This window comes from Wocania ichthyoenteri Th78 (assembly GCF_000789235.1).
In the GTDB taxonomy this organism is placed as follows: domain Bacteria; phylum Bacteroidota; class Bacteroidia; order Flavobacteriales; family Flavobacteriaceae; genus Wocania_A; species Wocania_A ichthyoenteri.
Window position 1 is genome coordinate 1,176,501 of the sequence record NZ_KN525716.1, and the last position, 57,671, is coordinate 1,234,171.

A 57,671-nucleotide genomic window follows, 5' to 3' on the forward strand; every position below is an offset into this window, starting at 1 on the left:
GTTGCCATTAATACTGAAAAACCGACGAACTAAATGATAAATAAATTTTTAAATGCTAAACATTGGCTATTATTCACTTTAATGTTCGGAATTCCGATTCTTATACAAATAGTCGTTATGACTTCAATGTTTGCGAATATTGACTCAAACGGAAATCCTGACCAAACAGGAATATTGAACATGATGAAGATATTTCCAATAATAATGGTCATTTACGTTGGACTATTTTTTGGCTGGTTTTGGTCTATTGGAATTGGACTACAGAAGTATATTCCGACTGACATTAATATGAAAATAAAAAAGTTTAAAATTTTCTTCTTCATTCCTCTGACTTATATTCTTTTCTTATTAATAATAATCGGAACTACATTTTACGGATTTTCGTCTGGAAATAATGCTGCTGGCGGAATTGTTGGAAAAATGTTATTTATTGTCATTCCAATGCATCTATTTTCAATGTTCTGTATGTTCTATTTATTATATTTTGTATCGAAAACAATCAAAACGACTGAATTAAAACGAACTGTTACTTTTAGTGATTTTATAGGAGAATTTTTTATGATTTGGTTCTTTCCAATCGGAATTTGGTTTATACAACCGAGAATAAATAAAATAGCATCTGAAAAAAGTACTAATGGCAACAATGTATAAAAATAATTGCTCGATTTTGGGCTTAACCAAAGGTCGTTGCAAGTATACTACGTCTGATTTTCCTGCGGAAAATCCTCGCACGTAAACCCGCAACTATTCTTATACGAGACCATTGTGCACAAGCTCAGAAAAACGCCTATGAAAGTCTATTATTTGATTTTACCTGTTTTAGGAATCTACTTTTTTTATGCTGCCTATAAAGGATACCCATCCCTTATCGGACATTATTTTAGATTTAAATCAGACAAGACAAATAAAGGTATTGATAAAGCTCATAATGCTTTTCTTGGAGCAGCGTTTTTAATCATATTCATAGTTTTAATATGTCAGTAAGAACAAAAACCATCGAACAACTTGAAAACGATATTTGGACTGAACCAACCGAATTTCCTACTGGATTGATTGAAAGATGTTTTCGTTATCGAAAAATCAGTATTGGAGAACTGACCAACAGACAATTAAGACTTCTAATATCTCAAAAAATCGGACTTGAATACCTGACCGAAATTGCTCTTGACAAACTTGAGAAGGATATTTTGATTGAGGCGGATTTTTATAAAGGCGATTTGCTAGAAGCAGTTTCCAAAATACCAGTAGAGTTTTGGACTAAAAATCTAGCTGAATCTAAAAAATTGCAGCGTTTAGTGGAATTGAACATGGAGAAAATAAAAATTGAAATGGGAGAAAAGGACTTTAAAAATATTAACGATAGAATAAAAGCCAGTGCACAACAAAGTATATAAAAAATTGCTATTTTGTGCTTAAACAAAGTTAGTTGCTCATTTGCTAGCTTCCGATTTTCCTTCGGAAAATCCTCGCACGCAAACACGCAACATTTCATATACGTAACCGTTGCCAACAATACAACTGTACCGTTAATCATTATCTGATATACTGAAATCTCTTTATTTTTTTCCGACCTTTTTTTAGCTTGTTTGCGGAATTTTTATAAAAATTTAACACAATAGCATTGTAATTTATCTTAATTTTATCAGACTAATATTCCATTATAAATATAAAATTATAGTCAATAGAGTTGTGTATATTTCACTTTTAGTTATATTTGTCAACAACAACTAGACTTCTTAATCATAACATATAAATATGACCAAGCATTCAGATTCTTTTAAAAAATTTGACGACATGCCTTACGTTACCGAACAGCTTAAAGTGAGTAAGCATCAAGTAAGAGCAAGAATCAATGTGTTAACAGGACAAGAAGGAGATATTTGGGTTTGCTATTCTTCGTCATTAAATACTTCTGGATATGGAGACACAAAAAAAGAAGCTGAAGAATCTTTTAGACATAATTTAGAAGTTTTTTGCGAGTATTTACTAAAACTTAAAGCTCCTCAACAACAAAAAGAATTACGTTCTTTAGGTTGGGAATCAAAAAAATACGCAAGAAAGCAATTTTCTAAAGCTTATGTTGATGAAAACGGAGAACTTCAAAATCTTACAAACGCCAGAGTACAATCTCTAGAAACCACAGCAGCTTAATATGGCTAGACGCCCAATAAAAACAAAGGATTGGGTGCGGTTCTTAGTAGCTCATAACTGTAAATACAAAAGAACAAAGGCTTCCCATGTTCATTATCAATGTCCTGGCTGTTTTAGACCAGTAACTCACAGAGATAAAGATAAAGACGTACCAGCAATGCATTTGCAAACCAATTTACGTACTATGGGTTTAACTTTTGATTACCTATATAACTGGCTAGAAAATAATTAATTTTTGCTTCCGACTGTCAGCAATCTGCCTTCCATCGAAAAAAAATAAAGTTTTCAGTATGTCAATGAACGTCTGAACTGATTCAAAAGTACAATTGGCAACAACGCATATACCTTATAGCTAGTTCAGTTCTTACTTACGAAAATCCTTGCGGATTTTCTCTGTCAGTTTTTATTTACTATCTTTCGGCTTGCACACGCTACAAAGGCATATGCAAACCCGTTGTAGCACATATTGACCCGTCCTGAAATAAGGCTACATAATTTTAAACATTATGTATAGAAATGACAAAGTAATTAGACGTTACAGTGAACCTTTCAAATTAAAAATTTTAGCCGAACTTACAACCGGAAAACACACAAAGAGCGAACTTTGTAAACTCTACTCTATTGCGCCTACAACAGTCAATGAGTGGATTAAAAAATATAATCGTAAAGACTTAATGAACACCAGAGTAAAAGTGGAAACAAAAGACGAAATATCTAGAATTAAAGCACTGCAAAAAGAGATTGAACAGCTTAAAAAACTACTGCTTAAAAAGGATTTGGATGCTATGGTATTAGATTCATATCTGGAAGTAGCTGCTGAAGATTTAGGTTATAAATCCATTGCTGAACTAAAAAAAAAGTTAAGTATAAAGCCTTAATCAAAGCTAAAGAAAAATCTAAGGGATTTACCTCTTTAACAACTATAACCAGTTGTTTTGGACTTAAACGTGATGCGTATTACAAATACAAATCTAGAGCTGATATGCGTTTAAAAATAGAACAACAGATTATAAACATAGTCAGTAAAAAACGTAAATCCCTTCCTAGAGAAGGTGTGCGTAAACTCATGAAATCATTAGATAACGAGTTTACTAAAGCTAGCCTTAAAGTTGGTAGAGATACCTTATTTAATGTCCTTAGAAAACACAATATGCTAACACTTAGAAAGAAAACTAGTGCCAGAACTACCAATTCTTATCATCGTTTTTATAAGTATAATAACATTATAAAAGATATGGAAGTTACAAGACCAAATCAAGTTTGGGTAAGCGATATAACTTACATTAGAACCGTAAAAGGGTTTTGTTATCTAGCGCTCATTACTGACATGTATTCTCGAAAAATTGTTGGTTATGACATAAGTGTGATAGCCTAGAACTAAAAGGATGTCTTAGAGCTCTTAATAAGGCTTTAAATAAAGCGAAGAATATTAAACAACTTATTCATCATTCTGACAGAGGCATACAATATTGTAGCAATCAATACACACAAATTCTTAAGAGAAAAAAGATTGGAATCAGCATGACTGAAGAAAATCATTGCTACGAAAATGCAATGGCTGAACGTGTAAACGGTATCTTAAAAGATGAATTCTATTTGGACCAAACCTTTACTGACGTGGCTCACGCCAAAAGAGCTACAAAAAATGCAATTAATTTATACAACGAAATAAGATTACATTTATCTTTAGACTATAAAACACCAAATATGGTATACAAATTATCAGCCTAAATTAAATTTTAACCTGTAGCCGTATTTCAGGACAAGACATTTAAGGAGCGCGATAACTAAACGAAAAGAATCAGTCACTCAATGGAGTTTTTATGGAAATCGGAATTGGAATATTTTTAAGAACAAAACATATAAGGTGAGAATATTTCTATTTCTACTAACCCTGACTTTGACTTTCGGTTGCGCAACTCGAAATATAAAATACGACCGAAATAAAATCTTAAAAAAATATTCAGCTGAATATAAAATGTTTGTGGATAGTGAAAAAATGGATTTAGAAACTGTATTTCTCGATAAAGACAATATTGAAAATATCCAAATTGACAAACGAACTCGAGTATTGAAAATCACTCAACTGAAACCGACCGAATTATTTGAGATTAAAAACTTCAAATTGGACAGCTTATTTCCTGATAGAAAGATAGAAGCTAAAAGAAAAATTGATTTAATAATTATTGACGGAATTCCAATGACTGACAGTTTGAAAGAGAAAACTAAAATTGACTTAAACGCAATAGAATCAATATCAATAGTAACACAGGAAAAAATGAACAATTCGACTTTTGAAAGAAGGTATAATGGAGATTTATTATTAATAATGACGAAATAAAAAACGAACGCACAACAATGTATAACCGCAATTACGGCGGATTCAACTACGTCCGAATCCACTCTGTAATTGCCAAGGTCAGTGCTTAACCGAGACATTTCGTATATTTAACCCGCAACTGCGGTTATACTAAACGTTGTGAGCAATTTGGCTACGTTACCAAGATTTGGTATATTTGAGTAAAATTATAGTCAAAATGGGAAAAAACACATCTATATCACTCGGAAATCATTTTGAGGATTTTATCAGAGAAGAAGTAAATTCAGGTAGATATGGTTCGGTAAGCGAAGTTATTCGTTCTGCATTACGTTTGCTGGAACGCGAAGAAAAAAAAGAAAGAGAATTAATTAAAGCTCTCGAAGTCGGAGAAAATAGTGGTTTTATTGAAAATTTTGACCCGAATCAAAACCTGACTGAATTACATCGCAAACACTTATGAGTAAAAAACAATACCGAATAAGTAAACAAGCGATTGATGATTTAAATGATATTTGGGTTTATACTTTTCAAAAATGGTCTAAAGAACAAGCAGACAGATATTACGACTTGATAATCGGAGAGATTGAATTTATAGCGGACAACTATCTGATTGGAAAATCGGCTGAACAAACCCGAAAAAACTATCGAGTAACGAAAATCAAATCGCATCTGATTTTTTACAGAAAGGTCGAAAATGAAATTGTAGAAATCGTTAGAATTTTACATCAGAGAATGGATATAAAAAAACGACTGAAATAAAAAACTGCACACAACAATGGTAATCGTTGCACAAAGCACTAAAAAACATATACTTTAGCTCAAAAGCTTCTTTTTAAGGCGCTTTTCTTTTTTAGAACATCACAATTTCTGGATTTTTAAACCCCCTTAAAAGCAATCTATTTGCTTCTCTGCATACCGTTTTTATAAAACGGATTAAAGCAAGCATTCCTGCTTCACTCTTTACACGTTTTTGAGTGAATTTTAAATACTTTTTCAGATTATAGGCCATGGCTGACAAATGCATCACCTTATTGGCCTGTGCTATGCCAATGGTATTTATTTTTCTGAGTCCCATAAACTGGGTAAGGGTTCCAAATACTGGTTCTACTGTGCTTTGTCGTTTGCCTTTCATATTCCGACCTCGTTTACTGTTTACTCGCGTATTGTTGCGTTGATATTCCGCTTTATAATAAGTAACAGAAAACTTCTTTTCTTTTGCTGATTTACCTAGGCATTGTAATGCTATTGGACAACCTTTACAAACCTTTGAGGAATTGCGATATTCTTTCTTCTTGGTCTGGGTTCTATAGTCTAAAAACACTTTTTTAAAGGGAATGATATGGCCTTCTGGACAAACATAATGGTCGTGATTTTCATGATAAATGAACCCGTCTGGTCCGCCTTTATAAGTGCCATGGGGCGGGATAAAACTCTCTAGTCCCTCTGATTCTAAAAACGCATAATTCTCGCCACTACTATAGCCCGTGTCTGCTACACAGTTTCGCCATAACATGCATTGGTTATGTAGTCTGTTTTTTAAACGTTTGGTAATATCTTGTAAATATTGATTGTCTTTTTTATCGGCATGGTAAGCCTTTATATCGGTTATCGCATGATGGGCGGTGTCAACACTAAGTTGACTCATATAGTTTAACTTCCTTGCTTTACCTGGTTTTACACTAATACGGGCATCGGGATCGGTGGGGCTATAATGCGTTTTGTTTGAGGTATACTTACTCCCTTTGTTGCCTGCTCCTGGGCGCTGGTCTTGGTCTTTTGTCCATCTCTTGTTTCTTGATCTGATGGACTGTAATTCTTGTGTATTGGCTGTGATGGTTTGAGAGGCTTGACTAGCCTTATTGAGTTTTGATTTTCTTAGTGGACTTTTTTTTTTATCCATAGCACTAATATGGCGGATGTGATGTAAATGTGTTTCTAAATCTGCTTTGGGCACTTTTAATTCTAAACTATCCATTGAGGCATTTGCCTTTACTGGAGCAGAATCAATTGCTTGGGTATGACCGCTAACCATACCTTTTTCTACACACATACTCAATATCTTTGTAAACACTTCTTCAAATACAGATCCTGGATATAACTGGCGGGTACGGCTAATGGTAGAATGCCATGGTAGTTCTTCATCGATATCATAGCCTATAAAATACAGAATATCTAAACGCATACTGCTATGCTGCAGTAATTGCCTATCGCTAATTATTTTTTCTAAATAACCCACCAAGCACAACTTGAAGAAAACTACAGGATCGATGCTTTTCTGTCCACTTGTACCGTAGTACTTCGCGGTTAACGGATATAGAAATTTTAAATCTAAAGCTGATCTTAACCTCCGATAAAAATTGCCTTTAGGTATACGCTCACTCTGTTGAAATTGAGCGAATAATTTTTCTTGGTAATCTTTCTTGCCTTGCATATATAAAAATACGAAATTTCTGTATCTTTAACAAGTTTTGTGCAATAAGCACAATGGCTATAAGTAATTGTGGCAACGAGTTAAAACGAAGTTTAATTTATAAAATTAGGCTGTTTTCTAAGCGGAATAATCCTGCGGATGATTCCACAACGAAATCATAGCCCAGACCGTTGGGTGTAATTTGAAAATCGAGTTAAATTTGGAGTTTTTACCAATTTTTGGTAAATTTGATTAAAAATAAAACAATGAAGAATACATCCATATCACTCGGAAATTATTTTGACCAGTTTGTACAAACTCAAGTTTCTGCTGGTAGATACAAAAACGTTAGCGAAGTTATCAGAGCTGGACTCAGAATGTTGGAAAATGAAGAAAGTAAAGTAATTGCATTGCGAAATGCTATACAAGAAGGATTAAACAGTCCATTAGTTGAGGATTTTGATTTTGATGAAAATCTGAAAAGACTAAAAGCAGAAAAAAGAAAGAATGGCTAAAGTTATACTGAGACAAGAAGCTATTGATGACTTAAATAGGATTTGGGATTACACTTTCGAAAAATGGTCTGAAAAACAAGCTGATAAATATTATGCAACTGTTAAAATGGCTTGTAATGGAATTGGAGATAATCCCAATATTGGAAAAGAATATTACGGAATAAACAAAAACTTACTCGGACTAAAATCTGGAAAACACATAATATTTTATCAGCAAATGTCAAATGATAGAATTGAAATAATCAGAATTCTACACGAGAGAATGGATTTAAAAAATAGAATAAGCGAATAAAAAAACTACACCCAACATGCGGATATAACAAATAAAAAAAGACAAATTCCTATACAAGAATAAGAGCTTCAACCACAATAAACAACACAAAAAAATCCTTTCTATTAATTTTTTGCTGATTTAAAATCATTTAATACAAAATAACATATTTTGAGTGTCTGGTTTATGTGAGCCACAACAGTGAGCGTATAGCGTATTAGGATTGCAGAGGAAAGCCTACAGCGAGGCACGAGCCAGGACTTGTAACGAAAAGCCCGACCGCTCTTGCCCTAAGCGTAGTCGAAGGATTGGGTAACGCCCAAATAATTAGAAAAAAAACAATAAATGTGACTTTTAAACCATTTTAGTGTCTAAAAACCAAAGCGCTAAAAAAAATTAATCTTTTTTGTAACAAAATATAACATTTATACGTATAACTATTGAACGGCCTATTATTCACATAATTAAATACAGGAGCACACTACATGAGACAACTTAAAATTACGAAGCAGGTTACAAATAGAGAAACTGCATCGTTAGATAAATACCTGCAAGAAATTGGAAAGGTTGACTTAATTACCGCAGACGAAGAAGTAGAATTAGCACAACGTATTAAAGCTGGCGATCAAATAGCTTTAGAGAAGTTAACGAAAGCTAATTTACGTTTCGTGGTATCGGTAGCTAAGCAATATCAAAACCAAGGACTTACTTTACCAGATTTAATTAATGAAGGTAATTTAGGCTTAATTAAAGCGGCACAACGTTTTGATGAAACACGTGGTTTTAAATTTATATCATACGCTGTTTGGTGGATTCGTCAATCTATTTTACAAGCTTTAGCTGAACAATCGCGTATTGTACGTTTACCATTAAATAAAATTGGTTCTATTAATAAAATTAATAAAACATTTGCCTTTTTAGAGCAAAGTCATGAGCGCCCACCTTCTGCTGAAGAAATAGCAAAAGAGTTGGATATGACAATTAATGACGTAAAAGAATCTATGAAGAATTCTGGTCGTCACGTAAGTATGGATGCACCATTAGTTGAAGGTGAAGATTCTAATTTATACGATGTATTAAATTCTGGAGAATCTCCAAATCCTGATAGAGAATTATTACACGAATCGTTACGTACAGAAATTGAAAGAGCTCTTGAAACTTTAACTCCTCGTGAAGCAGATGTTATTCGTTTATACTTTGGTTTAGGAAATCAACACCCAATGACTTTAGAAGAAATTGGTGAGACTTTCGACCTAACTCGTGAACGTGTAAGACAAATAAAAGAGAAAGCTATTCGTAGATTAAAACATACATCTAGAAGTAAAATATTAAAAACATATTTAGGATAGTAATTAAATTACGACTAAATTACGACAACAAACAGTTTCACATAACTGTTCGTTTTTTGATTGATGAAAGAACCCGCGGCTGATTACCGCGGGTTTGTTTTTTTATACTATTTTTGCGCAAATAAAATAACTTATCTTAATGAGCACAAAATTAATTGCACCATCAGTTTTAGCAGCAGACTTTGCAAACCTACAACGCGACATAGAAATGATTAACCAAAGTGAAGCAGACTGGTTTCATATTGATATTATGGATGGTGTTTTTGTACCCAATATTTCTTTTGGAATGCCTGTTTTACATGCTATTACTAAACATGCAAAAAAAACTATTGATGTACATTTAATGATTGTTGATCCAGACCGTTATATAAAAACATTCGCCGATTTAGGTAGCGATATTCTAACAGTACATTACGAAGCTTGTACCCATTTACACCGTACAATTCAGGCCATAAAAGCTGAAGGTATGAAAGCTGGTGTTGCACTAAATCCGCATACAAACATAAACGTTTTAGAAGACACTATTAACGATATAGATTTAGTATGCCTTATGAGTGTAAACCCTGGTTTTGGTGGGCAAAGCTTTATTGAAAATACCTATAATAAAGTACAACAACTTAAAGCATTAATAAACCGCAAAGGCGCATCAACACTTATTGAAATTGATGGTGGAGTTACTAACAAAAATGCAAGTGCGTTAACAGAATCTGGCGCTGATGTTTTAGTTGCTGGTAGCTATGTATTTAAAAGCAATAATCAACTTGAAACGATTAAAGATTTAAAAGCTATAGTAAACCCCTAAAACTGCTTTAATAAATAGTTTATTAAATCGGTTGTTGTAACAATACCCATTAAAGTTGAGTCATCTACTACTGGAAGCGCATGAAATTCGTTTTTGGCTAAAATTTCTGCAACCTCTTTTATAGTAGTCTCACTTGTTACACTTATCAGGTTTTTTGTCATTACCTGTTCAATAGTAAACATATTATAAACTACCGAATCTACATCACGTTCATCATTTGTTGCATCTGCAAAACTAATACGTAGCAAGTCTGAATAACTTAACATACCTATTATAGACTCTCCACTAACTACTGGAATATGTCTAATATTATGTCTTTTAAATAACATTTCTGCTCTATCTAAGTCATCAGATCGAGTTAAAGCGATTACTTCTTTAGACATTATTTCTGAAACTGGAGTTCTTCTTTTCATGATATTAAGTTTTAAATTCCACACTAAAAGTATAAATGAAAAACTTAAAAAAGTATGATAAAAATCATGGATTTAAGATATTTTAATAGTCTTAATATCCTGCTACATTAAAATTAAGCATTTGCCTAACCTTACTATAAATTTCTGGAAATTCTAATTTGAATTCTTTAGGAGTCTCAATAAAATTCTCAATGATAACAGCAACAAATTCAAACTGATTTGTAAAAGCATATTTTCTAAAATAACCTGAATCCATTAGCCTATTTCTTAAGGTCTCGTTTATTGATAGCGACTTTGTTAATTCTTTAAAAGAATCGCTAAAAATGGTAGAACTTACATCACGTTCTTTCATACTATTTATATGAATAGCATGAGTAAATTCGTGAATTCCCAAATTCAAATTATCATTTTCATCATTAAAACCAGCCTTAAAATCTTCCCAAGACAACACTAATGCTTTTAGTTTAGGGTTAAACTCGCCTCTGTGATAAGCTTTATTTGTATTTGAATAAAATTTAGTTGGGTAGACTACAATTTTTGAAATTACACCAACATAAAAATCTCTAAACCCAAAAGTTAACATAACCGCAGTTGCTGATATTAAAACTTTCATCTCATCAGTAATTCTATTACCTTCTCTACCAATAAAATCTTTGTCTTTAATAAATAATGATACGCGATGCTCGAAATACTTTTTCTCTTTATCTGTTAGATTTTTATAAAAGGTAAAATGATTTTTTAAAATTGATTTTTGCGTCGTGTTTAATTGTCTTAAATAGACATAAAAATGATTGTACAATGGTTTTTTATGTTTTAAAACATAAGCCATTTCAGTCATTTTAAAAGCATAATATAAAAATAAATATGCCAATACCGTAAACAGAATACCTAGTATTACTTTACTCCCAAATGTATAAGACTCGCTAATTAAAAAGTAAAGCATATCAAGAAAACGGTTTTAAAAAGCAAAAATTGCTGAATTGTATATTTCTATTACAATCAAATAATTATTTGCAATTTACAATTAAAAACTCAAGTACTATTTAATTAAATCTCTCAGTCGTTTTGCCGCTTGTTCTGCTGTTATATCGCGTTGTGGCGTACCAAACATTTCGTAACCTACCATGAATTTTTTTACAGTGGCACTTCTTAATAGTGGTGGGTAAAAGCTCATGTGCCAATGCCAATGATTATTCTCTCTACCATTTGTTGGCGCTTGATGGATGCCGCTGGAATATGGGAATGAACATTTAAATAAAGCGTCGTAAGCTTTGGTTAAAACCGAAATAACTTCGGCGTAAGCGAAACTTTCTTTTTCTGATATCTGAGTAATATCCACATATTGTTTTTTAGGTGCAATCATAGCTTCAAAAGGCCATATAGCCCAAAAAGGTGTTAGCACTACAAAATCTTCGTTTTCAAAAATGATTCTTTCTTTGGCTTCTAATTCTTGTTTTAAATAATCCCCTAAAAGGCTACTTTTATTTTTGAAGTAATATGCTTTTTGTTGATTGTCTTTCTTTTCCACCTCATTTGGAAGCGTAGATTGACTCCAAATCTGGCCATGTGGATGCGGATTACTACAACCCATTACCGCTCCTTTATTTTCAAATATTTGAACGTTATTTATCGCTGGATTTTCGCCAAGTAGTTTATACTCCTTTTGCCAAACTTTTACAACTTCATTTATAGCTTCAACTTCCATCTCTGCTAAACTCTTTGAGTGGTCTGGACTAAAACAGATAACTTTACATATACCCGTTTCACTTTCGGCTTTTAATAATCCGTCATTTACAGAAAATGTTGACGAATCACTTTGAAGTGCCGCAAAATCGTTTGTAAACACAAAAACATTTTTATAATCGGGATTAACTTCTCCGTTAATTCTGGTGTTTGTAGCGCATAAATAACAGTTTGGGTCGTGTGCTGGCCTCAGGTCGTTTGAGACCACTTCGTTTTGTCCTTGCCACGGGCGTTTAGCACGATGTGGAGACACCAAAACCCATTCTCCTGTTAATATATTGAATCTTTTATGTGAAAAATCTTGTAAATCTGTATTCATTTTTTATTAAAATAATTTTACTTTACTATATGGGTACCGTTTGATAATTTTACAAAATATACAGAGCAGTCCTTATCAAATTTTTTTTTATAAGCTTGAGAAGCTACATCTGCAAACGCTTTTGCTTCGGTTTTCGCAACTAAATTAATGGTGCATCCTCCAAAACCGCCACCCATCATTCTTGCTCCTAAAACATGTTTGTTTTTCTTTGCTTGCTCAACAAGAAAATCTAATTCATCGCAACTCACTTTATATTTATTAGATAAGCCTTCATGCGATTGATAGATTAGAGTGCCTAAAGTATCAAGGTCTGCATCTTCTATAGCTTTAGCGGCCTTTAACGTTCTTTTATTTTCTTGAATAGCGTATAATGCTTTCTGATAATTTTCTGGTGCCACTTTATCTTTTACTTTTTCTAAATCTGCTTCGGTAGCATCTCTGAGGGCTTTTATTCCAAGTAAATCAGAAATACTTTCGCAAACAGCTCGCCTATCGTTATACGCACTATCAGACAAACTATGCTTCACATTCGTGTTTATTAGCATAAGTTGATGATCCTTGAAATTAATTTCGAATGGTTTAGATTCAACCGTTCTGCAATCTAAATGCAACGCATTGTTTTCTACCCCAAACATGCTCGCGTATTGATCCATAATTCCACATTTAACACCCACGTAATTGTGCTCTGCTTTTTGTGAAATTAAAATCATATCGTGCTTTGTTAACCCTAAATCAAATAGTTCGTTTAGCCCAAAAACCACACTATTTTCTAAAGCTGCTGAAGAAGACATGCCGGCTCCTCCAGGAATATCCCCCTTGAAAACGATATTAAAATTACCTACTACTATATTCTTTTTTTGAATTTCGGCAACCACGCCAAGCACATAATTTTCCCAACTACCCTCGGGTGATGGTTTTAATTTGTCCAATTCAAATTCAATAGTACTATCTAAATCTAAAGCTATTGCCGTACAATGCCCAGAATTACTTTTTTGAATAGCTGCGGCTATTCCTTTATCTACAGCCGCAGGAAAAACAAAGCCTTCATTATAATCGGTATGTTCTCCAATTAAGTTAATTCTTCCTGGAGAAAAAACCAACAAAGGAGCTTCATTAAATGTTTCAATAAACTTTATTTTTACTTCATTAATTAGTTTAGTACTCATTTTTTAATTATTAAAAGTTTTTATATCATTTTTAAACGCCATTCTATCTTATACGACGCATTAGGCTCTAATACTTTCAATCCGATTTGATTATTAAAACTATTAGATACGCCAGTTGTTGGCTCAATGGCTATGATGTTTTCTTTGGGGGGCGTGTAAACTTGCAAAAAGTTATTCTCTTCAGAAGATTTTAAAAGAAACTGATATTCTGGTGTGTTAAATTTAATAGTACCTCTACTTAACGCCCAACAGTCATCTAGTTTTTTATCTTCAATATTAAAGATTTTAACATCTGTTATAGATTCGGTACCAGTAGTTATGTTTCTTTCTCCTAGGATTAACTTTTCTCGACTTGAAAACTCCAAACTACTCTCGTATAAATTAGCACTTAAAAAATAAGGATGCCACCCTAAAGTAAAAGGAAATGATTCTGCACTTGTATTTTTAACTAAAACTATTAAGTCTAAAGAATCTCTAGTAAAAACATATTCTAATTGAATACTATAAGTAAATGGAAACCCTTTAGCGAGTTTATTTTCTTTGTACTCCAGCTTTATTGAAATAGAATCATTATTTTCCTTATGATTGATAATTTTAAAGGCTTTATCGTAAACCAAACCATGCAAGGCATTATTTTCGGATTCGTTATTAGTATGCAGTTGATAATGGGTTTTGTTGAAAACATAAGCACCATCTTTAATTCTGTTTGCAAACGGAAATAAAATAGCAGATGCATAGGTATTGCTATAAACCAAAGGCTCTAAACTCACTATAATGGGCTTATTACTAAGTGTTAACTCTTGTAAACTTGCACCTTCATTCAAATAAATTTTAGCATAAAACGACGTGTCAGAGCTTTTCAATTCTAATACGTTTTCTTCTTTATAATGTTTAATACTGTACAATGTGTTTCCTTTTTAATTTTTACAATGAATTTCTTATAATTAGATTATTGGGATTTACAATTTTACCTACCTCTTTATTAAGTATCATACTTGCTAATTGTTTCCCCATGGCATTAAAATCTGTCGATATAGTAGTAATCCCACCAGCAACTATTTCTTTAAGCAAAGTATCGTTATACGATATTACACCTACATCTTTAGCCAATGTTAAATTATTGTTTTTAAATGATTTTATAATCCGAAGTAAATTTTTATCGTCTGGAATAATGTAAAGATCTCCCGTTTTAGGCTCATAATTTTTAAGTGAATTTAAAACAGAATAATTAAGAGTATATGTTTCACAAAATTGTTTAAACCCTTTTAGCATACCCTGAGGTTGCTTCTCTTCTGGAAAAAGTAATATGAGTTGTTTGTATTTTTTTATAAGATGAAATGCTTGTTCAAGACCATTAAAAATATCTTGTTCAAAATTTTGGTAAATGGCTGAGTATGATTTTAAATCATCATGCATTTGATCTAAAATAAAAACCTTATCCTGTGGCAAACTTTGAATAATTGAGTTTGTATCATTTAAATTAGCAGGCATAATTACATAATAATTATAGTCCCCTGTATTATCATGAATTAGTTTGCTAAAAATGGTGGTATTAAAATGGTGAAAAAAAATATCTACTTGAATATTTTCACCTAAGTGTTCTAAAAACGAGTTATATAAATCTTCTTTAAAGGAGTTTAATTCATCAAAAAGTAAAAATATTTTTTGGTTCACATTTATATCTTCACTTGAAACATAATAGCCTTTACCTACAACAGACTTTATAATACCTCTGTTTTTCAACTCATTAAAAGCAGTTAACACAGTATCTCTAGAAAGTGAATGTTCGTCTTTCACATTATTAATAGATGGTAACTGATCTCCTTTTTTAAGTAATCCAGATGTAATAGCCTCTTCAATCGAATTAACAATTTGCTTATACTTTGGTATTCCTATTTTACTTTGAATTGTAATCATAATAAGTTACAAATGTATCATTTTTATTAACAAAAACTACTAGACCGTACTAGTTTGATTTTATTTATTAAAAACCATATTTCTTTAAAATTAAATATCTATATTTGATACCTTATCACAAACTAAACCAACAATTTTATTATGACAGCAGGATTTGATACGTGGGATTATGTAGTATTTATTGCATATGCTATTTTAATTTTGGGAGTAGGATTATGGGTATCTAGAGACAAAAAAGGTCATCAGAAAAACGCCGAAGATTATTTCTTAGCTAGTAAATCCCTTCCTTGGTGGGCTATTGGTGCATCATTAATTGCAGCAAATATTTCAGCAGAACAATTTATAGGAATGTCTGGTTCTGGTTTTGCTTCAGGGCTAGCAATAGCTTCTTACGAATGGATGGCTGCAATTACTCTAATTATAGTCGGTAAATATTTCTTGCCTATTTTTATTGAAAAAGGGCTTTATACAATTCCAGAATTTGTTGAAAAACGTTATTCTACCAACTTAAAAACCATTCTAGCAGTATTTTGGATTGCACTTTATGTGTTTGTAAATTTAACTACAGTTTTATACTTAGGCTCTTTAGCATTAAATACTATTTTAGGAATACCGCTAATATACGGTGTTATAGGATTAGCATTATTTGCGGCAGCTTATTCATTATATGGAGGTTTATCTGCTGTGGCATGGACAGATGTAATACAAGTTATTTTCCTAGTATTAGGAGGTTTAGTAACCACTTACTTAGCACTAAATACAGTCTCTGGAGGCGATGGGTTTATTGCCGGACTAACTACTGTTTTTGAGGAAGTACCAGAACGTTTTGAAATGATTCTTGACAAATCTAATCCTGAATATAAAAACTTACCAGGAATTGGTGTTCTTGTTGGTGGCATGTGGGTAGCTAACTTATACTATTGGGGTTTCAACCAATATATTATTCAAAGAACACTAGCTGCTAAATCTTTAAAAGAAGCACAAAAAGGAATTTTATTTGCTGCTGTATTAAAATTAATAATTCCTTTAATTGTAGTTATTCCAGGAATTGCTGCTTATGTGATGATTAATGATGCAGAAATTATGACAAGATTAGGAGATGCAGCTTCTAGAAATCTACCATCTTTAGAACAAGCAGACAAAGCTTATCCTTGGTTATTACAATTCTTACCAACTGGACTTAAAGGGTTAGCATTTGCTGCATTAGCTGCTGCAATAGTATCTTCTTTAGCATCTATGTTGAATTCGACATCTACTATCTTTACAATGGATATATACAAGCAATATGTTAATAAAACAGCTAGTGATAAAGCTACAGTAAATACTGGAAGAATCTCTGCTTTTGTTGCTTTAGTAATTGCATGTATAATAGCACCACTTTTAGGAAATTTAGGACAAGCATTTCAGTTTATACAAGAATATACAGGTGTAGTTAGCCCAGGTATATTAGCTGTATTTTTATTAGGTTTATTCTGGAAGAAAACTACTAACAAAGCAGCTATTATTGGAGCGTTAGCTTCCATTCCAATTGCTATGTATTTTAAAGTAGCGCCCAAAGGATGGTCGACATCTTCTTTCTTTGTAGATGTCCCTTTTATGGATCAAATGGGCTATACTTTACTTTTAACTATGTTAGTTATAGGAATATTTAGTTATTTACAGCATAAAGGTGCAGATGACGAAAAAGGCATACCTATTACGAAGCAATTGTTTAAAACTTCGCCTTTGTTTAATATTGGGGCTTTTGCAATCATGATAATTCTAACGGTTTTGTATGCTTTATTTTGGTAAATAATGAAGCTTATATTAAAACAAAAAGCCTTGTGAAAATTCACAAGGCTTTTTGCTTTTATTTGTGACCGCGAAGGGATTCGAACCCCCAACCCTCAGAGCCGAAATCTGATATTCTATCCAGTTGAACTACGCAGCCGTTATATTTATTATTAAGATAATTTTTGTCTTACTATATTAGAAATAGTTTTTCCATCGGCTTGTCCTGCTAGCTCTTTATTAACCAAACCCATAACCTTACCCATATCTTTCATCCCTTCAGCTCCTATCGAATCAATAGTCATTACAACAACTTTTTCAATTTCCTCTTCACTTAAGGCTTCTGGCAAAAACTGAGCTATCACATCAGCTTCAGCTAATTCTGGCGTTGCCAAATCTTCACGCCCTTGTTCTAAATAAATTGAAGCACTATCTCTACGCTGTTTTACTTGTTTTTGAAGTATTTTAAGTTCTTGTTCTTCAGTTAACTCTTCTTTTGCTCCGCTTTCTGTTTGAGCTAATAAAATAGCAGATTTAACCGCACGTAAAGCTGTTAAAGCTGTTTGATCTTTAGCTTTCATGGCGTTTTTTAAAGCCGACATTATATTTTGTTGTAAACTCATGAGGTTTTTATTTGAAATGCGAAGATAAAAAATAGATTCCTGCCTTTATAGAAATGATAAAAAATAATTAAAAGATAAACCCGAAAAGCTGAGGGACTTTTCGGGCGCATAAATAAGTAAGTTCAATGTATATAACTTTAATCTACATTATCATGCAAAAAAGAATTATTATTTCGTAATTGAATATCGTCATTATCATCTAAACCAATGCTTGTTCTAGACATATCCGTCTCAGAGGAATGTTTTGCTTCCTCTAAATTTACACCTTGACGTTTGTAAGCTGGTACTTTTTCAATATCATCAATCTTTGCGTTATTGAATTTATAATTAAATTCTTTCATTTTACGTCTGCGCTCATCTGCACGTTCTTTCAATAATTCAGAAATTGGACTATCCATAGGGTCTACTTCTTCAATCGCAGCTTCCTCGTTAGTTTCTTGATGCAAAACTTTCTTTTCGAAAACAATTTCTTCATCAATTTCTTCTATAACTTCGTTAGATTCTGATACTTTTTTATTCATTGCAGATTCTACTTCAATATAATCATCTAGAGCATAGCGTATATCGCCTTTTTCATTCGTTTCATTTACCGTTATAAGCTCAACATAATCTTTAACAGGAATATCCTTTGTTTCTGCATTTAATTCATAAGAAATAGTATCTTCTTTATTCGTATCTTCCTCATAATCTGAAGACAGTGGTAAATCGAAAGTTAATGTGATTTGCTGTTCTTCTTCAATATAATCTGAAATGACCTCAACATCTGTCATATCTTCAATATCATCAGACATTCTTGTAACTGGTTTAATTATAAAATCTTCTTCTTCAGTATTATTTGCTTTAACTTCATTATAAATGACATCAATATTTTTAATGATTTCTGATGTTGATATTAAATTGATGTCTTTTGAAAACACATCAACAGTATCTTCTTTTACAACTTCTTTTTTAGGTTGCTTAACAGGCTCTTCTTCTAAATCTAAAGTATGCCTAACAATTGGCGTTTCTTTTTTTACTTCTAATTCTACTACAGGCTCAATAATAACAGGTTCTTTTGCTTTTAAGCTTATGTCTTCCTCTTCACTTAACGAATGCACCACTTTTTTGGTTTCGGTATTAGAAATTTCGTCTTGCTGTTCTATATTAAATCCTGTCGCAATAATGGTAACCGCAATAGATTCTTCTAGCGCTTCATCTTCACCAACACCCATGATAATATTAGCGCCATGACCTGCTTCTGTTTGAATATGATCATTAATTTCTCCTATTTCATCAATTGTTATTTCATGCGAGCCAGAAACAATTAACAATAACACATTTTTAGCACCAGTAATTTTATTGTCGTTTAACAAAGGTGAATCTAAAGCTTTACGTATGGCATCTTGAGCACGATTTTGACCTGAAGCTAAAGCAGAACCCATAATTGCCGTTCCACTATTACTTAATACTGTTTTAGCATCTCGTAAATCGATATTTTGTGTGTAGTGATGAGTAATAACTTCGGCTATACCACGAGCAGCGGTAGAAAGCACCTCGTCAGCTTTAGAAAAACCAGCTTTAAAACCAAGGTTTCCATAAACCTCTCGAAGTTTGTTATTATTGATTACAATTAAAGAATCTACAACATCTCTTAATTTTTCGATACCCTTTTGAGATTGTTCTATACGCATTTTTCCCTCGAAAGCGAAAGGCATTGTTACAATACCAACTGTTAAAATATCTAAATCTTTAGCCATTTTAGCAATTATTGGAGCAGCACCAGTTCCTGTCCCACCCCCCATTCCAGCAGTTATAAAAACCATTTTTGTATTGGTATCGAGCATTGTTGAAATATCATCGAAACTCTCAACAGCAGACTGCTCACCTATATCTGGATTAGCTCCTGCACCTAATCCTTCGGTTAAATTAACACCTAATTGGATTTTATTTGGAACGCCACTATTTTGAAGTGCTTGTGCATCTGTATTACAGATGTAAAAATCGACTCCTTTTATGCCTTGTTGGAACATGTGGTTAATGGCATTACTGCCACCACCGCCAACACCAATAACTTTAATGACATTTGACTGATTCTTTGGTAAATCAAATGCAATGCTTTCGAATTCTGTTTTGCTGCTCATAAATTCTGTTTTACTGGGGTTTTATACTTTTATATTTTTTTAATTCAATGGATTCACTACTCTGCGTTATCTAAAAAATCTTTAACACGCTCTGTTAATTTGTCTAAGAACGAACGCCGTTCTTTAACTGGCTTTTCTTTTATTTCTTCTTCAGGATTTTCTACCTTTTCAATCTCTTTCTGATGCTGCTGCTCAATTTGTTTTCGTTCTTGACGCTTTAAACCATCTAAAACCAAACCAACTGCAGTGGCGTACAACGGGCTGGTAATATCTTCATCACTATCGCCAGCTAAATGCTCATTCGGGTACCCAATTCTGGTATCCATTCCTGTTATATATTCTACTAACTGCTTTAAATGTTTTAATTGACTCCCACCACCTGTTAAAACAATACCTGCAATGAGTTTCTTTTTTTGCTCTTCGTGACCGTAATTTTTAATCTCAACATAAACCTGCTCAACAATTTCTACTACTCGGGCATGAATTATTTTAGACAGATTTTTTAGAGTAATTTCTTTTGGTTCTCTGCCACGTAACCCAGGAATGGAAACAATCTCGTTATCTTTATTTTCCCCTGGCCATGCTGAACCAAATTTTATTTTTAATAACTCCGCTTGCTTTTCAATGATTGAGCAGCCTTCTTTAATATCTTCAGTAATTACATTTCCACCAAATGGGATTACTGCGGTATGACGAATGATGCCATCTCTAAAAATGGCTAAATCTGTTGTTCCGCCACCTATATCTATCAACGCTACTCCTGCTTCTTTTTCTTCTTGACTTAGTACCGCATTTGCTGATGCTAAAGGTTCTAAAGTGATGCCTTCTAAATTTAAGCCTGCACTTTGTACACAACGCCCTATATTTCTGATAGATGATACTTGCCCTACAACGACATGAAAATTAGCTTCTAACCGTCCACCATACATCCCAATTGGTTCTTTTATTTCGGCTTGCCCATCAACTTTATATTCTTGTGGTAATACGTGAATGATTTCTTCACCGGGAAGCATTACTAATTTATGTACTTGATTTATAAGTCTATCAATATCATTATCATCAATAACCGTTTCTGAATTTGATCTGGTTATGTAATCACTATGTTGGAGGCTGCGTATATGTTGTCCCGCAATACCTACCGTAACACCCATAATTTTCATATCGGCTGCAACTTCGGCTTCTTGAACAGCCTGCTGAATAGATTGGATAGTTTGCGTAATATTGTTTACAACACCGCGGTGCACACCTAAACTTTTAGACTTGCCAATGCCCAAAATCTCGACTTTGCCGTACTCGTTTTTACGACCAATCATAGCCACAATCTTTGTGGTTCCTATATCTAATCCTACTGCTAAATTATGCTCCATGGTTTACGTTTTGCTCAATAATTGAGGTTTAACCTTCAATACTTTCACAGTTTTTTAATGCCCTTTTCATTAAATATTTAGTGATAACTTATTCAATTTATTTACTACACACTACTTGGTTTTCAAATTGCAAATTGACTTTGCTATAATTATTAAGCGTCTTTTCTTTTTGATTTTTTTGATAAAACGCTTTTAGGTTACTAATTTTCTTATTTAAAAAATTAACATCACCTAATTGAACTAAAAACTTACACTGCCTTAGTTTTAAGTATATTTTTTTATTAGCACTTTGATGAATTTCGATAACATTCTTTTTTAAAAAACCATCTTGACTAACTTTACTTGCTACTTTATAGACATTTTTTAAGTTGTTTTTTTCAACATAACCAGTAACTAAAGGTACTCTAGCTGAATAATTATTTGATAGCGGCATATAAAAACCTTCATCATCAATATAATAAGACGCATTTGTACTGACTCTTGCAATAGGTGTTTTCTGTTCAATCTCGGCGTTAAGCCTACCATTAACAGCAACATACACTTCTGCAGATTTTATCATGGGATTAGATTTTAGGGCATTCTCTAATTCATTCAAAACTAAAGTTTCTTTAGTTACATTTTTAACCCCTCTATAATTTTGTATTAACAATTTACTAACAGTTTCATTTGTAATAAAAAGATTGTTATCGCCAATAAATTTCACATGAGGTTTTGTTAATATTCTTTGCTCATTTCTATGTAATGAAAAAGCAAACAAAAAAACCACTAAACCTAGCAGAAATATCATTTTTATATAACTCCAATTAACTCGCAATACTTAATTCTTTTTTAATGTGTCTCACTTCCTCTCCAATATCACCAGCACCAATTGTTAATATAATTTGCGCATCGCTTTTATGTATGGTTTTTAGTAATTCTGTTTTACTAACTAACTGCTTATTTTTATTATTTATTTTAGCTAATAACCAATTGGACGTTACACCCTCAATTGGTAATTCTCTTGCTGGGTAAATATCTAATAATACAACCTCATCAAACTGCGATAAGCTTTTTGCAAAATCGTCTATAAAATCACGAGTTCTCGAATATAAATGGGGTTGAAAAATAGCCAACACTTTTTTGTTTGGATACATTTCTCGAACCGCTTGATATACCGCATTTATTTCTTCTGGATGATGTGCATAATCATCTATAAAAACTAAATCCTCAGTTTTTATATGATATGTAAATCGGCGCTTAACCCCTTTATAAGATGCTAAAGCTTTGGCGAGCTGTTGGTTTGGGCAACCATATTCTACAGCCATCGCCAAGGCTATTAATGCATTCGACAAATTATGTCTCCCAGGTAGGTTAAATTGTAAATTTTCAAGCACTGTTTTTGGTGTTTTTACATCAAAAACATAAGTACCATTTTCTATTTTTATATTTTGAATTGTATAATCAGAATCATCTTCAATACCATAAGTGATTCCTTTTAATGGTAATCCGTTTTTTATAAATAATTTCCCGTTAGGTTTTATTCGTTTTGAAAATTCTTCAAATGAATTTATTAATTCTGAAGCTTCTCCATAAATATCTAAATGATCTGCATCCATAGAGGTAATACATGCTAAATCTGGCGACAGTGTTAAGAATGATCTATCAAATTCATCAGCTTCAACAACAGAAACCTCTGTTCCTTTTAATATTAAATTAGAATTATAATTCTCGCTAATGCCGCCTAAAAAAGCTGTTAGCTCAACACCGCATTCATACATTAAATGACCTAAAATACTGGTTGTTGTAGTTTTTCCGTGCGTGCCTGCAACAGCTAAACAAAAAGTATTTTCGGTTATTGACCCTAACACTTCTGACCGTTTTAAAACCTTAAAACCATGCGTTTTAAAATAATTTAATTCGGTATGATTCTTTGGCACTGCTGGTGTGTAAACCACCAAAGTATTTTCAGTATTTAAAAATTTAGTATCAATTTTTTCAACTGCATCATCAAAATGAATTTGAATATTTAAAGCCATCAACGCATCCGTTATTATCGTTTGTGTTTTATCATAACCAGCAATATATTTATTATTAGCGTGAAAGTAGCGCGCCAAAGCACTCATGCCAATACCGCCAATACCAATAAAATAGATGTTATGTATGCTGTTTAAATTCATTTACTTTTTAAGTAATTTTTCTACTTCGTCTACTATTTCTTTTGTTGCATTAACTAACGCTAATTTTTTTATATTATCTCCCAGTTCTTTTTGTTTTTCCGCGGAAGCAATTAACTGCGAAAACTTATTCTCGAAATCGGCATCTAAATCTTCTTCTTTAATTAATAATGCCGCATTATTGTTAACTACTGCCATGGCATTTTTTGTTTGATGATCTTCTGCGACGTTTGGCGACGGAATAAATATTACAGGCTTGCCTACAATACATAATTCTGATACCGAAATGGCTCCTGCTCTTGAAATCACCACATCTGCTGCTGCATAAGCAAAATCCATATTGTTTAAAAACTCATAGACCTGCACATTTTTTGTATTTCCATAAATTTTATATTGTTGATAATATAACTTACCGCATTGCCAAATTATTTGCACATTCTGAGTATCAAAAAAATCCAACTCCTTTTCTATTAATTCATTTATTCGTCTTGAACCCAAGCTGCCGCCAATAACTAAAAGCGTATATTTTCCGTGTTTTAAATTGAAATGATTTTTAGCCTCAACCGTTTTAGTTTCAATATCCAGCAAGTCTTGACGTACGGGATTTCCTGTTTTAATGAGTTTGTCTTTAGGAAAAAAACGCTCTAAACCATCATAAGCTACACATATTTTATTTACCTTTTTTGCTAATAATTTATTAGTAATTCCTGGATACGAATTTTGTTCTTGTATTAAACTTGGAATCTTATTTGAAGCTGCCGCATACAATAATGGCCCGCTTGCAAAACCACCTGTACCAATGGCTATGTTTGGCTTAAAAGACTTAATAATTTTTCGCGCTTTCCAAAGACTACTAATCACTTTAAATGGAAATATTAAATTTTTTAGAGTAATTTTTCGCTGAATTCCAGAAATCCATAATCCTTTGATATCATATTCTGCTTGTGGCACTTTTTCCATTTCCATTCTATCCTTTGCGCCAACAAATAAAAACTCAGCATCTGGAAAACGAGACTTTATTTCGTTTGCAATGGCAATAGCAGGATAAATATGACCTCCTGTTCCTCCACCGGAAAGAATAATTTTGTATGTTTCTTTTTTTGCCACTAATTCACGAATGTTTATTCTTAAAATTCCAATATTTAAAATCCAAATTCCAAAGAAGTCCTTAAACTTATAATGCTTCGCTTAGAATTTCTAACGGATTATCTTCATTGATTTCTTGTTCTTTTATTTCTTCTCGTTTAGCACTTACACTCAGTATAATTCCTATGGCTAAACACGTCATCCAAATAGATGTACCACCACTACTAATTAGTGGTAAAGTTTGCCCAGTAACAGGAAATAACTCTACTGCAACTGCCATATTAATTAAGGCTTGAAATACAATAGGCAAACCTACACCAAGCACTAAAAGCTTACCGAAAATGGTATCCGATTTTTGCGCTGCTATAATAATTCTAAACAACAGCCACATGTATAAAATCATGATCATAAAACCTCCTAATAATCCATATTCTTCAATAATTATGGCAAAAATAAAATCGGATGACGACTGTGGTAAAAAATTTTTTTGAATACTTTTTCCAGGACCAACACCTTGAACACCGCCTGAAGCTATGGCTATTTTTGCTTTTTCAATTTGATAGTCAGCTACAGTATCTTCAGAATCAGAAAAACTCTCAATCCTACTCATCCAAGTATCAATTCTATTAGGCATAGCATCAGGAAATGCTTTAGCCACCAACACAAACAATACCAAAACTAAAATACCAGAACCTATAATAACTGCTAAATACCGAATTGGATATCCACCTAAAAAAACCAACATGACAACCATTAAAAACATTATAGCTGCTGTTGAAAAATTAGCCGGAAGGATAAGCACTAAAATAAGAAAAACAGGAATCCAAAGTGGTAATATGGATTCTTTAAAAGTTACTGATTTATCTTTTATTTTAGACATATATCGCGCTACATAAACCATAAGTACAACCGATGCTAATGTTGATGTTTGAAACGACATGCCTACAATTGGTATTTGAATCCACCTGCTTGCATTTGCTCCTTCAATGGTTGTTCCTTGCAGCATAGTAACCCCTAACAAAACCAGTATTATAGGAATCATTATTAAAGACAAACCCTTAAAATATCTGTATGGAATTTTATGCACGCCATACATTATGGCAAACCCTAAAAACAAATGCATAAAGTGCTTAACAAAAAATGCAAAAGTGTTACTATTTCCTCCTCTATACGCTAAATTACTTGCAGCACTATAAACAGGCAAGAATGATAGTATTGCCAACAACGCAACTATTGCCCAAATTAAACGATCTCCCTTTATGTTTTTAAATAATGTCTGCACTTATTTTTTTATAAATTCCTTACTGAATTTTTAAATTGACGACCTCTGTCTTCATAATTTTCAAACAAATCGAAACTTGCACATGCTGGTGATAACAATACACTGTCTCCTGCTTCGGCTACCTTATAAGCTATTTTTACAGCTTCGCTCATAAATTGCGTTTCAATTATAACATCTACCATTCCACTAAACGTGTTCATCAGTTTTTCATTATCGACGCCTAAACAAATAATTGCTTTTACTTTTTCGTTTACAAACTGAAAAAGTTCTTCATAATTATTCCCTTTATCTACTCCACCAACAATCCAAACTGTTGGTGCATCCATACTCTCAAGAGCATAATACGTCGCGTTAACATTGGTAGCTTTTGAGTCGTTTATGTATTGTACTTTATTAATTTTTAATACGTGCTCTAAACGGTGCTCGACACCCTGAAAGTTTTCTAAACTTTCGCGAATGGTTTGTTTTCTAATTTTTAATAAATGAGCGACTGTTGAAGCAGCCATCGCATTTTTAATATTGTGTTTTCCCTCTAATGCTAGATTTGTTGTTGGCATAATTATTTGGTTGTTATCTATTGTTATAATAATTTCTTCTTTGTCTAAATACGCACCATTTTCTATAGTTTTAGTTAATGAAAACGGCAATAACGTGGATTGAACTGAGTTATTTTTTAAATGATTAGTAATCACTTCATCATCGGCATCATAAATCAAATAATCATCTTTTGTTTGATTCATGGCTATTCTAAATTTAGAAGCGACATAATTTTCAAATTGATAATTATATCTATCTAAATGATCTGGCGTAATATTAGTAATAACAGCTATTTTTGGTTTAAAATCAATAATATTATCTAACTGAAAACTACTAATTTCGAGCACGTAATTTTGAAAATCACCTTCTAAAACCTGTTTCGCAAAACTGTCACCTATATTTCCTGCTAACCCCACATTCAACTCTTGTTTTAAAATATGATACGTTAACGTTGCCGTTGTTGTTTTACCATTACTTCCTGTAATTCCTACAATGGTAGCTTTGGTGAATTTTGATGCAAATTCAATTTCTGAAACCACAGTAATTCCCTTTTCATGAATTTGTTTCACCAAAGGCACTTTATCTGGAATTCCTGGGCTTTTCATTACGATGTTTGCATTTAGAATTTTATCCTCAGAATGCTTTTCATCTTCCCATTCAATCTCATTATGTATAAGAACTTGTTTATATTTTTCTTTTATTTTTCCTTTATCTGAAACAAAAACTTGATATCCTATTTCTTTTCCTAAAAGCGCTGTTCCAACACCACTTTCTCCTCCGCCCAATATGACTAATCTTTGTTTTGTCATTTCGTTTTCATTTCATAAGATTCCCACTTTCACTTCGACTACGCTCAGTGTGGCACGCAGGAATAACAAATTTGTTACCGTATTTTCAATGTTACTATTGACAGAATTGCTAGTAATATTCCAACAATCCAAAATCGTGTTACTATTTTACTTTCATGATACCCTGATTTTTGATAGTGATGATGCAATGGCGACATTTTAAAAATACGGCGTCCTTCTCCATACTTCTTCTTTGTATACTTAAACCAACCTACCTGCATTACTACTGATAAATTTTCGGCTAAAAAAACACCACACAACACAGGAATTAGCCATTCTTTACGAACCGCAATAGCAATTACTGCTATAATTCCTCCAATAGTTAAACTCCCTGTATCTCCCATAAATACTTGAGCGGGATATGTGTTGTACCACAAAAAACCAATAAGTGCACCAACAAATGCTGCGATATAGATAGTAATTTCTTCTACTCGTGGTATGTACATAATATTGAGATATTCTGAAAAAATGATGTTACCAGAAACCCATGCAAAAATGCCTAAAGTGAGCACTATAATTGCAGATGTTCCTGCTGCTAAACCATCAATCCCATCAGTAAGGTTTGCACCATTTGATACAGCTGTTATGATAAAAATGGAAACCAAGATGAAAATAATCCACGCATATTCTTCTAAGTTTGGACTAATCCAAGTAATTAATTTTGCATAATCAAACTCATTACCCTTTACAAAAGGAATTGTTGTTTTGGTTGATTTTATTTCGTCTTGAAATAGCTTTGAAGCTTCTATATTTGGATTTTTAGCTAACAGAATACGTTGTTCTTCAATAGGTAACTTCTCTTTCATCGTTACATCTTGATGAAAAAACAAAGTTGCTCCAACAATGATTCCTAAACCTACTTGACCCAAAATTTTAAAACGTCCTTTTAAGCCTTCTTTATCGTTTTTAAACTTCTTTAAGTAATCATCTATAAAACCAATAACACCCATCCAGAGGGTTGTTACAATTAATAAAATGATGTAAATATTTTCTAATTTAGCGAGTAACAATACTGGAATTAAAGTAGCAAGAATAATTATAATGCCTCCCATAGTTGGTGTACCAGCTTTTTCTTTTTGCCCTTCTAAACCTAAGTCTCTAATGGTTTCTCCCATTTGTTTTTTCTGAAGAAAACGAATTATTCTTTTCCCATAAATAGTTGAAATTAATAACGATAAAATCATAGCTAAAGCTGCACGGAACGTTAAGAATCCGAAAAGTGTAGCTCCTGGAAATTGGAATTGTTTTTCTAAATGTTCAAATAGGTAATACAGCATTTATATTATTTTTTATTGCTTATTTTTTATTATTTATTATTTATTTGAGACACTTCAATTACACTTCGACTGCGCTCAGTGTGACATCTATCTATTTCTGTAATTGTTTTAAAAATTCTTGCACTATTTTATAATCATCAAAGTCAAAACGCTCGCCTTTAATTTCTTGATACGTTTCATGTCCTTTTCCAGCTATTAAAATAATATCGTTAGACTGCGCTAACTGACATGCTGTTTTAATAGCTTGTTTTCTATCAGCTATAGTTACTATTTTTTTAAAATTTTGAGGCTCAACACCTTTTTCAATATCTTCAAGAATAGCCTCAGGTTTTTCGCTTCGCGGATTATCGCTAGTAAAAATCACTTTAGTACTTAATGCTGATGCAATGCGCCCCATTTTTGGGCGTTTGGTTTTATCTCTATCTCCACCACAACCCACAACCGTTATTAATTCTTCGTTTTTAGTACGAATACTATTAATGGTTTCTAGTACATTTTTTAAAGCATCTGGTGTATGCGCATAATCAACAATAGCTGTTATTTTTTCATCAGAAATAATGTATTGAAACCTTCCGCTCACACTTTCCAACCCACTAATCAACCTTAAAATTTCAACTTTTTCCAAACCTAATAATTCCGCAGTAGCATAAATTGCTAACACATTATAGGCATTGAAATTTCCTATAAGTCTTGTCCAAACTTCACTATCATTTACTTTAAGCAATAAACCACTAAATTGATTTTCTAAAATTTGTGCCTTATAATCGGCATATCCTTTTAAAGCATACGCATATTTTTTTGCCTTTGTATTTTGCAGCATTATCAATCCGTTTTTATCATCGGTGTTTACAAGTGCAAATGCTTTTGATGAGAGACTATCAAAAAACACTTTTTTCACATCGCGGTATTCTGCAAACGTGTTGTGATAATCTAAATGATCGTGAGATAGGTTAGTAAAAATACCGCCTTCAAAACGTAATCCCTCAATTCTGTTTTGATGTATGCCATGAGAACTAACTTCCATAAAACAAAACTCGACACCCACATCATTCATCTCCTTTAAATACTTATTTATAGTTAAAGAATCTGGAGTAGTGTGCGTTGCTTTGTATGCTTTATTATCGACTAATATTTTTACGGTTGAAAGTAAACCAACTTTGTAACCTGCTTTTTTAAACAATTGATACAATAGACTTGCGATTGTGGTTTTTCCGTTTGTACCTGTAACACCAACAAGTTTTAAGTTTTCCGAAGGTGCATCATAAAAATTTGATGCCATAAACGCCAATGCTTTGTTGGAATTATCAACCTCAATGTAAGTAACACCATCTGCTAATTTTTCTGGCAATGTTTCGCAAACAATGGCAGTTGCTCCATTCTTTATAGCGACATCAATAAATTTATGACCATCAGCTATATTGCCTTTTATAGCAACAAATAAGTCAGCGTTTGTAATACTTCTCGAATCGAAATGAATATCATTTATAGACACACTCGTACTCCCAACAACAGCATTGATGGTTACTTTGTACAATATGTCTTTTAATCTGTTCATGATGCTTTTAAAACTATCGTTTGGTTATTTTTTAGTTTTATATTCTTATCGATAGATTGCTCTTTTACAATACCACTTCCCCTAAGCGTTACCTTTATATCTACATCCATATTTTCCAACAATGCTAGAGCATCCATAGCAGGTAAACCAACTACATTTGGCATGATGGTTTTATAAGTTTGGGCTGTTTTATAATAACTCTCGTATTCTTTTTCTGTTGATGCACTTTTAACTTCTAAAGATTCTACCTCATCAATAATCGGCGTATCTGTAAATATTTTTTGAGCAATTTTTTTAAATACTGGACCAGATACATCAGCACCATAATAGCCAACACTTTTATCAGGTTCGTGTATTACAACAATGCAGGAATATTTAGGATTATCAGCTGGAAAATATCCAGCGAAAGATGAAATATAATTTAGCTTTTCTTTGTCTCGATAATCTTTTTGACATGTTCCTGTTTTACCTGCCATCGAGAAATTTTCAGAATACAACCTATGCCCTGTTCCGTGCTTTTTCTCAACAACATTCTTTAATAATTGCTGCACTTTAGCAACAGTTTCTTTCGAGCAAACTTGTTTGTTTATCACCTCTACTTTATAAGGTTCAACAACTCTATCAAATTCCTTAACCTCTTTTAAAAATTGTGGCTTTACCATTTTGCCGTCATTAGCAATTGCATTATAAAATGTTAGGGTTTGTAAAGGTGTAAACGACACACCGTAACCATAAGCCATCCATTGTAATGCAATACCACTCCAACGCTTATTTTTAATTCTAGGATCTGGAATAATCGGACTTGACTCACCAATAATTTGTAATCCTAATTTTTCATTTAAACTCATAGCATAAAGTCTATCCACAAACTTGCTAGGATTTTTTCCATAAGCCTGATCGATAGCTTTTACTATTCCTGTATTTGATGACACTTCAAAAGCTTCAGAGATTGATATTTTACCGTAACCCCCATACTTTGAGTCTCTTACTTTTTTCCCATAGAACGTTAATATGCCTTTCTCAGTATCTACTACATCACTCGTATCAATTACCTTATCTTCAAGAGCAGCCGTAATTGCCATTAACTTAAATGTCGAACCAGGTTCATGAGATTCCCAAACCGCATAATTCCTCCTTTCATAGTAATATCCATTAGAATTTCTACCTAAATTTGCAATAGCTTTTACTTCGCCAGTTTTCGTTTCCATAACCACAACACAACCGTGGTCTGCTTTATATTTTTCTAACTGCTCCAAAAGCGCATGATGTGCTATATCTTGAATATTTACATCTATGGTTGTATAGACATCGTAACCATCTTTAGGCTCAATTTCATTAGCATCACTCAAAGGTTTCCATTGCCCTTTTCCAATTTGTTGTTTTTTTCTTTTCCCATCAGTCCCTCTTAAATATTGAATACCATAGGCACCATCAATTCCTGGGCGGGTTACATAACCTTTATCATCAGTTCGGTCGTAACCTATTGTTCTTCTGGCAATCTCACCCATGGGGTGTTCGCGTTTTGTAGTTTGCTCTACAATCAGTCCGCCTTTAAAAGCACCTAGGTTTAATAATGGAAAATTTCGAATTCTTATATAATCTGAATACCCAATATTTCTAGCCAACAAATAATATCTATTTTTATTTGCTCTGGCTTTTCTGATTTCCTTTTGATAATAGTTTGAAGATTTTCCTGAGTATTTTGAAAGCGAATCACTTAAAGCTTTTAAATGTTTTTCGAATGTTTTTGAAGTTGGCGTAATAGCATCTATTCTAATATCGTATTTAGGAATCGATGTTGCTAATAAATTCCCGTTAGCCGAATACACATTACCTCGATTCGCTGGAATTATTACATCTTTAACAATACGCTCGCTTGCCATAGCTTTATATTTATCGCCTTGCAGAAACTGAATACTCACCAATTTAAACACCACAGCAGCGCCGAAGATGAACATACATCCTGCTATAAAATACAATCGGTTTAATATGCCTTTCTCGTTTACTGCCAAGGTTTACTTTTTATTTTTGGGATTTTATTTTTATTTTTTTTGGTGGAATTACCGATGGCAATAATCCTTTTTCTTTCATTTTAACAACTACTGCCGACTCCATTTTGAGTCGCATCAATTTTGATCTGCCATCAATAAATGCCGAACGCATTTCGTTTACTTCATTTTTTAATCGTGCAATTTCATATACTTTTTTATCGGCACTATGCGAACTCGCAATCATTACTATAGCTAATCCAGAGATAAAAAGAATCATGCGCCAATTTTTAAATGAATCGTCGCTCACTAAAAATGTTCCTTTTAATATACTGTAGATGCTTTTTTTCAATCTGTTATTATATTTTTTCAGCAATGCGAAGTTTTGCGCTTCTTGCTCTATTATTTATTTTTATCTCTTCTTTTGACGGAACAATTAAACCATTCACTTTTTTTAACGGCACTTCAAAATTCCCAAACATATCGCGTTCTGGCTCACCTTCAAAAAGTCCGTTTCTTATAAAACGCTTTACCAACCTATCCTCTAAAGAGTGATAGGATATAAAACTTAAACGACCTCCTGCTTTTAATATTTCTGGTGTTTGCTGCAGAAACTCCTTTAATGCTTCAATTTCTTGATTTACCTCAATTCTAATGGCTTGATAAATTTGAGCCAACACTTTATTTTCATGTCTTGGTGGCAAAAACTTTTTTAATACTTTTTTTAACTGTTCGCTTGTTTTAATTTTTTCGGTTTCTCTGTGTTCAACAATTAATCTTGCCATTGCTGGAGCAGCCCTTAATTCACCATACTGCAAAAACACTTGTTTTAATTGTTCTTCTTCATATTCATTAACCACATGAAATGCTGATAAGTCATTTTTTTGATTCATTCTCATATCTAAATCCGCATCAAAGCGTGTTGAAAAACCACGCTCGGCAACATCAAATTGATGTGATGACACTCCAAAATCTGCTAAAACACCATCAACTTGTTTTACGCCATGAAATCTTAAAAAACGTTTTACATATCTAAAATTTTCATGTATTAAAGTAAATCTGTCATCATCAATCACGTTTTCAAGAGCATCTAAATCCTGATCAAAAGCAAATAATTTACCGTTTTCACCAAGTCGATTTAATATTTCTTTACTGTGCCCACCACCACCAAAGGTTACATCTACATAAACACCATCTTCCTTGATATTTAAACCATCAACCGTTTCCTTTAACAAAACTGGATTATGATATTCCATGGTCATCATCGTCTTGTCCCATAACTTCTTCTGCTAAATCAGCAAAATCTATTGCAGCATCATCTATAGCTTGTTCGTACTTATCTTTATCCCAGATTTCAATAATATTTACTGCTGGAGAAATCACTATGTTTTTAGAAATCCCCGCAAAACCAATAAGATCTTTCGGAATTAACAATCGTCCACTACCATCAATATCAACCATTCTTGCTCCCGCATTAAATCGACGAATAAAATCGTTATTCTTTTTTTTAAACCTATTAAGCTTATTCACCTTTTCCATCACCGTTTGCCACTCACTCATGGGGTACAACTCTAAACACGGTTGAAAAACCGAACGCCTTAACACAAACCCATCTTCTAAAACAGAGGCTAATTGTTTTTTCATGCCAGAAGGCATCATAAGCCTACCTTTAGCATCTACTTTACAATCGTATGTTCCTATTAATGAGTTCAAAGCGATTTATATTCGTTTTTGAGTTTAAGTTTCAAATATATCGAAAATTTTACCACATTTTACCACTTTACTACACTTTGTTAATAATTTTTCGATTAAATGCGTTTTTAAATAGATATTAAATGATGAAAAGCTTTTTAATCACTTAATATCAGTCAATTAGATAAAATTCATTTATGCAAACACTTTGTTAACATCTTAATTTGAAAACAATTACTCATGAGCTTTAATTAAAATGATTGAAATATGAATGAAATAACTATATTTGTTTTTAACGAAAAAAGACTGACTAGTTAATGACGCATCGTTTAAAAAAAGAGAAAAATTATAGCTATATTGAAGTAGGAGAAGGCAAGCCCATTATTGTTTTACATGGTTTAATGGGTGGTTTAAGCAATTTTGATTCTGTAACAAATTTTTTTAGCGAAAAAGGATATAAAGTTATTATTCCAGAATTACCAATCTATAATATGTCTTTGCTTAAAACCAACGTGAAAAATTTTGCTAAATATTTGCATGATTTTATTGAGTTTAAAGGTTTTGATGATGTAATTTTATTAGGCAACTCTCTTGGTGGTCATATAGGCTTATACCACACAAAATTATTCCCGGAAAAAGTAAAGGCTTTAATAATTACTGGTAGCTCTGGGCTTTACGAAAGTGCTATGGGAGGCGGATATACAAAACGAAGCGATTACGAAGTGATAAAAAAGAAAGCTCAGGATGTGTTTTACGACCCTGCAGTTGCTACTAAAGAAATCGTTGACGAGGTTTACGAAACAGTAAACGATCGTAATAAGCTTATAAAAACATTAGCCATAGCAAAAAGTGCGATTAGGCATAATATGGCTAAGGATTTACCAAAAATGCAAACACCGACGTGTATTATTTGGGGAAAAAACGACAATGTTACACCTCCTGAAGTTGCCGAAGAATTTAATGAACTTTTACCAGATTCAGAGTTGTTTTGGATTGATAAATGTGGACACGCAGCTATGATGGAACACCCTAATGAGTTTAACCAAATTCTTAATGCTTGGTTAACGAAAAGAGGGCTTTGAATTTTTAATTTTATTACAAAAACTAAGTTTAATTAATAAGATTCCTAACTTCATAGGAACAACAAAAATAATTATGCATATCAAATCTGCAGAATTTGTATTGAGCAATTCTGATGTTACAAAATGCCCAAAGAGCATGCTACCAGAATATGCCTTTATTGGTAGGAGCAATGTTGGAAAATCGTCGCTAATTAATATGTTAACCAGCCGAAAAAGCTTAGCAAAAACCTCTGGGAGACCAGGAAAAACACAGCTTATTAATCATTTTTTAATTAATAAAAACTGGCATTTAGTAGATTTACCTGGCTATGGTTATGCACGTGTTTCAAAAAGTGCGAAAAAGGTTTTTCAGAAATTTATAACGCAATATTTTGCTTTACGCGAGCAATTAGTTACTGCTTTTGTCCTTGTAGATATTAGACACAAACCACAACCTATTGATTTAGAATTCATGCAGTGGTTAGGCGAAAACGGCATACCATTTTCAATCATTTTTACTAAAGCTGATAAACTTAAACCTAAAGCCATTGAAAATTATGTTGAAGCTTATAAAAATGTGCTTTTAGAAACCTGGGAAGATATACCAAATTACTTTATAACCTCATCATCTAAAGATATTGGGAAAGATGATGTATTAGATTATATTGATGGTTTAAATGGCAATATGGATTTATCTTCAAGCTAATTTTCTTTTTGCCTAGACTACTTACAAATCAAAAAATGCTCCAAAAGCTTAAAAACAACTTTTAGAGCGTTAACTGTTTTAACACTACATTATATAAGCTTAATCTTTTATAGTTGCTACTTTTTTAATAGCGTAAGACATTTTTAAATCTTCAAGCACATTTAAAGCTTCTTCAATATATACATCTTTACTTAAGCTTTGGTGCCATCTTTCTCTTTTTTCTTTTAAATCGGTCGTGTCACTTTCAAAAAGTTTTTTTTCATAAGTGTGAGATGTAAACGTTAAGTTTGTTTTATAGTTTGAAATGGCATCAAAACGTTTGGACTCTAACTCATTCATATCATTTACTGCTTTATACTTTTCATAATTTAGCGGCACTAAGGTTTCATCTATTTTACTTTTTACCCATTTAGCATTTTCATCAATAAGCTTTAATTGCTCATTATTACTCATTCTTTCTTTGCTTTTATTAATGGTTTTATCGTAATCAAAATAACTATCCCAAACCGCATAATCAGCAGCATCAATTTCATCCCATGGCAATGGGTTGTCTTTATCTTTTTCGCCCACATCTATATAACTAAATCGCCCAGGTACTTTAACATCACTCTTCACGCCTTCTAATTGTACCGAGCCGCCATTGATTCTATAGTATTTTTGTGTAGTTAATGCCAATGCCCCTAGGTCTCCAGCCGTATTATTTCTAACTATATTATTTAAATTCATCACATTCTGAACTGTCCCCTTGCCATAAGTCTGCTTACTACCAATAATAATAGCACGTTTATAATCTTGCATGGCTGCAGCCATAATTTCTGATGCAGATGCAGATATTTCGTTAACAAGAATAACTAATGGCCCGTCCCAAGCAATAGATTTGTCTTTATCTTTTAAAACTTCTTTTGGTTTACCAGTTGAGCGTACTTGAACAATTGGCCCATCTTTTATGAATAAACCAGCCATATCTACAACTGCTGGTAACGAACCACCACCATTATTACGTAAATCAAGCACTAATCCTTCCATGCCTTCAGCCTTTAAGCGTTCAATCTCTTTCTTTACATCTGCTGCAGCATTTAGTTTCTTATAATCATTAAAATCTAAATAAAATGAAGGCAAATTAATAACGCCAAACTTCTTATTATTCTTTTCTACCATTGATGCTTTTGCATAAGTTTCACCTAATTCTACAATATCTCTTGTAATGGTAACATCTTTAATCGTACCATCTATTTTTTTAATAGTTAAAGTTACTTTAGTTCCTTTTGGGCCTTTTATTAATTTAATAGCATCATCTATACGCATACCAACAATACTAATTGGCACTTCTTCATTTTCTTGTTTTACCTTTAAAATAACATCATCTATCTCTAGTTCTTTACCTCGCCATGCTGGACCACCAGAAACTAAATAAGTAATTTTAATATAATCCATACGTTTTTGAAGCCCCGCTCCAATGCCTTCTAATTTACCAGACATACGTTGGTCGAAAACTTCTTTACTGCGAGGTGCCAAGTAATATGTGTGCGGATCAAACTCTTCTACAATAGCATTAACATAAACAGCAAAATAGTCTTCTCGTTTTAAATCATCAATATTATCATTAAAGTATATGTCTAGCGATTTTAACATAGCTTCACGAGCTTCTTTTTCAATTTCTTTTTCGGTCTTCATTACATAAGACGGGTCTTTTTCTTTAGCTTGTTTTTCCTGTGTATAAATATCATCGTAATTAGTAAGTGTTGAAAACTTAAGTTGTTGTCTCCAACGTTCTTTTAATTCTTTTCTATTTTTAGCGTAAGCGATGTTATCAGAATTGGTATCAAAGACTTCATCTTTAGTGTAATCAAAAGGTTTTGATAATACTTCTTTATATAATGATTTAGCTTCTTGAATACGCTTTATCATGCGTTCGTGCGTCACATTAAAAAACGTAATGTCTGAGATTTGTATCTGATCGTCAATAGTTAATTTATACTTTTCGAAGTCTTTATAATCTGATTCGTAGAAATAGCGTTTTAAAGGATCGATAGTTTCTATATAATCTGAGAATAATTCTGCTGAAAAAGCATCGTCCATTGCTATAGGATCAAAATGAAGTTGTTCTAAAACACTTTTAATAATATGAATTAACATTTTATCTTTATCTGAATCGTCAAATGTTTTAGCAGTAAAACTACACGATGCAAAAGCTAGCAAAACTGTTAATAACAATACTTTATAATTCCTCTTCATAATATTTTTCATGTATTTATCTTTTTCTTAGCTATTTAAAATAGTCATCATCAAACAAATTTGATAATTATTTTCTACTAAAATAAAGAAAAAACCATGCCAATAAAGGCAAATGCTACTAATTTTTTGTTAAAGCGAAGAAATTAAGTGTTTACTATCTAAATTATGTATTTTAGCGATGTTTTTATAAACATAATATGACAAAAAAACCATTAATTTTAGTTACTAACGACGATGGTATAAATGCGCCAGGTATTAGAACCCTAATAGAGGTTATGAACACTATTGGAGATGTTGTGGTGGTTGCTCCAGATAGCCCGCAAAGCGGCATGGGACACGCCATTACTATAAACTCAACGTTATACGTATGGCAAATTAGCGACAATAATGAACCACAATTAGAATATTGCTGCTCTGGAACTCCTGCTGATTGTGTGAAATTAGGTATTAGAGAAATATTAGACAGAACACCCGATTTATGTGTTTCTGGTATTAATCATGGTTCAAACTCATCAATAAATGTGATTTACTCAGGCACTATGAGTGCTGCAATTGAGGCAGGTATTGAAGGTATTCCAGCCATTGGATTTTCGCTATTAGATTACAATTGGAAAGCTAATTTTGAAGCTTGCAAACCGTTTGTAAAAACCATTACCGAAAACGCTTTAAAACACGGCATACCAAATGATGTGGTTTTAAATGTTAACATCCCAAATATTTCAAAAGAAAAGATCAAAGGTATAAAGATTTGCCGACAAGCTAAAGCGAATTGGGTTGAAGCTTTTGATAAACGACAAAATCCTCAAGGAAGAGATTATTACTGGCTTTCCGGAAAATTTGTAAATTTAGATGGTGGAGAAGACACCGACGAATGGGCACTAGAAAACAATTATGTTTCTGTTGTCCCAACACAATTCGATTTAACGGCGCACAAACATATAAAAACATTAAACAATTGGAATTTAAATGATTAGAAAAGATATCTTTATAGGCATGTTTGTAGGATTGATTGCAAACGCCATCGGCCTTATTTTAGCGGCGACATTCTTAGGCGGTAGAGACGATTTTACTACCGTAATAAAAAATGCAGCTTCTGAAGGCTTTTTGGGTAAATTAATAAGCTTAGGTGCTATTTTAAATCTGGCAGCGTTTTTTATCTTTATAAGAAAAAAACAAGATTATCGAGCACGTGGTGTTTTATTAATAACTGTTTTTATTGCTGTTTTTACTTTTGTTTTTAAACTCTTTTAATATTATTTTATCCCCTCGAGCATTATCGAAATCAAAATATATTTTGATTGAGGATACGAACGCAGTTTTCGAGAGGTTTTGCGCATTAATTGATAGGTCTCGACTGCGCTCGACCTGACAACAAGAAAATGAAGTATTACATTATTGCTGGCGAAGCATCGGGTGATTTACATGCCTCTAACTTAATGAAAGCATTGCAAAAAGAAGATGCCAATGCTAATTTTAGGTTTTGGGGAGGAGACCTTATGCAAAACGTTAGCGGTACTTTAGTAAAGCATTACAAAGAGCGCGCCTTTATGGGTTTTATTGAAGTGATTATGAACCTCAACAAAATTTTTAAAGACATATCATTTTGTGAAAAAGATATTGAAGCTTTTAATCCAGATGCTATTATTTTTATAGATAATTCTGGTTTTAATTTACGCATTGCAAAATGGGCAAAACAAAAAGGTTTTAAAACCAATTACTACGTTTCTCCACAAGTTTGGGCATCAAGAGCTAATCGAGTGCATGCCATTAAAAGAGATGTTGATGCGATGTATGTTATCCTTCCTTTTGAAAAAGACTTTTATAAAGATAAATTTGATTACGATGTTACTTTTGTTGGACATCCGTTAATTGATGCCATTGCTGATAGAAATCAAGTTAACGAATTTGAATTTAGAAAAACCCACCTATTAAACGACAAACCTATTATTGCACTTTTACCTGGTAGTCGAAAACAAGAAATTACCAAAATGCTCTCTGTAATGTTGAGTTTGGTTGACGATTTTCCGGACTACCAATTTGTTATTGCGGGTGCGCCAAGTCAAGATTTTGAATTTTACAAAACCTTTATTAAAAAATCAGATATAAGTTTTATCGATAATAAAACTTATGATTTATTAAGTGTTTCTTCAGCGGCATTAGTCACTTCTGGAACAGCAACACTTGAAACCGCTCTCTTTAAAGTACCACAAGTGGTTTGCTACAAAGGCAGTAACATTTCGTATCAAATAGCAAAACGTATTATTACTTTAAAATTTATTTCTTTGGTTAACTTAATCATGAATAGAGAAGTTGTTACGGAGCTTATTCAAAACGATTTTAATAAAAAAAGATTGAAGAAAGAGTTAGAATTAATACTCAATTCTGAAAAAAGAAAGCAATTATTTTTAGATTATTACGATTTAGAAAAAAAACTAGGAGGTAAAGGCGCAAGCGAAAAAACTGCTAAATTAATTTACAAATCTTTACAAGCTTAGTTTAATTATGAAGAAGCTTCTTTTTATACTTATATTAATTACTAGTTTTAGCAGCTGTAAATCTTCGAAATCTGTAAATAAAAAGCACAAAGTTGTTGTTGAAAAATCAGATGCAAAACCACTTTTTAAAGCTGATAATATTATTGATTACGCCAAAAAATTTGAAGGTGTACGTTATAAATATGGTGGCACTACAAAAAAAGGAATGGATTGCTCTGGCTTAATTTACACATCTTTTAAAAGTCAAGCTATTCCGCTTCCCAGAACCACAAAAGACTTAGCTATTACTGGAAATTGGATAGACTTAAAAGAAGTTAAAAAAGGAGATTTGCTCTTTTTTGCAACCAAAAAAAACAGTCGGAAAGTGAATCATGTTGGCATTGTAACATCCTCGCAAGTGGGTCGAGTAAAGTTTATACATGCAACAACTAGCAATGGTGTTATAACCTCAGAGTTATCTGAACGTTATTGGTATTTTGCTTTTGTTCAAGCAAGACGTGTTCTTTAGAAAAAAGATTTTAGACCGCTACGTTTTTAGAACCTAGACTGTTTTTAACTAATTAACAAACAGTAGTAACGCCAAAAAATCATTTGGTTTTATAGTTTTTTTAGTAACTTTCAATAATGAAGTTATTTAATTTCACAATCATTAAACTTACGTGTTTCTTAATTATAGGAATTATTGTTTCATACTTATACCCTATCCCAATTCATTTAAACTTATATATAACTGTTGCTTTATTAGTCATTTTATTTGTCTTCTTTTTAATAGCCAGAAAACAATTTATTAAAACCGTTTGGTTTGGGGTTTCTGCTTACATTTTAATGATTTTTGTTGGTATTTTAACGACTTCATTTCATAATCAAAAAAACTTTTCAAATCATTATTCTAAACTTGTTTCACTTGAAAAAGATACAGCAGAAACTATAACATTTAGAATTCGAGAAGTTTTAAAACCTGGAAATTATTACGACAAATATGTTATTGATGTTTTAAAGATTAATGACGAAACGGTTTCAGGAAAATCGCTATTAAACATTCAAAAAGATTCCTCGCTATCGGCTTTAAAAGTAGATGAGATTGTTATTGGAAACATGGGGTTTCAGAATCTTATTCATCCTTTAAATCCGCATCAATTTGATTATAAAAAATACCTTGAAAAAAAATACATCTATCATCAAATATTTACTAAAAATGAATCGCTCTTAAAAGTAAATGATGATACGCACACCCTTTTTGGACTTGCTGATAATATTCGAGAACACATCAATTTAAAGCTAAAACCATACCATTTTAAACCTGACGAACTCGCTATAATTAATGCCTTACTACTTGGACAACGGCAAGATATTAGCGAAGAAGTTTACAACAGTTACACCAATGCTGGCGCGATACATATTTTAGCAGTTTCTGGACTGCATGTTGGTATTATTTTACTCATCTTAACGCTTGTTTTTAAACCCATTGAACGTTTAAAACATGGTATACTCATAAAAACCATTTTGCTGGTTACTTGCTTATGGAGTTTTGCTTTAATTGCTGGTTTATCAGCATCGGTAACCAGAGCAGTAACCATGTTTAGTATAGTGGCAATTGCTATGAATTTAAAACGACCAAGCAATATTTACAACACTTTGGCAATCTCTATGCTTGTCATTTTACTTTTTAAACCTTTGTTTTTATTCGATGTTGGTTTTCAATTAAGTTATCTGGCTGTTTTTGCGATTGTAGCTATAGACCCCATACTTTATAATTTATGGCGACCAAAAAACTGGCTACTAGATAAATATTGGCATACGTTAACTATAACAGTTTCTGCTCAGTTTGGAATTATACCCATTAGCTTATTTTATTTTCATCAGTTTCCTGGATTATTTTTTATCTCGAATATAGTAATTATTCCGTTTTTAGGTTTCATTTTAGGATTGGGGATTCTCGTTATTTTATTAGCTGTAACAAACTTGCTCCCAAGCTTTTTTGCAAAAATTTATGGACTTATTATTAGTGGTATGAACAGTTTTGTGGGTTGGATTTCTAAACAAGAAGCCTTTCTTTTTAAAGATATTGCCTTTAGTTTATTATATGTTTTAGCGTCTTATTTAGCCATTATTGCTCTCGTTAAATATTCAAAAAAAAGAAGTGTTACTAATTTAAAACTATTATTAATTTCAGTATTAATTATTCAATGTACTTTTATTTATACGGATTATAAAAAATCTTCAAATGAGTTTATTGTGTTTCATAAAAGTAGATACAGTTTAATAGGAAGCAACACTAATAACAGCTTATTGGTAGCTCATGATTTTGACAGTTTAACTCCATCAAAAAACAAAATAATTAAAGATTACACTGTTGGAAATCATATAAAAACCATAAAAAAAGACACGCTTAAATCTATTTATATTTTAAATAATAAAAAACTTTTGGTAATTGATAGTTTGGGTATTTATAATATAAAATCGTTTGAACCTGAATATGTATTATTAAGGCAATCTCCAAAAATTAATTTGAATAGATTAATTGATTCTATAAAACCAAAATATGTAATTGCCGATGGCAGTAATTACAAATCTTATATTAAACAATGGGAAGCTATTTGTTTAAAAAGAAAACTCCCTTTTCACCAAACCAGTAAAAAAGGAGCATTTATTATTAAATATTAGGTTTCGATTTCTGTTTGTTTTGAGTGCAGTCGAAAAGGCTCAACCTAACATTTTATTAATCTTTAAAATTAGACACAAAAGCTTTATAATAGGCATTAAACTCATCTTGAGTTTTAATATTTTTATGATCATCGTTTTTAAACATTTTTAAATACAACTCTAGTTGAGACGGTTTTTGGTAGCCTCTAATAGGCGCAATAACCTCTCCTTTATCATCAAAAAACACAATAGTAGGATATGCACTAACTTGTAAATACCTTGTTAAATCGTGTGCTGAATTACGTCTATTTGCATTTGCAGCATTATACTTAGGATTAGAAAATGTTTTTTCTTTATAATTCACACTTTCATTTCCTTCTCCATTAAATTTAACTGCGTAATAATGCTCATTTACATAATCAGCAACCTCTTTCTTTTGAAAAGTATTTCTGTCTAACATTTTACATGGTCCACACCAATTGGTATATACGTCCATCATAATTTTTTTTGGCGTTTTCTTTTGAAGCTCTAAAGCTTCTTGAAAAGTTACCCAATTTATTTCTTGTGCGATACCATTAACTGACGTTAAAATAGCTAATAGCAATATAAATACTGTCTTTTTCATAATTAAATAGGTTGCAAAAGTTGTTCCGAACTTACAAAAAAAGCTCCTAAACAGGAGCTTTTTGAATATTTTTTAACACTTTATTCGATTAACGAACACCGTGCATTAGTTTTTTTAGAACTTTATTTAGTAAAATTGAAATTAATCCAACACCAATAGGAATCAACGTAAATATTAAAAAGAAAGTACTTAATGAGTATTGCTCTGTAATTTTATCAATCATACCACCCATTGTTCCTGCAGCTTTTTGTCCAATAGCAATAGCTAAATACCAAATACCAAACATAAAACCAATCATTCGTCCAGGAACCAATTTGCTTAGGTATGAAAGCCCTACCGGAGAAATACAAAGCTCTCCCATAGTATGCAATAAATACGCTAAAATTAAAAATATCATACTCACAGAAGCTGTTTTTGCTCCTTGAGGAATTCCCATTGTACCAAATACTAAAACACCAAAACCTAGTCCTAAAAGTATAAGACCAAAACCATATTTCATACCTACACTTGGGTTGTATTTGCTTTCCCACCATTTAGAAAACAAAGGTGCTAACGTGATAATAAAGAAAGAGTTTAATATTCCAAACCATGAAGCACCGACTTCGGTTGTATCTTTACTAAATTCATTATTAACTTTATAACCAACAACAAACCATAAGAATACAAAAGTAAGACCTAAAACAATATTTGAATACGGGATTTTAGAATAAGTCTTTTTAAATAATAAGTATAGTACCCAAGTTATAATTGCTAATGGCACAACCGTTAATATTAAATCAATGATTTTAAATACCATTGCTGAATTTCCACTTAAAGCTCTTGCTGTATAATCTCTAGCAAATAATGTCATTGACCCCAATGATTGTTCAAAAGCTGCAAAGAAAAATACCGTGAAGATTCCGAAAATAGAAACTGCAATAATCTTATCTCTAACTATTGTGTTATATCTAGAAATTCTTGTGATTATTAAATACAAAAATAAAACTAATGCGAGTAAGATGGTGACATTGGAACCGTCTAAATTACCGATTTTAAAATTCAACATGTTAATATCTCCAATCTTTGAAATAGGATCGTTAAACAGATATAACAATCCACCAATAGAAGATAATAAAATCAATATTTTATCAATACTTGTAAAAGGATTCAGCTTTTCTGAGTTTGATGTTGTATCATGTTCTTTAGGACTATCTTCATTTATATTTTGGGGTAATTCAACTTCATGAATTTTAGAAGGTTTTTCCCCAATTTGTCCAAATAAATCTTTTGCTAACCAAAACTGAACAAGACCACCCAACATAAATATACCGGCTAATCCAAAGCCATAGCTCCATCCAATATTTTCGGCTAAATAGCCACAAAGCATCATCCCGAAGAAAGCTCCAGCATTAACCCCCATATAATAAATAGTGTAAGCCCCATCTTTTTTAGACTCTTTGCCTTTATACATTTCAGAAATCATTGATGTCATATTTGGCTTAAAAAAACCAGTACCAATTACTAATAAAGCTAACCCTAAATATAAAGACCAAGTTGTCTCAAAAACCATAAAAGCGTGACCAAGCATCATGACAAAACAACCAATAATTACTGCCCATTTATAGCCTGTAATTTTATCAGCTAGCCAACCACCAACAATTGGTGTTAAATACAATAATGAAGAATAAGTTCCAATTAATGCTAAAGCATTTTCTCTAGACCATTCCCAACCTGGATTATCGCTTAAATAAGGAGCTGTTAAAAATAAGACCAATAATATTTTCATTCCGTAGAATGAAAAACGCTCCCACATTTCAGTAAAAAATATAACAAAAAGCCCAGGAGGATGCCCTATTACTTTGTCTTTAAAAAGATTTTCAATATCAGTATTCATATATGGTTAGTTTAAATAAAACAAATGCTTAATGTACATTACCCATTAATTTTTTCATCAACGGAGAAAATAGTAAAACAACTAAACCTGCTCCTAAAGAATACATAGCAATTAACTCGAATCCGTTAGTATAAACCTCTAAAGTATCTAACCCTCCAACATTTACGTCTGTGCTTTCAATAGCTAATTGTTTTGAAATAAACCCTACTATTTGAAATGCAAAAGCCGATGACAAAAACCAAACACCCATCATAAAAGCAACTATATTCTTTGGTGATAAATCTGTAATCTTTGATAAACCAACAGGAGACATAAATAATTCTCCAATAGAAATTATAAAATACATTATCAATAAATAAGCAAAAGGAACCATCCCATTTTCATCAGCACTAGCTCCGCTAATTGATAATATATAAAAACTTGCTCCAGCTAAAACTAAGCCAAGTCCAAATTTATAAGGTGTTCTAGGGTTCAAATTCTTTTTAGATAAATATCCCCATAATAAAGAAATAGGAATAGCTAAAATGATTATAAACATGGAGTTTAAAGCATTTGTTTGACTTGCAGTCATAATTCCCTCTAAAGCGACGTTTCTTGATGCAAATAATGTAATTACACTTCCTGATAATTCATGAAAACCCCAGAATAATGTCATAAAGAAAGTAATTAATACTGCCATAATTAATTTTTTACGAGCTTCATTATCTAATTTAAATATTATATAAGCCAAATAAGCTAAAACAGCAAATCCTATAAACTTAAAAATACCGCTTACATAATTTTGTTCCCAAGAAGAAAGTAAGTACGCAATAATTGGAGCACATAAAAATGCAACAATAGGGATTAAAGTTTTTTGGGGAATACCCAAAACTTTCTTTTCATAAATTTCTTGACTTGGCGGCATTCCTTTATCTCCAAAAACATTCTTTTTGATTCCGCTCCAAAAGAAAATCAAACCTGTTAACATCCCAATTCCCGCTAAGCCAAAACCATAATGCCATCCATATTCATAAGCTAACCAACCACACAATAGAGGCGCAACAAATCCACCTATATTAATACCCATATAAAAAATAGTAAAACCAGAATCTTTTCGCACATCACCATCTTTATATAGAGCTCCTACAAAAGTGGATATATTTGGTTTAAAGAAACCGTTACCTACAACAATAAAAGCTAACGCAAGAAAGAAAGCTATATCATTTTGAATAGCTAAAACAAAATGACCTAATGCCATTAAAACCCCACCTAAAAAGATAGAACTACGCATACCTAAAATCTTATCAGAAATTTGACCACCTATAACAGTCGATGCATATACTAATGAGCCATAAGAAGCATAAACAACAGCTGTTGCTGCATCACGTTCTACAATAGCTTTAAAAATCTCTTGCACCATGTAAAGCGTTAATAACGCCCGCATGCCATAGAAACTAAATCGTTCCCATAATTCTGCAAAGAATAAATAAAACAATCCTTTTGGATGTCCGAATAATTCTTCTTGATCTTTAGCTTGATCTTTAGTATTAATAGTATCTGCCATAAACTTATTATTAGTTAGTAATTTATTATCCTTTAATTTCTACTTTTTTTGCTTCGCTTTCTTTTGCTTTTTCTCTTTCATCACCAAGTTTAGCATTTATAAAATTAGTCATTTTTTTATAGAGGTGTAACCTTGTGTTTCCGCCGTAAATACCATGGTTATCGTCAGGATAAACACCCCAATCAAATTGCTTATCGGCTTGTATTAAAGCTTCAACCAATCGCATAGTATTTTGTAAATGTACATTATCATCAGCAGAACCATGAATTAATAAATAATCACCTTTAAGCTTATGGACGTGATTTATAGGTGAATTATCATCATAACCACTTGCATTTTCCTGCGGTGTGGTCATATAACGCTCAGTATAAATAGAATCATAAAAACGCCAGCTACTAACTGGTGCTACAGCAATTGCCATTTTAAACACATCATTTCCTTTAAACAAGGCGTTACTGCTCATAAAACCACCATAACTCCAACCCCAAATACCTATTCTATTCGCATCGATATATGGTAATGCTCCTAATTGCTTTGCGGCTTGAATTTGATCTTCAACCTCATATTTACCTAATTGATTTTGCGTTACTTTTTTAAACTTCGCCCCTTTAAAACCTGTTCCTCTCCCATCAACACAAGCCACAATATAACCCTGTTGTGCTAAATGCTGATACCAATAATCGTTTGAACTATTCCAACGATTAGCAACCTGTTGAGAACCTGGACCTGAATACTGATACATTAATAATGGATATTGCTTTGAAGCATCAAAATCTGCAGGTTTAATCATCCACATATTCAAATTATTTCCATTTACATGAATAGTACTGAACTCTTTTTTTGAGGTTTTATAATCTGAAAGATTTTTTGATAACACATCGTTATCTTTAATACTTTTAATGAGCTTCCCTGAAGCTGCACTATTTAAAGTATACTCTGGCGGTGTAGTTGCACTAGAAAATGTATTTATAAAATATGAAAAATCTGCACTAAATGAAGCACCATTAGTGCCTTCGCTTTTTGTAAGTCTAGTTTTATCGCGACCATTTAATTTAATAGAATACACATCACGATTTATTGAACCATTTTCTACAGATTGATAAAAAATTCTGTTAGCTTTTTCATCATAACCGTAATAATTAGTGACTTCCCAATCCCCTTTAGTTATTTGATTGATTAGCTCTCCTTCTTTCGAATAGTGATAAATATGATTGTAACCATCTTTTTCGCTTGTCCAAATAAAACTATTGTCTTTTAAAAATGTTAAATTATCTGTAATATCAATGTAAGCTTTATCTATTTCTTTTAAAGCTACTTTTACTTTTTTTGTTTTGGCATTATAAAATACTAAATCTAAATTATTTTGATGTCTATTTAGTATTTGTGCGCTCAATATATCTGCGTCATTGGTCCATTTTATTCTTGGAATATAATCCAAATGTGATCCAAGTTCTACTTCTGTAGTCGTATTAGTTATCACATTATATACATGCAGTGATACTATCGCATTTTTCTCGCCTGCTTTTGGATACTTAAATACTTGCTGCGTTTGATAAAGCGATGTACCATATACATCCATTGAAAACTCTGGAACATCGGTTTCATCAAACCTTATAAAAGCAATTTTATTGCTAGCTGCATTCCACTCAAAAGCACGCACAAAAGCAAACTCTTCTTCGTAAACCCAATCTGTTATACCATTAATGATTTTATTTTTTTCACCATCAAAAGTAATTTGTGTTGTATCACCGGTGATTAAGTCTTTAATATATAAATTGTTTTCAAATCCGTATGCTACCTTAGTTCCGTCTGGAGAAAACATAGGTTCTTGAATTTTATTTTCGGAGATTAAAGTTATTGACTTATCAGTAGTATTATAAACAAAATAGTTTCCTAACGTCGATCTTCTATATATAGACTCTTCGTTTGTTGCCAATATAACTTTACTTTCATCTTGACTAAAAGTGTAATCTGTAAAATAATTTAGTTCCTTTATATCTGAAGAACTCACTATTGTTTTTGTCTTTTTTAAAGTCTTGTAATCATAAATATCTATAGTAGTCGACCTCGTATTTCTATCAAAATTCAACACCGAGTATTGTTGTCCGTTTTTCATAGAATGCAAAGCATCCATTCCTTCTGTTCTAAAGGTGCCATCCCAAATTTCTTCAAGTGTAATTTGCTTAGTTTGAGCCGATAAAGTTATAGTGATGAAAAGACAGAAAAATAGAGGTAATCTTAGAAATTGCATTTAAAATTATTTTTTTGATAAAACGATGTCAAGTTTACTAAAAATTATGCAAAAAACCGACACTATTAACAGTTAAATGAATGAATGTGATAACCAAGTATTCAATTTTCATACCAAGAATGGTATATTTGCTTTGTAAAACAGTTAATAATGAGCAAAACAATTTCTGGATTTTCAAAGCTATCAAAATCTAAAAAAATTGATTGGATTGTAAACACATATTTTTCAAATACAGAAGAGGCTAAACAGGTTTTAAAACAATATTGGAGCAACAACGAAAAATTACAGCAACTCCATGACGAGTTTATCGAAAACACAATAACCAATTATTATTTGCCTCTTGGAGTTGCACCAAACTTTTTAATCAACAATACTATTTACACCATACCAATGGCTATTGAGGAAAGCTCTGTTGTTGCTGCCGCAAGTAAAGCAGCAAAATTCTGGTTAGATAGGGGTGGTTTTAAAACTAAGGTGATTTCGACTACTAAAATTGGTCAAGTACATTTTATGTATTATGGTGATTTTAATAAATTACAAAGCTTTTTTGAACGTGTAAAGTCCAAACTCATTAAACAAGCTAAACCCATTACCAAGAATATGGAAGCCCGTGGTGGTGGTATTTTAGATATTGAATTACGAGATAAAACCGAAGGCATAAAAGGCTATTACCAATTACATGCATCTTTTGAAACGTTGGATGCTATGGGTGCAAATTTTATAAATTCTTGTTTAGAGCAGTTTGCAGAAACCTTTAAAAATGAAGCTTTATTATTTGATGGGTTTTCTGAAGAGGAAAAGCAAATTCAAATAGTGATGAGTATTTTATCGAATTATGTGCCAGATTGTTTAGTGCGAGCTGAAGTAAGCTGTAAGGTTGAAGATTTGAATGAAGACAATTCGATATCAGCTGAAGATTTTGCAAATAAATTTATTCAAGCTGTTAATATTGCCGAGATAGAACCTTACCGAGCAGTTACTCATAACAAAGGTATTATGAATGGTATTGATGCTGTAGTGTTAGCAACAGGCAATGATTTTAGAGCTGTTGAAGCTGGTGTACACGCCTATGCTTCTAGAAACGGAAAATACAGTAGTTTAACGCATGCTAAAATTGAAGATGGTATATTTTATTTTTGGATGGAAATTCCTTTAGCTCTTGGAACTGTTGGCGGACTTACAGGTTTACATCCTTTAGTAAAATTAGCTTTAGAATTACTACGCAAACCATCGGCAAAAGAGCTTATGCAAATTGTTGCAGTTGCTGGTTTAGCTCAAAACTTTGCTGCATTACGCTCCTTAACAACAACCGGTATTCAGCAAGGACACATGAAAATGCATTTGATGAATATTTTAAATCAGTTTGAAGCTAGTGACAACGAAAAGATTTTATTAACGGATCATTTTAAAACGAATACGGTTACGCATAGTGCGGTTGTTAAAGCTATTGAAAAGTTACGCAATGGTGCCTGAGGCTCTCGAAGGCACAATTAAACTAAAATGCATAAAGGATATGTTTACATATTAGAATGTAGCGACGGAAGTTATTACACAGGAAGTACCGTTGATTTAGAACTAAGAATCCAACAACATCAAAACGGATTAGGTGCAAATCATACAAGAAACAGACTCCCAATAAAATTAGTTTATTTTGAAGAATTTGAAAGAATAGACAAAGCTTTTTATAGAGAAAAGCAAATACAAGGATGGAGCAGAAAAAAGAAAGAAGCTTTAATTGAAAATAATTTTGAAAAGTTACCTAATTTATCTTTAGCTTATAGAGACAAAGTGTCTTCGAGAACCTCAGACACCAAGAGTACCTTAGATCCAATATCCAAAATGACTAAAAATTTAAACCATATAACATTTAACTCAAACGGAAAATTATTATTAACTGGAGAATATTTAGTACTTAACGGTGCTCTATCCTTAGCAATTCCAACAAAATATGGACAGTCATTAGAAATTGAATCTATAAATGAATCTAAACTCATTTGGAAGAGTTTAGATGAAAAAGGAAATGCTTGGTTTGAGGGTGAGTTTTTGGCTGATAAGATTACCACGTCGCAAGCGCCTCGTAATGACGTTTCAGATAGATTAATTCAAATACTTAATGTTGCAAAACAACTTAATCCAAATTTTTTAAATAATCAAAACGGTTTTAATGTAACAACTTCATTAGGTTTTCCTAGAGATTGGGGATTGGGTACATCGTCGACATTAATAAATAATATTGCACAATGGGCAAACATTGATGCTTACGAGCTTTTAGAAAATACTTTTGGTGGAAGCGGTTACGATATTGCTTGTGCGCAATATAATAAACCTATTACCTATAAATTAATTAATAGTGAAGTGCTTAAACAACCTTTCCACTGTGCTCAAGGTGACATAATTAAGCATGATGAAAAAAGACTTATTAAAGAAGTTAATTTTAACCCTTCATTTAAAGACCATTTATACTTTTTATATTTAAATAAAAAGCAAAATAGTCGTGATGGCATTGCACAATTTAAGAACAATACTTCAGATTTATCAGAATCTATCTCACAAATAAATAACATTACTAAAAGTATAATGTCTTGTGAAACACTTGACATATTTATATCACTTATTGAAAAACATGAAAATATCATTTCGGAAATCATAAAAGAAAAGCCAGTAAAGGATTTATTATTTAGCGATTTTAGTGGTGGTATAAAAAGTCTTGGTGCTTGGGGAGGCGATTTTATTTTGGTGGCTTCAAAAGATAATCCAAAAGCTTATTTTAAAAAAAAGGGATTTAATACTATTATTCCTTTTAGGGATATGATATTATAAGTTCTAGAATTACTATAAAAAAAACAGAACCCACATAAGTGAGTTCTATTTAAATTCTATTTTTTAAAAACTAATTAATCTACAGCATCTTCAACATCGTCTGCCACATCTTCTACGGCATCTTCCACTTTATCGCCTGTAGTTTCTCTGCAACTTGTAAATACAGTTGAGATTGTAAATAAGATTAAGAATATTTTTGCTGCTTTTTTCATTTTGATTGTGTTTTAAAATTAATAATTGGTTGAATATTTTATCTATTTTTTAACAACACCTTTTAGTAGTGACAATACAAAAAGTACTAAAAAAATGTAAAATAAAATTTTTGCAATTCCAGCTGATGCTCCAGCTATTCCGCCAAATCCTAAGATTCCTGCTATTACTGCAATTATTATAAATGCTATTGTCCAACGTAACATATTATTTGGTTTTAATGGTTAAACTTTAATAAGAATTCGACTATCAAATTCTATACTACAAATATGGATTTTTCTGTAGAGTTAGCTTAACTCATACAAAGCATATAATTGACTCAAATAAATCTTTTTTTGTGATTCTACATAAAAAAACCTCAGCACTTTTTTAGAAGAATGCCAAGGTTTAATTCACTAACCAACCAGTTACAATATTAATCTGCTTAAAACATTTCTGTTAACTCAATAAAGTAAATATTTAACTGTATTAAAATTAATCTTCATAAATATTATAGATAAAAAAAAAGATGTTTAAACATCTTTTTTATATCTGTAGAAGAATTATTAACTTAAGTCTTCTAAAGTTTTAATTCTAGATAAACCATTTTCAATTTTATTCTTTTGCGATTCTAAAATTGATTTTGTGCTTGATGGTAAACTCGTTTCATTAATAACCTCGCAATACTCATCAATAGCCGATTTTTCTCCTCTAATGGCTTCTTCTAACATTGATTCTTCATTCTCTGAAGAAAACAAAGCTTTAACATCCATCCAAGTTCTGTGTGCAGATCCTGCAATGCTTCCACCTTTATCAACATCTTGACCAAATGCTCTTATTTCGCTTTTTAATTCATGTCCAAAATCATAACGCTCTTGTGCTTTTCTTTTAAAATAAGATTTTAAAGCAAGGTTATCTACATTATCTGCTGCTTTTTTAAATCCTTTTTCAGCATCGTATGTTTTTTCTAGTAAATCGTTTAATTTTTCTCCAACATCTTCTGTGTAAGTACTCATAATTATATAGGTTTTATGTTAACAGTAACTTGTTTAAAGATGCCTACTGGTTTACATCTGTGTTAATAAGAACACGCTTACTTTTTTTTACTGATGTAAAATTAACTAATAACAAAGCTTTCAATTAGTTCAAATAAGTTTGTTATTAACTCATATCAAAAAACTATAAATTTTTGTCCATATAATTGGTATAATCCTCTGCTAGGCTTTTCTTTTTAGTTTCAGAGAACACTTTTCCTGCTAGTTGAAAAAATATATGCTCTTCATCTTCTAAATGATGCTCAACTTTTTCTTTTAAATCTTTAGCATACTTTAACCAAGCTGAAGAATCATAATCTGTTTCTTCTAGCTTTTCAATTAATTCATCAATTTCATGATGCTCTGCAATACCATGTCTAGCTTTCTCTTGCATCATATCGTTACTAATTAAAGGTTTGTAAAAATGACGTTCTTCTGCATTTGCATGTATTTCCAGCTCGTTTTTAAGTGTTTTGAAAGTTTGCTTTCTTTCCTTGGTCTCTCCAGAGGTATTAACTAATTTTTTAAGTAAATCTCTTTGTGTATCGTGGTCTTTTCTTATCGCTTCAAATATGTTCATAATTCTATTTTATTTTTTATTCATTCAAAATTATAACACTTAATTATTTAAAATTTGTTCAATCAAAACAAAGATTAACTGTAATGGTTTTTTAATTAACTTATTTAAAATTTCTTTCTTTTTATATAGTTTAATAACACTACCTTTAAATTGTTTTTTTAAATATGTAAAATAATGAAGCAAAACCCAATGCTAATATGCATTCCAGACATAAGTGGCTTTACTCAATTTATGAGTGAAACAGATTCTGATTTAAGTTCTAAAGTCATACCTTCTTTATTAAATAAAATTATTTATTCTAATGAAATTGGTTTAAAAGTTTCAGAAATTGAAGGTGATGCTGTTTTGTTTTATAGATCTGGTAAATTACCTTCTTTAAAAATATTGATAAATCAATGTATTCACTTTTATAAAGAATTTTATAAACAATTAAATATTTTAAAAGAGACATATAATGATAATGATGATAGCCATAAAATACCGAAAACTCTAGGGTTGAAAATTATTCTACACTATGGACATGAGATTGACACAGTGCAAATTGGAAAACATATAAAACTTATGGGAGAAGATGTTATTATTGCCCATAAATTACTTAAAAATAAAGTTCCGAAAGATGAATATTTATTAATATCTGAAAACTTAATATCTCAGTACGACATGAAAGATTTAGACAATAAATTATACTGGGGAGAATTAAAGAATGGAGAAAACGTATATGAGCATCTAGGAGAAATTAACTATACGTATATAGACTTACTGCCACTTTTAAATTTTAATGAGTAATTTTTTATGATAGAAATTGAAATTATAGCAGATAATACTAAAGAAATTCTTGAAGAAATTCAAAAACACATAGGAGGAACTATTGTTGAACAATGGAGTGAGTGTACTTTAATTGTTGATAACGACTTAGCAAATGGCAGTATTCGTTTTATACCTTTTGATTGGGGTGTAAACCTTTTAGATTATAACATAATATTTAATGATGACATAAGTCTTAAAATACATGCCAATGAATTTAATCCAATTAGATTTGTTTATGCGCTCAATGGCAGCTTTAAACATAAGTTTGGCTTAGATAATAGAGAAGAGTTAATAGAACAATTTCATTCTTTAATATTTACTAATAAAGCTAAAGGTATTAATTACATCTATTTCCCTAAGAATACAAAACTAGAAATTAACTCAATTCAAATAAGACGAAAACGTTTTTTAAAGAAGAGAACCACTAAAGTATCTACACTAAGTAAAAAACTACACGAAGTTTTTATAGATACTGATTATGAAAATAGATATGTACATTATGGAACTCTTAATTTAAAGATGGCAGACCTTGTAAAAAAAACAAGCAATGTAAAAGAGCTAGGGATGCTAAGAATTCTAAAAATCGAAGCTAAAGTTTATGAAATTTTGGCATTACATATTCAACAACATTATAAATCTCAGCAAGGTGTACCATTACCAACTTCGCTTATTAAAAGTGAGCTTATTACAGTTAGAAAGCTTGGAGAAGCTATTTTAAAAAACCCTGCAAACAACTATTCTTTGGATCAATTATCTAAAGAATCTGGATTATCTCAAGCGAAACTTCAAGATGGTTTTAAATTTTTATATACAAGAACTGTAACAGAATATATTAGACATGTAAGACTAGAGTCTGCAAGAGACTTAATAACTAATACCGATTTGAATATATCTCAAATTGTTTACACCATAGGTTTTACAAGTAGAAGTTACTTTTCGAAAATTTTTAAAGAGAAATATGGTGTTACTCCTAACGAATTTAAAAAACAATTAATAGTACCACCTATTGCTATTTAATAAAAAAGCCTCGTTAAACGAGGCTTTTTTATAGATATATTTTATTTTTTATTGAACTTGAGTTTTAGCTCTGTTATCTTCAATATCGGCAGCTTCTTTTAAAGCATTATATAACTTTGCAGTTACCACACTAACTTTTTGAGTTTCTACTTGATTTGCAAACGATTGGTAATTATCTAGCTCTGTCGCCGGAGTTACTTTAGTTACTTGAACCATGTAAACACCATTAGCTCCATCTATTAATTTAGATGTTTCACCTTCATTTAAACCAAATGCAGATCCAACAATAATTGGCTCTCTACCAGCACCAGAAAGTGTTGGTGATTTCATAGTAACCGCCGAAGCAGTTCTTACTGTGGTATTTTCGGCAGCTGCTAAATCTTCTAAAGTTGTTGCAGTAACTCGATCTCTAATAATTTTAGCCTTTTTTTCTTTACGTATTACTGGTATTGCTGCAGCAGATGCATCTTCAACACTCTGAAGTCCTTCTTTATGCTTAGCTACTAATTGCGCAATAACATAACCGTTAGGCACATTAAAACGTTTAATATCTCCTACTTCTATATCTTCTTCAAAAGCCCAACGTACAATTGGTCTTTGATTACCAACGCCTGGGATGTTTTCATCTAATGCTTTAATACCATTTACTGGTCTAACCGTAAACTTATTCTCGGTTGCAATGTCTTGAAAATCATTTTCTCCAGCTTTTATTTCGAAGTTTGAAGCATCTCTAAATACTTTAGATATTGTAGCTTCTGATGGTTCAATTTTACGAGCAATAGTTCCTACTTGAACAGCTCTCCTTTTGTTTTTCTGTCCTTCAACTTCAATAATATGAAATCCAAAAACAGTTTTAACCACACCTAAATCTCCTACTTTACCTTCAAATTCAAAATCATTAAACTCAGGTACCATCGTATTATATGGATGCCAATCGTAACGTCCTTCTTTTTCAACACTTCCTTTATCTGATGAAAATTCTTTTACAAACTCACCAAATTTAGATTTATTAGATTTAAGAATTGTTAAAAGACTATCAGCAGTTGCCTTAGCTTGTGCTTCAGTTTGCACAACATCTGGTGCAGCAGCTTGAGCGCCTCTAAAAGGAATTAATATATGACGTACTTTTGCAGAGTCTGGTATTTGTTTAACCGCTACAACTTTAGTTACCTTAAAGTATCCATTATCTTTATATGGGCCGTAAACCTCCCCTTCATTAAGGTTGAAAATACTATCTGCAACCGTGGTTGGTAAAGATGATTTAAAAACAAAACGATTGTCAAATTTAATATCAGAATTCGAGTTAACAAATTCCTCATTATCAGTAGTTTTAGAAAAACTAATAACCGCTTCGTTTACGTCTGGTGTTGTTGGGTTATCTTCTTTTCCTTTTATAAGACTAATTAATTTATCTTTTATTTCATTTTCATCTTCAATAGTTGCGGCTTCTTTAAACTCAACATATTTAATATCTCTTGAAGCTTCAACCTCAAACTGCTTTTTGTTTTTATTAATATAGTCTGAAATATCAGATTTAGAAACTGTAACTGTGCTATCTGGGATTGATGCATAAGGCACTTGTACATACTTAATATCTACTTTATTACCTTGTAATTTATGCTCTAATTCACCTTCGGCAAGCGTGCCCGTTAAACCTGCTTTTACTAAGTTAAAATAGTTTTGGTTTAACGCATTGTTTGCTAATTGTTTCTCATAATTTACCCAATCGGCAAACGTTAATGGCTGGCCGCCAATAAAACCTGGTTGCGGCGATAATTCTTTAAGATTAGCGATAAACTCGTTTAGCTTATTTTCGTCAAATAAACCCGCTTCGTTTAAAAACTCAGGATTGGTAGCCATTGCTGTTTTAAGCAAATCTCTCATTTGGTCTTTTTCAATAGAAATTCCTAGGGTTTCGTATTGCGTTTCCATAACAGCTTGCCTAACTTCTTGCTCCCAAACACTATTCATTACTTGTGTGTTTGTAGCTGTTGCACCAGCACGTTTTTGTGCTATCTCTACTTTTTGTAAAAAGTCTTCGCGTGTAATATCTTTACCATTAATAGTAGCAACAATATTTTGCGATTTAGATGTTAGCGCATCGCTATTTTTAAATAA

At 32.0% G+C, this 57,671-nt stretch carries 57 protein-coding genes and 1 tRNA gene (1 of these 58 only partly in view); 26 read left to right on the top strand and 32 right to left on the bottom strand.

What is annotated here, in order from left to right:
• Window positions 1-33 precede the first annotated feature (33 nt).
• The 10 genes from RG22_RS05085 to RG22_RS05130 all read left to right on the top strand — a co-directional run bounded on the left by RG22_RS05085 (window position 34) and on the right by RG22_RS05130 (window position 5,230).
• Window positions 34-651, top strand: a complete 618-nt coding sequence (locus tag RG22_RS05085; protein ID WP_034041354.1) for a hypothetical protein — start codon at window positions 34-36, stop codon at window positions 649-651.
• 323 nt (window positions 652-974) lie between these two features.
• Window positions 975-1,394 carry a contact-dependent growth inhibition system immunity protein gene (locus RG22_RS05090; RefSeq protein WP_034041364.1) on the top strand — a complete coding sequence of 140 codons (420 nt, stop codon included), beginning with the start codon at window positions 975-977 and terminating at the stop codon, window positions 1,392-1,394.
• 361 nt (window positions 1,395-1,755) lie between these two features.
• On the top strand, window positions 1,756-2,151 hold the full coding sequence (locus RG22_RS05095; protein WP_034041366.1) for a hypothetical protein: 396 nt from the start codon (window positions 1,756-1,758) through the stop codon (window positions 2,149-2,151).
• A 1-nt stretch (window position 2,152) separates the two neighbouring features.
• Window positions 2,153-2,383 (top strand): type II toxin-antitoxin system HicA family toxin, encoded by a 231-nt coding sequence (locus tag RG22_RS05100; RefSeq protein WP_034041368.1) that lies wholly within the window; start codon window positions 2,153-2,155, stop codon window positions 2,381-2,383.
• A gap of 274 nt (window positions 2,384-2,657) precedes the next feature.
• Window positions 2,658-3,029: a transposase gene (locus RG22_RS05105; protein ID WP_034041369.1), complete on the top strand. Its 372-nt coding sequence runs from the start codon at window positions 2,658-2,660 to the stop codon at window positions 3,027-3,029.
• Window positions 3,030-3,133: 104 nt separating this feature from the next.
• Window positions 3,134-3,526 carry a DDE-type integrase/transposase/recombinase gene (locus RG22_RS17840; protein WP_156113348.1) on the top strand — a complete coding sequence of 131 codons (393 nt, stop codon included), beginning with the start codon at window positions 3,134-3,136 and terminating at the stop codon, window positions 3,524-3,526.
• A gap of 140 nt (window positions 3,527-3,666) precedes the next feature.
• Complete coding sequence (locus tag RG22_RS17845) at window positions 3,667-3,882, top strand: integrase core domain-containing protein (protein ID WP_262507886.1); 216 nt, start codon at window positions 3,667-3,669, stop codon at window positions 3,880-3,882.
• Window positions 3,883-4,150: 268 nt separating this feature from the next.
• Window positions 4,151-4,492: a hypothetical protein gene (locus RG22_RS05120; RefSeq protein WP_156113350.1), complete on the top strand. Its 342-nt coding sequence runs from the start codon at window positions 4,151-4,153 to the stop codon at window positions 4,490-4,492.
• Between the two features lie 196 nt (window positions 4,493-4,688).
• On the top strand, window positions 4,689-4,931 hold the full coding sequence (locus RG22_RS05125) for a type II toxin-antitoxin system ParD family antitoxin (RefSeq protein WP_034041373.1): 243 nt from the start codon (window positions 4,689-4,691) through the stop codon (window positions 4,929-4,931).
• Window positions 4,928-5,230 carry a type II toxin-antitoxin system RelE/ParE family toxin gene (locus RG22_RS05130; protein ID WP_034041374.1) on the top strand — a complete coding sequence of 101 codons (303 nt, stop codon included), beginning with the start codon at window positions 4,928-4,930 and terminating at the stop codon, window positions 5,228-5,230. The genes RG22_RS05125 and RG22_RS05130 overlap by 4 nt, the downstream gene beginning before the upstream one ends.
• Window positions 5,231-5,321: 91 nt before the next feature.
• Here RG22_RS05130 and RG22_RS05135 read toward each other — a convergent pair whose 3' ends face one another.
• The gene (locus tag RG22_RS05135) at window positions 5,322-6,902 is read right to left on the bottom strand and encodes an IS1182 family transposase (protein WP_052143641.1); all 1,581 of its coding nucleotides are present in this window, start codon (window positions 6,900-6,902) and stop codon (window positions 5,322-5,324) included.
• Between the two features lie 245 nt (window positions 6,903-7,147).
• Here RG22_RS05135 and RG22_RS05140 point away from each other — a divergent pair, with 245 nt between their 5' ends.
• The 4 genes from RG22_RS05140 to rpe all read left to right on the top strand — a co-directional run bounded on the left by RG22_RS05140 (window position 7,148) and on the right by rpe (window position 9,818).
• Window positions 7,148-7,396 carry a type II toxin-antitoxin system ParD family antitoxin gene (locus tag RG22_RS05140; protein WP_034041375.1) on the top strand — a complete coding sequence of 83 codons (249 nt, stop codon included), beginning with the start codon at window positions 7,148-7,150 and terminating at the stop codon, window positions 7,394-7,396.
• A complete protein-coding gene (locus tag RG22_RS05145; RefSeq protein WP_034041377.1) occupies window positions 7,389-7,688 on the top strand; it encodes a type II toxin-antitoxin system RelE/ParE family toxin in 300 nt (99 codons plus the stop codon). The genes RG22_RS05140 and RG22_RS05145 overlap by 8 nt, the downstream gene beginning before the upstream one ends.
• 464 nt (window positions 7,689-8,152) lie before the next feature.
• The gene (locus RG22_RS05150) at window positions 8,153-9,016 is read left to right on the top strand and encodes a sigma-70 family RNA polymerase sigma factor (protein WP_034041378.1); all 864 of its coding nucleotides are present in this window, start codon (window positions 8,153-8,155) and stop codon (window positions 9,014-9,016) included.
• Window positions 9,017-9,155: 139 nt separating this feature from the next.
• A complete protein-coding gene (rpe, locus tag RG22_RS05155) occupies window positions 9,156-9,818 on the top strand; it encodes a ribulose-phosphate 3-epimerase (RefSeq protein ID WP_034041380.1) in 663 nt (220 codons plus the stop codon).
• On the opposite strand, the gene RG22_RS05160 is transcribed toward rpe, so the two are convergent.
• The 6 genes from RG22_RS05160 to RG22_RS05185 all read right to left on the bottom strand — a co-directional run bounded on the left by RG22_RS05160 (window position 9,815) and on the right by RG22_RS05185 (window position 15,376).
• Window positions 9,815-10,231: a CBS domain-containing protein gene (locus RG22_RS05160; RefSeq protein WP_034041382.1), complete on the bottom strand. Its 417-nt coding sequence runs from the start codon at window positions 10,229-10,231 to the stop codon at window positions 9,815-9,817. The two genes, rpe and RG22_RS05160, sit on opposite strands and share 4 nt — an antisense overlap.
• 91 nt (window positions 10,232-10,322) lie before the next feature.
• Window positions 10,323-11,174 carry a zinc-dependent peptidase gene (locus RG22_RS05165; protein ID WP_034041384.1) on the bottom strand — a complete coding sequence of 284 codons (852 nt, stop codon included), beginning with the start codon at window positions 11,172-11,174 and terminating at the stop codon, window positions 10,323-10,325.
• A gap of 96 nt (window positions 11,175-11,270) precedes the next feature.
• On the bottom strand, window positions 11,271-12,293 hold the full coding sequence (locus tag RG22_RS05170; protein ID WP_034041386.1) for a UDP-glucose--hexose-1-phosphate uridylyltransferase: 1,023 nt from the start codon (window positions 12,291-12,293) through the stop codon (window positions 11,271-11,273).
• Between the two features lie 17 nt (window positions 12,294-12,310).
• Window positions 12,311-13,459, bottom strand: a complete 1,149-nt coding sequence (gene galK / locus RG22_RS05175) for a galactokinase (protein ID WP_034041387.1) — start codon at window positions 13,457-13,459, stop codon at window positions 12,311-12,313.
• Between the two features lie 20 nt (window positions 13,460-13,479).
• On the bottom strand, window positions 13,480-14,364 hold the full coding sequence (locus tag RG22_RS05180; protein WP_034041388.1) for an aldose 1-epimerase: 885 nt from the start codon (window positions 14,362-14,364) through the stop codon (window positions 13,480-13,482).
• Between the two features lie 19 nt (window positions 14,365-14,383).
• On the bottom strand, window positions 14,384-15,376 hold the full coding sequence (locus RG22_RS05185) for a GntR family transcriptional regulator (RefSeq protein ID WP_034041389.1): 993 nt from the start codon (window positions 15,374-15,376) through the stop codon (window positions 14,384-14,386).
• 141 nt (window positions 15,377-15,517) lie between these two features.
• Here RG22_RS05185 and RG22_RS05190 point away from each other — a divergent pair, with 141 nt between their 5' ends.
• A complete protein-coding gene (locus tag RG22_RS05190; RefSeq protein ID WP_034041391.1) occupies window positions 15,518-17,167 on the top strand; it encodes a sodium/sugar symporter in 1,650 nt (549 codons plus the stop codon).
• Window positions 17,168-17,232: 65 nt separating this feature from the next.
• On the opposite strand, the gene RG22_RS05195 is transcribed toward RG22_RS05190, so the two are convergent.
• The 15 genes from RG22_RS05195 to mraZ form a co-directional block, all read right to left on the bottom strand.
• Window positions 17,233-17,306 (bottom strand) — tRNA-Arg (locus tag RG22_RS05195).
• Between the two features lie 13 nt (window positions 17,307-17,319).
• The gene (locus RG22_RS05200; protein WP_034041393.1) at window positions 17,320-17,769 is read right to left on the bottom strand and encodes a GatB/YqeY domain-containing protein; all 450 of its coding nucleotides are present in this window, start codon (window positions 17,767-17,769) and stop codon (window positions 17,320-17,322) included.
• 137 nt (window positions 17,770-17,906) lie between these two features.
• Window positions 17,907-19,889 (bottom strand): cell division protein FtsZ, encoded by a 1,983-nt coding sequence (gene ftsZ / locus RG22_RS05205; protein WP_034041395.1) that lies wholly within the window; start codon window positions 19,887-19,889, stop codon window positions 17,907-17,909.
• Between the two features lie 56 nt (window positions 19,890-19,945).
• Window positions 19,946-21,256, bottom strand: coding sequence for a cell division protein FtsA (ftsA, locus tag RG22_RS05210; protein WP_034041397.1), 1,311 nt, complete (start codon window positions 21,254-21,256; stop codon window positions 19,946-19,948).
• Between the two features lie 97 nt (window positions 21,257-21,353).
• Window positions 21,354-22,043, bottom strand: coding sequence for a cell division protein FtsQ/DivIB (locus RG22_RS05215; RefSeq protein ID WP_338062072.1), 690 nt, complete (start codon window positions 22,041-22,043; stop codon window positions 21,354-21,356).
• Window positions 22,044-22,059: 16 nt separating this feature from the next.
• Window positions 22,060-23,412 (bottom strand): UDP-N-acetylmuramate--L-alanine ligase, encoded by a 1,353-nt coding sequence (gene murC, locus RG22_RS05220; protein WP_034041399.1) that lies wholly within the window; start codon window positions 23,410-23,412, stop codon window positions 22,060-22,062.
• Complete coding sequence (gene murG, locus RG22_RS05225; protein ID WP_034041401.1) at window positions 23,413-24,516, bottom strand: undecaprenyldiphospho-muramoylpentapeptide beta-N-acetylglucosaminyltransferase; 1,104 nt, start codon at window positions 24,514-24,516, stop codon at window positions 23,413-23,415.
• Window positions 24,517-24,583: 67 nt separating this feature from the next.
• Window positions 24,584-25,777, bottom strand: coding sequence for an FtsW/RodA/SpoVE family cell cycle protein (locus tag RG22_RS05230; RefSeq protein WP_034041403.1), 1,194 nt, complete (start codon window positions 25,775-25,777; stop codon window positions 24,584-24,586).
• Between the two features lie 8 nt (window positions 25,778-25,785).
• Window positions 25,786-27,123 carry a UDP-N-acetylmuramoyl-L-alanine--D-glutamate ligase gene (gene murD, locus RG22_RS05235; protein ID WP_034041405.1) on the bottom strand — a complete coding sequence of 446 codons (1,338 nt, stop codon included), beginning with the start codon at window positions 27,121-27,123 and terminating at the stop codon, window positions 25,786-25,788.
• 74 nt (window positions 27,124-27,197) lie between these two features.
• Window positions 27,198-28,439: a phospho-N-acetylmuramoyl-pentapeptide-transferase gene (gene mraY, locus RG22_RS05240; protein ID WP_034041407.1), complete on the bottom strand. Its 1,242-nt coding sequence runs from the start codon at window positions 28,437-28,439 to the stop codon at window positions 27,198-27,200.
• A 91-nt stretch (window positions 28,440-28,530) separates the two neighbouring features.
• Window positions 28,531-29,994 carry a UDP-N-acetylmuramoyl-L-alanyl-D-glutamate--2,6-diaminopimelate ligase gene (locus RG22_RS05245; RefSeq protein WP_034041410.1) on the bottom strand — a complete coding sequence of 488 codons (1,464 nt, stop codon included), beginning with the start codon at window positions 29,992-29,994 and terminating at the stop codon, window positions 28,531-28,533.
• Complete coding sequence (locus RG22_RS05250) at window positions 29,991-31,952, bottom strand: penicillin-binding protein (RefSeq protein ID WP_052143642.1); 1,962 nt, start codon at window positions 31,950-31,952, stop codon at window positions 29,991-29,993. The genes RG22_RS05245 and RG22_RS05250 overlap by 4 nt, the downstream gene beginning before the upstream one ends.
• A gap of 64 nt (window positions 31,953-32,016) precedes the next feature.
• Window positions 32,017-32,334 carry an FtsL-like putative cell division protein gene (locus tag RG22_RS05255; protein WP_034041417.1) on the bottom strand — a complete coding sequence of 106 codons (318 nt, stop codon included), beginning with the start codon at window positions 32,332-32,334 and terminating at the stop codon, window positions 32,017-32,019.
• 7 nt (window positions 32,335-32,341) lie between these two features.
• The gene (gene rsmH, locus RG22_RS05260) at window positions 32,342-33,244 is read right to left on the bottom strand and encodes a 16S rRNA (cytosine(1402)-N(4))-methyltransferase RsmH (RefSeq protein WP_244462163.1); all 903 of its coding nucleotides are present in this window, start codon (window positions 33,242-33,244) and stop codon (window positions 32,342-32,344) included.
• Window positions 33,225-33,695 (bottom strand): division/cell wall cluster transcriptional repressor MraZ, encoded by a 471-nt coding sequence (gene mraZ / locus RG22_RS05265; protein ID WP_034041423.1) that lies wholly within the window; start codon window positions 33,693-33,695, stop codon window positions 33,225-33,227. Before mraZ ends, rsmH begins: the two co-directional genes overlap by 20 nt.
• 296 nt (window positions 33,696-33,991) lie before the next feature.
• Between mraZ and RG22_RS05270 the strand changes: the two genes are divergently transcribed.
• Both RG22_RS05270 and yihA read left to right on the top strand, forming a co-directional pair.
• Window positions 33,992-34,756 carry an alpha/beta fold hydrolase gene (locus tag RG22_RS05270; RefSeq protein WP_034041425.1) on the top strand — a complete coding sequence of 255 codons (765 nt, stop codon included), beginning with the start codon at window positions 33,992-33,994 and terminating at the stop codon, window positions 34,754-34,756.
• A 73-nt stretch (window positions 34,757-34,829) separates the two neighbouring features.
• On the top strand, window positions 34,830-35,441 hold the full coding sequence (gene yihA / locus RG22_RS05275) for a ribosome biogenesis GTP-binding protein YihA/YsxC (RefSeq protein ID WP_034041428.1): 612 nt from the start codon (window positions 34,830-34,832) through the stop codon (window positions 35,439-35,441).
• Between the two features lie 99 nt (window positions 35,442-35,540).
• On the opposite strand, the gene RG22_RS05280 is transcribed toward yihA, so the two are convergent.
• On the bottom strand, window positions 35,541-37,676 hold the full coding sequence (locus tag RG22_RS05280) for a carboxy terminal-processing peptidase (protein ID WP_034045763.1): 2,136 nt from the start codon (window positions 37,674-37,676) through the stop codon (window positions 35,541-35,543).
• A 197-nt stretch (window positions 37,677-37,873) separates the two neighbouring features.
• Here RG22_RS05280 and surE point away from each other — a divergent pair, with 197 nt between their 5' ends.
• From surE to RG22_RS05305, 5 genes are all read left to right on the top strand, one after another.
• Window positions 37,874-38,650 carry a 5'/3'-nucleotidase SurE gene (gene surE, locus RG22_RS05285; protein WP_034041431.1) on the top strand — a complete coding sequence of 259 codons (777 nt, stop codon included), beginning with the start codon at window positions 37,874-37,876 and terminating at the stop codon, window positions 38,648-38,650.
• Window positions 38,643-38,927 (top strand): hypothetical protein, encoded by a 285-nt coding sequence (locus RG22_RS05290; protein ID WP_034041433.1) that lies wholly within the window; start codon window positions 38,643-38,645, stop codon window positions 38,925-38,927. The genes surE and RG22_RS05290 overlap by 8 nt, the downstream gene beginning before the upstream one ends.
• A 128-nt stretch (window positions 38,928-39,055) precedes the next feature.
• A complete protein-coding gene (lpxB, locus tag RG22_RS05295; RefSeq protein ID WP_034041436.1) occupies window positions 39,056-40,171 on the top strand; it encodes a lipid-A-disaccharide synthase in 1,116 nt (371 codons plus the stop codon).
• A 7-nt stretch (window positions 40,172-40,178) separates the two neighbouring features.
• Window positions 40,179-40,679, top strand: coding sequence for a C40 family peptidase (locus tag RG22_RS05300; protein ID WP_034041439.1), 501 nt, complete (start codon window positions 40,179-40,181; stop codon window positions 40,677-40,679).
• A 116-nt stretch (window positions 40,680-40,795) separates the two neighbouring features.
• The gene (locus tag RG22_RS05305; protein ID WP_034041442.1) at window positions 40,796-42,835 is read left to right on the top strand and encodes a ComEC/Rec2 family competence protein; all 2,040 of its coding nucleotides are present in this window, start codon (window positions 40,796-40,798) and stop codon (window positions 42,833-42,835) included.
• A 55-nt stretch (window positions 42,836-42,890) separates the two neighbouring features.
• Here RG22_RS05305 and RG22_RS05310 read toward each other — a convergent pair whose 3' ends face one another.
• The 4 genes from RG22_RS05310 to RG22_RS05325 all read right to left on the bottom strand — a co-directional run bounded on the left by RG22_RS05310 (window position 42,891) and on the right by RG22_RS05325 (window position 49,106).
• Entirely contained in the window at window positions 42,891-43,439 is a 549-nt protein-coding gene (locus tag RG22_RS05310) for a thioredoxin family protein (protein WP_156113351.1), read from the bottom strand.
• An 88-nt stretch (window positions 43,440-43,527) separates the two neighbouring features.
• A complete protein-coding gene (locus tag RG22_RS05315) occupies window positions 43,528-45,312 on the bottom strand; it encodes a peptide MFS transporter (RefSeq protein ID WP_034041445.1) in 1,785 nt (594 codons plus the stop codon).
• Window positions 45,313-45,340: 28 nt separating this feature from the next.
• Complete coding sequence (locus RG22_RS05320; RefSeq protein WP_034041448.1) at window positions 45,341-46,855, bottom strand: peptide MFS transporter; 1,515 nt, start codon at window positions 46,853-46,855, stop codon at window positions 45,341-45,343.
• 25 nt (window positions 46,856-46,880) lie between these two features.
• The gene (locus RG22_RS05325; RefSeq protein ID WP_034041451.1) at window positions 46,881-49,106 is read right to left on the bottom strand and encodes a S9 family peptidase; all 2,226 of its coding nucleotides are present in this window, start codon (window positions 49,104-49,106) and stop codon (window positions 46,881-46,883) included.
• 150 nt (window positions 49,107-49,256) lie between these two features.
• On the opposite strand from RG22_RS05325, the gene RG22_RS05330 reads away from it, so the two are divergent.
• Together RG22_RS05330 and RG22_RS05335 are read left to right on the top strand one after the other, a co-directional pair.
• Entirely contained in the window at window positions 49,257-50,579 is a 1,323-nt protein-coding gene (locus tag RG22_RS05330; protein ID WP_034041454.1) for a hydroxymethylglutaryl-CoA reductase, degradative, read from the top strand.
• Between the two features lie 27 nt (window positions 50,580-50,606).
• Window positions 50,607-51,926 (top strand): GYDIA family GHMP kinase, encoded by a 1,320-nt coding sequence (locus RG22_RS05335; protein WP_081997679.1) that lies wholly within the window; start codon window positions 50,607-50,609, stop codon window positions 51,924-51,926.
• 74 nt (window positions 51,927-52,000) lie between these two features.
• Here RG22_RS05335 and RG22_RS17975 read toward each other — a convergent pair whose 3' ends face one another.
• From RG22_RS17975 to RG22_RS05350, 4 genes are all read right to left on the bottom strand, one after another.
• The gene (locus RG22_RS17975) at window positions 52,001-52,138 is read right to left on the bottom strand and encodes a hypothetical protein (protein ID WP_204244175.1); all 138 of its coding nucleotides are present in this window, start codon (window positions 52,136-52,138) and stop codon (window positions 52,001-52,003) included.
• A 42-nt stretch (window positions 52,139-52,180) separates the two neighbouring features.
• On the bottom strand, window positions 52,181-52,342 hold the full coding sequence (locus RG22_RS17595) for a DUF1328 domain-containing protein (protein ID WP_034041457.1): 162 nt from the start codon (window positions 52,340-52,342) through the stop codon (window positions 52,181-52,183).
• Window positions 52,343-52,681: 339 nt separating this feature from the next.
• Window positions 52,682-53,131, bottom strand: coding sequence for a ferritin-like domain-containing protein (locus tag RG22_RS05345; RefSeq protein WP_034041460.1), 450 nt, complete (start codon window positions 53,129-53,131; stop codon window positions 52,682-52,684).
• 163 nt (window positions 53,132-53,294) lie between these two features.
• The gene (locus tag RG22_RS05350; RefSeq protein ID WP_034041463.1) at window positions 53,295-53,729 is read right to left on the bottom strand and encodes a hemerythrin domain-containing protein; all 435 of its coding nucleotides are present in this window, start codon (window positions 53,727-53,729) and stop codon (window positions 53,295-53,297) included.
• 174 nt (window positions 53,730-53,903) lie between these two features.
• On the opposite strand from RG22_RS05350, the gene RG22_RS05355 reads away from it, so the two are divergent.
• Both RG22_RS05355 and RG22_RS05360 read left to right on the top strand, forming a co-directional pair.
• Window positions 53,904-54,515 (top strand): DUF2652 domain-containing protein, encoded by a 612-nt coding sequence (locus RG22_RS05355; RefSeq protein ID WP_034041466.1) that lies wholly within the window; start codon window positions 53,904-53,906, stop codon window positions 54,513-54,515.
• Between the two features lie 6 nt (window positions 54,516-54,521).
• A complete protein-coding gene (locus RG22_RS05360) occupies window positions 54,522-55,553 on the top strand; it encodes a helix-turn-helix transcriptional regulator (RefSeq protein ID WP_034041469.1) in 1,032 nt (343 codons plus the stop codon).
• Window positions 55,554-55,601: 48 nt separating this feature from the next.
• Here RG22_RS05360 and RG22_RS05365 read toward each other — a convergent pair whose 3' ends face one another.
• Window positions 55,602-57,671: the 3' portion of a peptidylprolyl isomerase gene (locus tag RG22_RS05365; protein WP_034041472.1), read on the bottom strand. 87 nt of this gene lie beyond the right edge of the window; only the last 2,070 of its 2,157 coding nucleotides appear in the window; the start codon falls outside the window, past its right edge — the gene reads right to left on this strand; its stop codon occupies window positions 55,602-55,604.

What these genes read in the sequence shown, in the direction of transcription:
- RG22_RS05085 (WP_034041354.1), top strand. Translation starts at nt 34, where the DNA reads ATGATAAATAAATTTTTAAATGCTAAACATTGGCTATTATTCACTTTA.
- RG22_RS05090 (WP_034041364.1), top strand. Translation starts at nt 975, where the DNA reads ATGTCAGTAAGAACAAAAACCATCGAACAACTTGAAAACGATATTTGG.
- RG22_RS05095 (WP_034041366.1), top strand. Translation starts at nt 1,756, where the DNA reads ATGACCAAGCATTCAGATTCTTTTAAAAAATTTGACGACATGCCTTAC.
- RG22_RS05100 (WP_034041368.1), top strand. Translation starts at nt 2,153, where the DNA reads ATGGCTAGACGCCCAATAAAAACAAAGGATTGGGTGCGGTTCTTAGTA.
- RG22_RS05105 (WP_034041369.1), top strand. Translation starts at nt 2,658, where the DNA reads ATGTATAGAAATGACAAAGTAATTAGACGTTACAGTGAACCTTTCAAA.
- RG22_RS17840 (WP_156113348.1), top strand. Translation starts at nt 3,134, where the DNA reads ATGCGTTTAAAAATAGAACAACAGATTATAAACATAGTCAGTAAAAAA.
- RG22_RS05120 (WP_156113350.1), top strand. Translation starts at nt 4,151, where the DNA reads ATGGATTTAGAAACTGTATTTCTCGATAAAGACAATATTGAAAATATC.
- RG22_RS05125 (WP_034041373.1), top strand. Translation starts at nt 4,689, where the DNA reads ATGGGAAAAAACACATCTATATCACTCGGAAATCATTTTGAGGATTTT.
- RG22_RS05130 (WP_034041374.1), top strand. Translation starts at nt 4,928, where the DNA reads ATGAGTAAAAAACAATACCGAATAAGTAAACAAGCGATTGATGATTTA.
- RG22_RS05135 (WP_052143641.1), bottom strand. Translation starts at nt 6,902, where the DNA reads ATGCAAGGCAAGAAAGATTACCAAGAAAAATTATTCGCTCAATTTCAA.
- RG22_RS05140 (WP_034041375.1), top strand. Translation starts at nt 7,148, where the DNA reads ATGAAGAATACATCCATATCACTCGGAAATTATTTTGACCAGTTTGTA.
- RG22_RS05145 (WP_034041377.1), top strand. Translation starts at nt 7,389, where the DNA reads ATGGCTAAAGTTATACTGAGACAAGAAGCTATTGATGACTTAAATAGG.
- RG22_RS05150 (WP_034041378.1), top strand. Translation starts at nt 8,153, where the DNA reads ATGAGACAACTTAAAATTACGAAGCAGGTTACAAATAGAGAAACTGCA.
- rpe (WP_034041380.1), top strand. Translation starts at nt 9,156, where the DNA reads ATGAGCACAAAATTAATTGCACCATCAGTTTTAGCAGCAGACTTTGCA.
- RG22_RS05160 (WP_034041382.1), bottom strand. Translation starts at nt 10,231, where the DNA reads ATGAAAAGAAGAACTCCAGTTTCAGAAATAATGTCTAAAGAAGTAATC.
- RG22_RS05165 (WP_034041384.1), bottom strand. Translation starts at nt 11,174, where the DNA reads ATGCTTTACTTTTTAATTAGCGAGTCTTATACATTTGGGAGTAAAGTA.
- RG22_RS05170 (WP_034041386.1), bottom strand. Translation starts at nt 12,293, where the DNA reads ATGAATACAGATTTACAAGATTTTTCACATAAAAGATTCAATATATTA.
- galK (WP_034041387.1), bottom strand. Translation starts at nt 13,459, where the DNA reads ATGAGTACTAAACTAATTAATGAAGTAAAAATAAAGTTTATTGAAACA.
- RG22_RS05185 (WP_034041389.1), bottom strand. Translation starts at nt 15,376, where the DNA reads ATGATTACAATTCAAAGTAAAATAGGAATACCAAAGTATAAGCAAATT.
- RG22_RS05190 (WP_034041391.1), top strand. Translation starts at nt 15,518, where the DNA reads ATGACAGCAGGATTTGATACGTGGGATTATGTAGTATTTATTGCATAT.
- RG22_RS05200 (WP_034041393.1), bottom strand. Translation starts at nt 17,769, where the DNA reads ATGAGTTTACAACAAAATATAATGTCGGCTTTAAAAAACGCCATGAAA.
- ftsZ (WP_034041395.1), bottom strand. Translation starts at nt 19,889, where the DNA reads ATGAGCAGCAAAACAGAATTCGAAAGCATTGCATTTGATTTACCAAAG.
- ftsA (WP_034041397.1), bottom strand. Translation starts at nt 21,256, where the DNA reads ATGGAGCATAATTTAGCAGTAGGATTAGATATAGGAACCACAAAGATT.
- RG22_RS05215 (WP_338062072.1), bottom strand. Translation starts at nt 22,043, where the DNA reads ATGATATTTCTGCTAGGTTTAGTGGTTTTTTTGTTTGCTTTTTCATTA.
- murC (WP_034041399.1), bottom strand. Translation starts at nt 23,412, where the DNA reads ATGAATTTAAACAGCATACATAACATCTATTTTATTGGTATTGGCGGT.
- murD (WP_034041405.1), bottom strand. Translation starts at nt 27,123, where the DNA reads ATGACAAAACAAAGATTAGTCATATTGGGCGGAGGAGAAAGTGGTGTT.
- mraY (WP_034041407.1), bottom strand. Translation starts at nt 28,439, where the DNA reads ATGCTGTATTACCTATTTGAACATTTAGAAAAACAATTCCAATTTCCA.
- RG22_RS05245 (WP_034041410.1), bottom strand. Translation starts at nt 29,994, where the DNA reads ATGAACAGATTAAAAGACATATTGTACAAAGTAACCATCAATGCTGTT.
- RG22_RS05250 (WP_052143642.1), bottom strand. Translation starts at nt 31,952, where the DNA reads ATGTTCATCTTCGGCGCTGCTGTGGTGTTTAAATTGGTGAGTATTCAG.
- rsmH (WP_244462163.1), bottom strand. Translation starts at nt 33,244, where the DNA reads ATGACCATGGAATATCATAATCCAGTTTTGTTAAAGGAAACGGTTGAT.
- RG22_RS05270 (WP_034041425.1), top strand. Translation starts at nt 33,992, where the DNA reads ATGACGCATCGTTTAAAAAAAGAGAAAAATTATAGCTATATTGAAGTA.
- yihA (WP_034041428.1), top strand. Translation starts at nt 34,830, where the DNA reads ATGCATATCAAATCTGCAGAATTTGTATTGAGCAATTCTGATGTTACA.
- RG22_RS05280 (WP_034045763.1), bottom strand. Translation starts at nt 37,676, where the DNA reads ATGAAGAGGAATTATAAAGTATTGTTATTAACAGTTTTGCTAGCTTTT.
- surE (WP_034041431.1), top strand. Translation starts at nt 37,874, where the DNA reads ATGACAAAAAAACCATTAATTTTAGTTACTAACGACGATGGTATAAAT.
- RG22_RS05290 (WP_034041433.1), top strand. Translation starts at nt 38,643, where the DNA reads ATGATTAGAAAAGATATCTTTATAGGCATGTTTGTAGGATTGATTGCA.
- lpxB (WP_034041436.1), top strand. Translation starts at nt 39,056, where the DNA reads ATGAAGTATTACATTATTGCTGGCGAAGCATCGGGTGATTTACATGCC.
- RG22_RS05300 (WP_034041439.1), top strand. Translation starts at nt 40,179, where the DNA reads ATGAAGAAGCTTCTTTTTATACTTATATTAATTACTAGTTTTAGCAGC.
- RG22_RS05305 (WP_034041442.1), top strand. Translation starts at nt 40,796, where the DNA reads ATGAAGTTATTTAATTTCACAATCATTAAACTTACGTGTTTCTTAATT.
- RG22_RS05310 (WP_156113351.1), bottom strand. Translation starts at nt 43,439, where the DNA reads ATGAAAAAGACAGTATTTATATTGCTATTAGCTATTTTAACGTCAGTT.
- RG22_RS05315 (WP_034041445.1), bottom strand. Translation starts at nt 45,312, where the DNA reads ATGAATACTGATATTGAAAATCTTTTTAAAGACAAAGTAATAGGGCAT.
- RG22_RS05320 (WP_034041448.1), bottom strand. Translation starts at nt 46,855, where the DNA reads ATGGCAGATACTATTAATACTAAAGATCAAGCTAAAGATCAAGAAGAA.
- RG22_RS05325 (WP_034041451.1), bottom strand. Translation starts at nt 49,106, where the DNA reads ATGCAATTTCTAAGATTACCTCTATTTTTCTGTCTTTTCATCACTATA.
- RG22_RS05330 (WP_034041454.1), top strand. Translation starts at nt 49,257, where the DNA reads ATGAGCAAAACAATTTCTGGATTTTCAAAGCTATCAAAATCTAAAAAA.
- RG22_RS05335 (WP_081997679.1), top strand. Translation starts at nt 50,607, where the DNA reads ATGCATAAAGGATATGTTTACATATTAGAATGTAGCGACGGAAGTTAT.
- RG22_RS17975 (WP_204244175.1), bottom strand. Translation starts at nt 52,138, where the DNA reads ATGAAAAAAGCAGCAAAAATATTCTTAATCTTATTTACAATCTCAACT.
- RG22_RS17595 (WP_034041457.1), bottom strand. Translation starts at nt 52,342, where the DNA reads ATGTTACGTTGGACAATAGCATTTATAATAATTGCAGTAATAGCAGGA.
- RG22_RS05345 (WP_034041460.1), bottom strand. Translation starts at nt 53,131, where the DNA reads ATGAGTACTTACACAGAAGATGTTGGAGAAAAATTAAACGATTTACTA.
- RG22_RS05350 (WP_034041463.1), bottom strand. Translation starts at nt 53,729, where the DNA reads ATGAACATATTTGAAGCGATAAGAAAAGACCACGATACACAAAGAGAT.
- RG22_RS05355 (WP_034041466.1), top strand. Translation starts at nt 53,904, where the DNA reads ATGAAGCAAAACCCAATGCTAATATGCATTCCAGACATAAGTGGCTTT.
- RG22_RS05360 (WP_034041469.1), top strand. Translation starts at nt 54,522, where the DNA reads ATGATAGAAATTGAAATTATAGCAGATAATACTAAAGAAATTCTTGAA.